Annotated in this window: 51 protein-coding genes (2 of these 51 cut by a window edge); 9 read left to right on the top strand and 42 right to left on the bottom strand. The window is 28.3% G+C overall.

Features of this window, described 5'->3' with window-relative positions; all coding sequences use genetic code 11:
- From OW763_RS10065 to OW763_RS10030, 8 genes are all read right to left on the bottom strand, one after another.
- A protein-coding gene (locus tag OW763_RS10065; protein ID WP_268040988.1) for a 5-formyltetrahydrofolate cyclo-ligase crosses the window boundary here: on the bottom strand, positions 1-86 show its start. The gene continues 496 nt to the left of window position 1, outside the view; 86 of the gene's 582 nt are visible here — the first part of the coding sequence; its start codon is at positions 84-86; the stop codon falls past the left edge of the window.
- On the bottom strand, positions 76-993 hold the full coding sequence (gene hprK, locus OW763_RS10060; protein ID WP_268041078.1) for an HPr(Ser) kinase/phosphatase: 918 nt from the start codon (positions 991-993) through the stop codon (positions 76-78). The genes OW763_RS10065 and hprK overlap by 11 nt, the downstream gene beginning before the upstream one ends.
- Before the next feature lie 264 nt (positions 994-1257).
- Entirely contained in the window at positions 1258-2232 is a 975-nt protein-coding gene (gene glpX / locus OW763_RS10055) for a class II fructose-bisphosphatase (protein WP_268040987.1), read from the bottom strand.
- Positions 2233-2533: 301 nt separating this feature from the next.
- Positions 2534-3082, bottom strand: coding sequence for a flavodoxin family protein (locus OW763_RS10050; RefSeq protein WP_268040986.1), 549 nt, complete (start codon positions 3080-3082; stop codon positions 2534-2536).
- Between the two features lie 18 nt (positions 3083-3100).
- Positions 3101-3490: a hypothetical protein gene (locus tag OW763_RS10045; protein ID WP_268040985.1), complete on the bottom strand. Its 390-nt coding sequence runs from the start codon at positions 3488-3490 to the stop codon at positions 3101-3103.
- 120 nt (positions 3491-3610) lie between these two features.
- A complete protein-coding gene (locus OW763_RS10040) occupies positions 3611-4789 on the bottom strand; it encodes an FprA family A-type flavoprotein (protein WP_268040984.1) in 1179 nt (392 codons plus the stop codon).
- A 211-nt stretch (positions 4790-5000) separates the two neighbouring features.
- Positions 5001-7289 (bottom strand): RNA polymerase recycling motor HelD, encoded by a 2289-nt coding sequence (gene helD / locus OW763_RS10035; RefSeq protein ID WP_268040983.1) that lies wholly within the window; start codon positions 7287-7289, stop codon positions 5001-5003.
- Positions 7290-7359: 70 nt separating this feature from the next.
- Positions 7360-7698 (bottom strand): hypothetical protein, encoded by a 339-nt coding sequence (locus OW763_RS10030; protein WP_268040982.1) that lies wholly within the window; start codon positions 7696-7698, stop codon positions 7360-7362.
- Positions 7699-8037: 339 nt separating this feature from the next.
- Between OW763_RS10030 and OW763_RS10025 the strand changes: the two genes are divergently transcribed.
- The gene (locus OW763_RS10025) at positions 8038-8871 is read left to right on the top strand and encodes an SDR family oxidoreductase (protein ID WP_268040981.1); all 834 of its coding nucleotides are present in this window, start codon (positions 8038-8040) and stop codon (positions 8869-8871) included.
- A 79-nt stretch (positions 8872-8950) separates the two neighbouring features.
- On the opposite strand, the gene OW763_RS10020 is transcribed toward OW763_RS10025, so the two are convergent.
- From OW763_RS10020 to OW763_RS09910, 23 genes are all read right to left on the bottom strand, one after another.
- Positions 8951-9475, bottom strand: coding sequence for an ECF transporter S component (locus OW763_RS10020; protein ID WP_268040980.1), 525 nt, complete (start codon positions 9473-9475; stop codon positions 8951-8953).
- A gap of 296 nt (positions 9476-9771) precedes the next feature.
- Positions 9772-10473 carry an L-ribulose-5-phosphate 4-epimerase gene (gene araD / locus OW763_RS10015; RefSeq protein ID WP_268040979.1) on the bottom strand — a complete coding sequence of 234 codons (702 nt, stop codon included), beginning with the start codon at positions 10471-10473 and terminating at the stop codon, positions 9772-9774.
- 35 nt (positions 10474-10508) lie between these two features.
- Positions 10509-12167, bottom strand: coding sequence for a ribulokinase (locus OW763_RS10010; RefSeq protein WP_268040978.1), 1659 nt, complete (start codon positions 12165-12167; stop codon positions 10509-10511).
- Positions 12168-12187: 20 nt separating this feature from the next.
- A complete protein-coding gene (locus OW763_RS10005; protein ID WP_268040977.1) occupies positions 12188-13057 on the bottom strand; it encodes a sugar phosphate isomerase/epimerase family protein in 870 nt (289 codons plus the stop codon).
- 134 nt (positions 13058-13191) lie between these two features.
- Positions 13192-14244: an autoinducer 2 ABC transporter substrate-binding protein gene (locus OW763_RS10000; RefSeq protein WP_268040976.1), complete on the bottom strand. Its 1053-nt coding sequence runs from the start codon at positions 14242-14244 to the stop codon at positions 13192-13194.
- Between the two features lie 65 nt (positions 14245-14309).
- A complete protein-coding gene (locus OW763_RS09995) occupies positions 14310-15320 on the bottom strand; it encodes an ABC transporter permease (protein ID WP_268040975.1) in 1011 nt (336 codons plus the stop codon).
- Positions 15321-15332: 12 nt separating this feature from the next.
- Complete coding sequence (locus OW763_RS09990; RefSeq protein WP_268040974.1) at positions 15333-16331, bottom strand: ABC transporter permease; 999 nt, start codon at positions 16329-16331, stop codon at positions 15333-15335.
- A gap of 44 nt (positions 16332-16375) precedes the next feature.
- Positions 16376-17866, bottom strand: a complete 1491-nt coding sequence (locus OW763_RS09985; protein ID WP_268040973.1) for a sugar ABC transporter ATP-binding protein — start codon at positions 17864-17866, stop codon at positions 16376-16378.
- A 521-nt stretch (positions 17867-18387) separates the two neighbouring features.
- Positions 18388-18855 carry a peptide deformylase gene (gene def, locus OW763_RS09980; protein WP_268040972.1) on the bottom strand — a complete coding sequence of 156 codons (468 nt, stop codon included), beginning with the start codon at positions 18853-18855 and terminating at the stop codon, positions 18388-18390.
- Positions 18856-19026: 171 nt separating this feature from the next.
- The gene (locus OW763_RS09975; RefSeq protein ID WP_268040971.1) at positions 19027-19686 is read right to left on the bottom strand and encodes a V-type ATP synthase subunit D; all 660 of its coding nucleotides are present in this window, start codon (positions 19684-19686) and stop codon (positions 19027-19029) included.
- Positions 19687-19688: 2 nt separating this feature from the next.
- A complete protein-coding gene (locus tag OW763_RS09970) occupies positions 19689-21071 on the bottom strand; it encodes a V-type ATP synthase subunit B (protein ID WP_268040970.1) in 1383 nt (460 codons plus the stop codon).
- Positions 21064-22839, bottom strand: a complete 1776-nt coding sequence (locus OW763_RS09965) for a V-type ATP synthase subunit A (protein ID WP_268040969.1) — start codon at positions 22837-22839, stop codon at positions 21064-21066. The genes OW763_RS09970 and OW763_RS09965 overlap by 8 nt, the downstream gene beginning before the upstream one ends.
- Positions 22840-22857: 18 nt before the next feature.
- Positions 22858-23172, bottom strand: a complete 315-nt coding sequence (locus tag OW763_RS09960) for a V-type ATP synthase subunit F (protein ID WP_268041077.1) — start codon at positions 23170-23172, stop codon at positions 22858-22860.
- Entirely contained in the window at positions 23159-24160 is a 1002-nt protein-coding gene (locus OW763_RS09955; RefSeq protein ID WP_268040968.1) for a V-type ATP synthase subunit C, read from the bottom strand. The genes OW763_RS09960 and OW763_RS09955 overlap by 14 nt, the downstream gene beginning before the upstream one ends.
- Before the next feature lie 14 nt (positions 24161-24174).
- Positions 24175-24771, bottom strand: a complete 597-nt coding sequence (locus tag OW763_RS09950; RefSeq protein WP_268040967.1) for a V-type ATP synthase subunit E — start codon at positions 24769-24771, stop codon at positions 24175-24177.
- A 20-nt stretch (positions 24772-24791) separates the two neighbouring features.
- Positions 24792-25295, bottom strand: coding sequence for a V-type ATP synthase subunit K (locus OW763_RS09945; protein WP_268040966.1), 504 nt, complete (start codon positions 25293-25295; stop codon positions 24792-24794).
- 47 nt (positions 25296-25342) lie between these two features.
- Positions 25343-27298 (bottom strand): V-type ATP synthase subunit I, encoded by a 1956-nt coding sequence (locus tag OW763_RS09940; protein ID WP_268040965.1) that lies wholly within the window; start codon positions 27296-27298, stop codon positions 25343-25345.
- Positions 27285-27611 (bottom strand): ATPase, encoded by a 327-nt coding sequence (locus OW763_RS09935; protein WP_268040964.1) that lies wholly within the window; start codon positions 27609-27611, stop codon positions 27285-27287. The genes OW763_RS09940 and OW763_RS09935 overlap by 14 nt, the downstream gene beginning before the upstream one ends.
- A 255-nt stretch (positions 27612-27866) precedes the next feature.
- The gene (locus OW763_RS09930) at positions 27867-29552 is read right to left on the bottom strand and encodes a B12-binding domain-containing radical SAM protein (RefSeq protein WP_268040963.1); all 1686 of its coding nucleotides are present in this window, start codon (positions 29550-29552) and stop codon (positions 27867-27869) included.
- A 1-nt stretch (position 29553) separates the two neighbouring features.
- A complete protein-coding gene (locus OW763_RS09925; RefSeq protein ID WP_268040962.1) occupies positions 29554-30063 on the bottom strand; it encodes a class I SAM-dependent methyltransferase in 510 nt (169 codons plus the stop codon).
- 112 nt (positions 30064-30175) lie between these two features.
- The gene (locus OW763_RS09920) at positions 30176-30889 is read right to left on the bottom strand and encodes a zinc dependent phospholipase C family protein (protein WP_268040961.1); all 714 of its coding nucleotides are present in this window, start codon (positions 30887-30889) and stop codon (positions 30176-30178) included.
- A 21-nt stretch (positions 30890-30910) separates the two neighbouring features.
- On the bottom strand, positions 30911-32233 hold the full coding sequence (locus OW763_RS09915; RefSeq protein ID WP_268040960.1) for a PQQ-dependent sugar dehydrogenase family protein: 1323 nt from the start codon (positions 32231-32233) through the stop codon (positions 30911-30913).
- A 157-nt stretch (positions 32234-32390) separates the two neighbouring features.
- Complete coding sequence (locus tag OW763_RS09910) at positions 32391-32951, bottom strand: ferritin-like domain-containing protein (protein WP_268040959.1); 561 nt, start codon at positions 32949-32951, stop codon at positions 32391-32393.
- A gap of 249 nt (positions 32952-33200) precedes the next feature.
- On the opposite strand from OW763_RS09910, the gene OW763_RS09905 reads away from it, so the two are divergent.
- The 3 genes from OW763_RS09905 to spoVB all read left to right on the top strand — a co-directional run bounded on the left by OW763_RS09905 (position 33201) and on the right by spoVB (position 37160).
- Positions 33201-34424, top strand: a complete 1224-nt coding sequence (locus OW763_RS09905) for a dicarboxylate/amino acid:cation symporter (RefSeq protein ID WP_268040958.1) — start codon at positions 33201-33203, stop codon at positions 34422-34424.
- Between the two features lie 131 nt (positions 34425-34555).
- Positions 34556-35563, top strand: a complete 1008-nt coding sequence (locus tag OW763_RS09900; protein WP_268040957.1) for a LysM peptidoglycan-binding domain-containing protein — start codon at positions 34556-34558, stop codon at positions 35561-35563.
- Positions 35564-35633: 70 nt separating this feature from the next.
- The gene (gene spoVB / locus OW763_RS09895; protein WP_268040956.1) at positions 35634-37160 is read left to right on the top strand and encodes a stage V sporulation protein B; all 1527 of its coding nucleotides are present in this window, start codon (positions 35634-35636) and stop codon (positions 37158-37160) included.
- 32 nt (positions 37161-37192) lie between these two features.
- On the opposite strand, the gene OW763_RS09890 is transcribed toward spoVB, so the two are convergent.
- The 6 genes from OW763_RS09890 to OW763_RS09865 all read right to left on the bottom strand — a co-directional run bounded on the left by OW763_RS09890 (position 37193) and on the right by OW763_RS09865 (position 46058).
- Entirely contained in the window at positions 37193-38809 is a 1617-nt protein-coding gene (locus tag OW763_RS09890) for a putative polysaccharide biosynthesis protein (protein WP_268040955.1), read from the bottom strand.
- Positions 38810-38848: 39 nt separating this feature from the next.
- Positions 38849-39811, bottom strand: a complete 963-nt coding sequence (locus tag OW763_RS09885; protein ID WP_268040954.1) for an RluA family pseudouridine synthase — start codon at positions 39809-39811, stop codon at positions 38849-38851.
- Positions 39812-39953: 142 nt separating this feature from the next.
- Complete coding sequence (locus OW763_RS09880) at positions 39954-41126, bottom strand: M20 metallopeptidase family protein (protein WP_268040953.1); 1173 nt, start codon at positions 41124-41126, stop codon at positions 39954-39956.
- Positions 41127-41180: 54 nt separating this feature from the next.
- Complete coding sequence (locus tag OW763_RS09875) at positions 41181-43265, bottom strand: cell division protein FtsA (RefSeq protein ID WP_268040952.1); 2085 nt, start codon at positions 43263-43265, stop codon at positions 41181-41183.
- Positions 43266-43383: 118 nt separating this feature from the next.
- Entirely contained in the window at positions 43384-43677 is a 294-nt protein-coding gene (locus tag OW763_RS09870) for a hypothetical protein (protein WP_268040951.1), read from the bottom strand.
- Positions 43678-43877: 200 nt separating this feature from the next.
- Positions 43878-46058, bottom strand: coding sequence for an ATP-dependent helicase (locus tag OW763_RS09865; RefSeq protein WP_268040950.1), 2181 nt, complete (start codon positions 46056-46058; stop codon positions 43878-43880).
- A 225-nt stretch (positions 46059-46283) separates the two neighbouring features.
- Between OW763_RS09865 and OW763_RS09860 the strand changes: the two genes are divergently transcribed.
- Positions 46284-47759 carry a nicotinate phosphoribosyltransferase gene (locus OW763_RS09860; protein WP_268040949.1) on the top strand — a complete coding sequence of 492 codons (1476 nt, stop codon included), beginning with the start codon at positions 46284-46286 and terminating at the stop codon, positions 47757-47759.
- Between the two features lie 33 nt (positions 47760-47792).
- Here OW763_RS09860 and OW763_RS09855 read toward each other — a convergent pair whose 3' ends face one another.
- Positions 47793-48005 (bottom strand): hypothetical protein, encoded by a 213-nt coding sequence (locus tag OW763_RS09855; RefSeq protein WP_268040948.1) that lies wholly within the window; start codon positions 48003-48005, stop codon positions 47793-47795.
- A gap of 298 nt (positions 48006-48303) precedes the next feature.
- On the opposite strand from OW763_RS09855, the gene OW763_RS09850 reads away from it, so the two are divergent.
- Positions 48304-48645, top strand: a complete 342-nt coding sequence (locus OW763_RS09850) for a hypothetical protein (RefSeq protein ID WP_268040947.1) — start codon at positions 48304-48306, stop codon at positions 48643-48645.
- 71 nt (positions 48646-48716) lie between these two features.
- Here OW763_RS09850 and OW763_RS09845 read toward each other — a convergent pair whose 3' ends face one another.
- Positions 48717-49952: a serine hydrolase gene (locus OW763_RS09845; RefSeq protein WP_268040946.1), complete on the bottom strand. Its 1236-nt coding sequence runs from the start codon at positions 49950-49952 to the stop codon at positions 48717-48719.
- 331 nt (positions 49953-50283) lie between these two features.
- Positions 50284-50877 carry an NUDIX hydrolase gene (locus OW763_RS09840; RefSeq protein WP_268040945.1) on the bottom strand — a complete coding sequence of 198 codons (594 nt, stop codon included), beginning with the start codon at positions 50875-50877 and terminating at the stop codon, positions 50284-50286.
- A 147-nt stretch (positions 50878-51024) separates the two neighbouring features.
- On the opposite strand from OW763_RS09840, the gene OW763_RS09835 reads away from it, so the two are divergent.
- From OW763_RS09835 to OW763_RS09825, 3 genes are all read left to right on the top strand, one after another.
- Positions 51025-52365, top strand: a complete 1341-nt coding sequence (locus OW763_RS09835; RefSeq protein ID WP_268040944.1) for a D-alanyl-D-alanine carboxypeptidase family protein — start codon at positions 51025-51027, stop codon at positions 52363-52365.
- A 155-nt stretch (positions 52366-52520) separates the two neighbouring features.
- Positions 52521-52817 carry an ArsR/SmtB family transcription factor gene (locus tag OW763_RS09830; RefSeq protein WP_268040943.1) on the top strand — a complete coding sequence of 99 codons (297 nt, stop codon included), beginning with the start codon at positions 52521-52523 and terminating at the stop codon, positions 52815-52817.
- Positions 52818-52839: 22 nt separating this feature from the next.
- Complete coding sequence (locus tag OW763_RS09825) at positions 52840-55287, top strand: CoA-disulfide reductase (RefSeq protein ID WP_268040942.1); 2448 nt, start codon at positions 52840-52842, stop codon at positions 55285-55287.
- A gap of 41 nt (positions 55288-55328) precedes the next feature.
- Here OW763_RS09825 and OW763_RS09820 read toward each other — a convergent pair whose 3' ends face one another.
- Complete coding sequence (locus OW763_RS09820; RefSeq protein WP_268040941.1) at positions 55329-56456, bottom strand: aminopeptidase; 1128 nt, start codon at positions 56454-56456, stop codon at positions 55329-55331.
- 79 nt (positions 56457-56535) lie between these two features.
- Positions 56536-57671, bottom strand: partial view of an ATP-binding protein gene (locus OW763_RS09815; RefSeq protein WP_268040940.1) — the 3' end only. The gene runs 1723 nt beyond the window's last position; 1136 of the gene's 2859 nt are visible here — the last part of the coding sequence; its start codon lies beyond the right edge, outside the window; the stop codon is at positions 56536-56538.

The raw sequence follows: 57671 nt of genomic DNA, 5'->3' as shown, positions 1-57671 counted from the left end.
TTATTATCTAAATCTTCTTTTTTATTTTTACTTAATAGACTTCTTTTTTGTGTTATGAATTTTCTAAACTCCTCTTTACTTTGCATTGTTAAATATTTCTTCCATCCTTTTTTCTATTGTTTCTACTGGTGATACCTTAGACATCTTACTATATCTGTAGTTTGCTGCCGCAGCTTCAATTATAACAGCTATATTTCTTCCTGGTCTTATTGGTACAACTATTTTTTTTACTGGCATATCTAGTATATTTACATATTCTTCGTCTATTCCTAATCTATCATAATTTTGTTCTGACTTCCACTGTTCTAAATATATAACAAAATCTATAATTTTCTCTTTCAAAATAGAACTCAATCCATAAAGTGCTGGTACATCTATTATTCCCATTCCTCTTACTTCCATCATACCTGAAGTTATATACGGAGCAGTTCCAAACAAATTACCATCTATCTCTTTTATATCTACAGCATCATCAGCTACTAATCTATGTCCTCTTTTTATAAGTTCTAAAGCTGTTTCGCTTTTGCCTATACCACTTTCTCCTGTTATCAAAATCCCTATACCATAAACATCAACTAAAACACCATGGAGTCTAGTTTCTGGTGCTAACTCTCTATCAAGATAATTTTTAAACTTAGTTATAATCTCTGTAGTCAAAGTTTGACTTCTTAGAACCCATCTCTTATTCAATCTAGCATTTTCAACAAATTCTCTATGAGGTTCTAACCCCCTTGCTAAAATAATACAAGGAGCTTCAAACTGAAAAAATTTTTTCATTCTTTTTTTTATAACCTCAGTTTGCATTGTCTCCAAAAAACTCCATTCAGCTTTACCTATTATTTGAATTCTGTCATTAGCAAAATAATCATAATATCCTGCAAATTGAAGTCCAGGTCTATTTATATCACTAGTTTTTATCTGTACTCCTTCTTCACCTTCTGATAAAACTTCAAGTTCTAAATCCTTAACTAACCTTTCAACTGTTATCACTATTGACCGCCCTCTTTTCTTATGTGTTTTTTATTCTAAACAATTAATTTAATTAAAACTTTATATCATCAAAGTATACAATTGCATAATTCTTATTTATATATTTTACATTATATTAATGGTTTAATCTATAATTATACATAAAAACTTTATCTTTCCTCATTTATGTAATATGTTTTAATTACTAAATAAAAAAAGATATAGAATAAATAGTCATACTATCTATCCTATATCTATATTACTCTATTTAACGTTAGTATTTATACTCTATTTTTGTACAAGATTACTTTTATAAAGGTGATGTACAGCTTCAACAAATCTTATTGTTGATGTTTTAGATCTCATGACTATAGAATGAGTTGTAGCTGTTTCATTTTTAGAAAAAACAACGCCCTTTAACAAATCACATTCTGTAAGTGCTGTAGCTGCAAAATAAACATCATCACTTCTAACTAAATCATCAATAGTTAATACTTTTTCAACATCTTCAATTCCCATTGCAATACATCTTTGTTTTTCTTCATCATTATGAGGTTCAAGTTTAGCTTGCATTTCTCCGCCCATACACTTAATAGCTGCAGCTGCTATAACACCTTCTGGTGCTCCACCTGTTCCTATCATTAAATCAATACCAGTATTTTCAAATCCACATGCTAAAATAGCCGCAACGTCTCCTTCTCCAAACATTTTAACTCTTGCGCCTACTTCTCTAGCTTGTTCTACTATATAATTATGTCTTTCTCTTTCTTGTACTATTACCGTTACTTCATGTATGTCTTTATTTAAAGCTTTTGCTACATTTATAATATTTTCCTTTGGTGATTTATTTATATCTATAGCTCCCTTAGCTCCAGCTCCAACTGCAATCTTTTTCATATACATATCCGGCGCATGTAAAAGACTTTTTCTAGGTCCCATTGCAACAACAGCAATAGAATTTGGTAACCCTTTTGCAATAAGAACAGTTCCATCTATTGGATCTACTGCAATATCCATTTCAGGCATATTTTCTTCACCTAATCCTACTTCTTGTCCAATATAAAGCATTGGAGCTTCATCCATTTCTCCTTCTCCTATAACAACAGTTCCACGAATAGGCATCAAATTAAATGCTTTTTCCATTCCATTTACAGCCTCTTGATCTGCTGCATTTTTATCTCCTCTTCCCATAAGCTTAGCCCCTCTAAGAGCTGCTGCTTCTGTTACCCTAACTAATCCCATAGCAACATCTGTATTAATCATTTGTATCCTCCCCAAATTATATTATTATATTTATTTACATTATATGTAGTGTTTTTACATCTTATCGTTTAAATATTATACACATTCCCTTTAATTACATTCAATATTATATCACATTTATGATTTAAATCAAGAATGTTGTATTATTTTCAATAAAATAACTATTAATTGGATTTAAAATTGAAAATATACGTTTTATAATATATCAGTCATATTTTTTTTATTTTCTACACAACAAAAAAATAAACCGATAATAAATAATTATCATCGATTTATTTTAATTCTACATTTTTACTAAAATTTATAGTTTTCTTACTACTTCATATATTCTCTCAAATGCCTCTTCATTTTCTCTTACTGGAAACTTATCTGTATTGCTTATGTATACTCCTCCTATAACTTCACCACCTATACTCTTCATTATATATTTAAACATATTCTGCATAGGTTTAAACATATCTCTCCATTCACTACCTGCATTTAAAAACAATACTCCTTTTTTCTTGCTAATAGTTTGGTTTGAATTTAATATATATTTTTTACTCCAATAAACCTGCATTCTATCTATTATATTTTTTAATGTTCCTGGGTAAGAAGCAAAATACATAGGTGAAAATATAGCTATATTATCACTTTCATTAATTTTTTCATAAATATATGTCATATCATCATTTATAGAACATTTTCCTTCACAAGTATAACAAATTTTACAACCGATACAAGGTTTAACATTTACATCATAACAATTGATTATGTATGTTTCTCCTCTTAATTCTTTTAAAAAAGCTTCCAGCATAGCTTGTGTATTTCCTTTTTTATTAGGTGATGCCATAAATATTAAAGTCTTCAAAATTAATATCACTCCGTACTAAATATTTAATTTTTCTAAAATATCTTCTATTTCAAAATCTTTTTTTGAAAATATCCCTATAAATTCGTTATATTCTTGTTCATAGTCCCCATTATATAAAACATATTGTGCTATTAAATCAAATTCTTCTGTTATTTCTTCAATTATTTCTCCAACATTATCTTCAGATATATCACTTAAGTATGGAATGAAAAATCCGTCATTCCATATTTCTCCCCTTTTCACATCATCACTTTCATCATCTGCATAGCTCTTAGCCGCGTCTATCTCATCCTTATCAAACTCATAAAAAAATTTCAAAACCAATATATCCTCTTTATAACTTATTTCTTCCACCTGACTAAGTCCATTGTTTTGTAAAAAATTCACTATTTCTTTTTTATTCATCATTAATCTTTATTAAGAAAAAATATATTAACTACTCTCTCCTAATAAAAACTCACCTCCTTATATAATATACTAAATTAAGAAAACACACCGTACTTTTCTTTTAGTACGGTGCAATCTTTAAAAAAGTCCTAAAAACTTGTCAATAAACTCATCTGCCATTTTATAATCTTCTTCTGACGGAACCAGTTTAAATTTCAAGCCTTGATCTACCGTTTTGAACTTCATAGATTTTAATCTTGAAGTTATCATCGGAACAGCTTCTCCGCTCCATCCATAGGAACCAAAAGCTCCTGCTGCTTTTCCTCTGTTTTGTATAATTCCTATTGATGTAAGTAATCTCCATGCTGGTTCAACCGCATCCTGATTAATAGTAGGGGAACCTATAAGAATTCCTGTAGCTTTATTCACCATTTCTACAGCAGCACTTATATCCATAGAAGTTATTTCATGAGTTTCAGCTACTATTCCTTTTTGATTTATTTTATCTGCTATATATTTAGCCATTTTTTCTGTATTATGATATGCTGATATATAAAAAATTTGAATATTTTCCTTAAGAGGTTCTTCAATTGACATTTTTTTATAAAGATTAAGAACTTTATTTACACCTTTTCCACTATGTATTGGGCCATGGCTTGCTGCAATTATGTCTATTTGTAATCCATCTATCTTTTGTATTCCTGATAATACAAACTTTTTAAACGGTCCCATTATAACATCAAAATAATACTTGAACTCACTTAAGTATTCATCATTATAATCATTTGTAATTATATTATCTGGACAATAATGAGCCCCTGTTACATCACAAGTAAACAATATTTTTTTTTCTTCAACATAAGTAAACATAGTATCAGGCCAGTGAAGATTTGGAGCAGATATAAACTTTAATTTATGTTTTCCTAAATCTAATTCTTTAAGTTTTGAAGCATCCTCAAATTTAAATTCCTCATTTAATATATTTCGTAAATAACTTATAGCTGCTGGTGACGCTATTATAACTGCCTCTGGGTAAACCTGAAGCATTTTTTTTAAAGAACCACTGTGATCAAGTTCTGTATGTTGAACTATTATATAATCTACCTTTTTATCTCCAATTACTTCTTTAATATTATATAAAGCCTCATCAAGAAACCCATCTTTTACACTGTCTATAACTGCAACTTTTTCATCATTTATTATATAAGAATTGTATGTAGTACCTTTTTTAGTATTCATTATTATGTCAAACACTTCAAGTTCAGGATCTTTAACTCCAACCCAATAAACGCTTTCTTTTAATTCCACTGCATTCATTTTAATCCCTCCTAATAATGTAAAAATACTTTTATTATTCCTATTTTAATAAAAATTTTATCATAAAAATCTAATGCTTTCAATTGATATTTTTTATCTATTAATATTTATTATCTAATTTTTGTCTACAGATTTATTATTTCCATTTATATTCTATTTATTATCCAATTCAGCAAATTACATAATTAAAAATTTCAAATACGAAATAATTTTATTCTAGTAATTTTGATTTGTTTCCCTTGAAAAATATGTATTCTAAATGTAGTGCTCTTGTCAAAACAACATATAAAAGCTTTTTATCTAGTTCGATATTTTTATAGTTTTTATCGCTGCAGTTATATATTACACTACAATCAAACTCCAATCCTTTTGTCATGTAAGATGGTATTATTATTCTTTCAAGATTTAAAGTATCATCTGCTTCTTTTATGATATGCCATTTATAATCACTGTACTGATCTACAACATCTTTTATCTTAAAACATTCTTCTAAATTTCTTCCAATAATAGCTATGTTGTTTTTTTCCTGACTCTGTACATACTCTAATACTTTGTCAAGTTCATTAGCAAACTGAGCATCAGTTTTAAATTCTATAATTTCAGGTTCATTACCATGCCTTAATACTGGTACCGCAGGTTTCAAATTATTTTTCTGTTTCTTTAATACTTCATTTGCAAAGTTTATGATTTCAACCGTTGAACGATAACTCTGAGTCATAGGTACATAATCTACATCACCTTTAAAAATATCATTTATAGCTTTATCCCACTCTTCTATGCCTTTATAATAATAAATTCCCTGACCTATATCTCCAACTATTGTTAAAGAATTGTTTGAAACTATACTTTTTAATATTTCCATTTGAAAAGCACTGTAATCCTGCGCTTCATCTATAACTATGTGCTTATATTTTTCTTCAATTCCATCTATCTTGAATTTCAAATATATTAATGCAGCTAAATCATCACTATCCATAACCGCTCTATTAAAATTATCATTTAATTCTTTTATCATGTAGTCTGTTAAAATCTGTGGTATCCTTCCATCTGTAACTTCATAAAAGCTTTCTTTATTATTAAAAAATTCAAGATATAACTTTATAATATCTTCATCTTTCCACTTTTTAAAATATTTTTTAACCACATTTTCAGAATTATCATGAATAAACTTTTTATCTTTATCTCTTCTATCATATAAATCTATTATCACTTTTCTTCTTTGTTCTTCATCCTTTATTGTTTTTTTTACTTTATATATTTCATCATAATACTTTAAATCTATTTGTTCACATATAAATCTAACTTTTTCTTTTATTCTTCCTTTAAAATACCTTTCCATTTCATTTTTTCTTTTGTTTAATGGAAGATATGATAAATCTTTAGCATATAATTTTTTTATAATCTTTTTATCAAATAATACATATTCATTAATCATAATAGATTCAACATTAATATCTCTTCTTTCTAAAAATCTTACATACCTATCAATTATAATCCTAAAAACAGCACTTCCCTTTAATTTACTGCTATTAAATACTAATGTTTTAGTATCATCATCTTTACATTCCAATATATAACCTAATTTTTTATGCTTAGAATATATTTCACTTTTTATACCAATATTCTCACATGCAAACTCTTCAAAAGTAACTTGTTTTACTTCATCTGCTCCTAAACTTGGAAGAACCTGAGATATATAATCTAAAAATAATTTATTAGGTGCAATTACCAAAATATCTTTTGCCTGTATCTTATCTTTATACCTATAAAGTAAATAAGCAAGTCTGTGAAGTGCTACTGTAGTTTTCCCTGATCCCGCTGACCCTTGAACTATAATAGGTTTATTGATACCAGCCCTTATTATATCATTTTGTTCTTTTTGAATTGTAGCTACTACCTCTTTTAGTTTACTGCTCATATTCCGTTCTAAATTTATTTTAAGGAATTCATCTATAAGCGTATTCCCCTCTTCTTCATCTATTCCTGATTTTAGAATTATGTCGTTTATTCCTTCATCAAATCCATCTAGTAATTGAGAATCCTTAAATAAGAATTTACGTTTCAATAATAATTCTCCATCTATCTTACCTATAGGAGCTGCATATATTACTTTGCCTTGTGTCCCACTATAATATAAATCAGCAATAGGTGCTCTCCAATCTATTACAATTTCTTCTTCAGTTTCGCTATCATATAATCCAAATTTTCCAATATAAAAGCTTTCCTTTTCTCTAAGGTTTTCTTTAAAATCTATTCTAGCAAAATAAGGCTGTATCTTAGCTTCATTATATTTTTTGTGATTTTTAAGAGAATTTCTGTATAACTTATTTGTTATTTCAAACTCAACATTATAGTTTTTATGATTTTTCTCCAATTCAACAAGTTTTATTTTTAGTTCTTTTTTATTTTCATTAATTCTATTTATTTCTTTATCTATCCAACATTTAGTATCATCTGTTTTTTTCTTTTCAAATACTAGTTCTTCTTTCTTTAAAACCATAAACGCACCTCCACTATATAACTAATAAATTATATAACAAAAGGTACCTTTTACGGTACCTTTTGTTATTTTAATATATCATAATATCATCAGGATACATTTGAATATAAGTTTCATATAATTCTTTAGCTTTTTCTTCTGAAATCCTTCCATCAGATAAATCCCTATAAAGCATATATAATTTTAAATTCAAATCAGGATTTTTCTTTGCAGATTCCTTCATTTTTTTATGAATTATATCTTCAACCGAAATTTCCTCACTCCAATTAGCCGCATTATTAACTGTTTTTATCAATTTTTGTATTTTTAGTGTTAACCTATCATTTGTGCACATAACTTCCATTTCTTTTAACTCACTTAAAATTTTTTCTATTGTTTCACTGTCAATAGAACTATTTTTTTTTGCCATAAGCTAACCTCTCCCCCATAAAACATACCTATATAAATAATTTTAAATAACTTCACCATGTAAAAAAAGTATGACACACTTTTCTTATATAATACATTAACTATAAACTCATTATATCACATAAATTTATCATATGATATTTCATTAAAAGTTTTATTACCATATTAAGTTCTTTATATTACTGAAACTATAAAAATAATTTAATTAATCCTTTATGTTAATAGAGGCTCATTTATTATCAATTTATATGGAATTTATTTTTAAAATTATAACCTTATAATGAATTAATCTTGATATGTATATCATAAAATTAATTAGAGAAATTTTTAGGAGGTTAATATGAATATACTAATAACTGGAGGAGATAAACCGCTTGGCAAAGCTTTATATAAATATCTAAATAATAGCCATAAAATATTTTTAATGACTAAAGAAACTTTAGATATAAGCAATAAAAATTCAACTTTAAAAGTTATATCTAAACTAAACCCAGATATAGTTATTCACTGTGATGGTTTAAATGACATAGAATTATGTGAACAGAATGAAAATCTTGCCTATAATCTCAATACTATAGGCTGTCTAAATACAGCATACAGTTGTTGCTGTTTGGATATACCTATAGTCTATATTTCAACTAATTACGTTCACGACGGTAAAAAAAACAGTCCATATTACGAAACAGATGACTGTAATCCTATCAATGTATTTGGAAAAACTAACTTAGCTGCAGAAAAACTAATTCAAACTTTATATAGCAAATTTTTTATTATTAGAACTGGATGGGTTTTTGGTGAAGAAAATGATTTTATTGAAAAAATACTAGATAATATATATAAACCTATATTTATGTGTTCAACTGAAATAGGAAGTACTACTTATATTGAAGATTTATGTATGGTTATTGAAAAAATAATATCCACAAATTTATATGGAACATATAATTGTGTTAATCCAGATCCTGTAAGTAAATCTGTATGGGTAAAATATATACTAAAATACGCTAATATAAATAAAGAAATTATTGAAATACCTAGCAACTATATATCTAATAGTGCCCCTCGCCCTTCTTATTGCGCCTTAAAAACAGTTTTGTTAAAAAACTGCTTTAATATTGAATTACCCTCTTGGCAAGACCGAACTAAAATAGCAGTACAAAAATTCATCAAATAAAACTATCCTTCAGATAGAGTTTATACTTTATCTGAAGGATAGTTTTACATTCTAAAGTAAATAAATTTAGTTCCTACTTTTATTTAGCTGAAACATTTTTTATAAAAGTAGCTCTTCCACTTTTAGTTAATGCTTGTACAAGTAGATTTGATATAAACCCATCTGCTAAATGATGAAGTATTGAGCCAACTAAAACAGTTACCATTATAAATTCTGTAGAAAATCCAAACATATTCTTAAACGGTAATACTGCTAATCCTTCTAATATTCCATGAATAGGTGATGTAATTATAGCCACCTTTTTAAAGCTAATTCCTTTTTTTAGCATCATTGCACCCATTAAGCCTATGAATACGTGCATAAAAGCTCTAGCAACAATCCATATAGGTGTACCTGCTGCTAAAAATCCTAGTGTTGAACCCACTCCAACCATTATAGCTGATGTTGGTCCTAAAAACATAGCTAAAAATACAGGAACATGTGAAGCAAGCGTTGCTGAAAATGGTCCAATAACTATTCTTAAAGGAGTAAAAAACAAAGGAATTATAATTGCAAAAGCTATTAGCAATGCTGTATATGTTAGATTTTTTATATTATTTTTCATGTTTCCCACCTCCGTATACTAATGTATATACAGTAGTATACACTGTTTTTTACATCTTGTAAATACTGATATTTAAAAATTATCTATAAACTTTTCCACTACTGTTCATGATATCAATAATAATTATATTTCTTTAGAATACAACGATGTAAAAGTATATATAAGTAAAAACTGAATTAAAATGATATAATTTATATTTTTCAAAAAATAAAAAATTCCTTTTATTAACCCCGTTTTTAGAGCAAAAGGAATCTCTATATAAGAATATTGCTTCGCAATATTCTTATATAGTATAATTAAATAACTTTTTGTGTTTGACCATAATAAGCATTTTTCCCATGCTTTCTTAAAAAATGTTTATCAAGTAAAGTTTTTTGTATAGATTCTGTAGTTTCATTTAAACTCATAGTATAGTAATTCATTTTAGCTATTTCTTCTAAAACAACTGCGTTTTTTACTGCATCTAAAGAATTTTTTCCCCAAGTAAAAGGTCCATGACTATGTACAAGGACTCCAGGTATGTCCATTACATTTTTATCTTCAAAAGTTTCAACTATAACATTGCCTGTTTCTTTTTCATATTTTTTAGCTATTTCTTCATCTCTCAACATTCTTGTACATGGTATGCTTCCATAAAAATGATCTGCATGAGTAGTACCTAATGCTAAAAGTTTCTTACCAGCTTGAGCCCAAATTGTAGCCCAAGGCGAATGTGTATGAACGACTCCTCCTATTTGAGGAAATTTATTATATAGAACTAAATGTGTAGGTGTATCTGAAGAGGGATTTAAATAACCTTCTACAATATTGCCCTGTAAATCTAATACCACAAGATTTTCAACACTTAATTCTTCATATGGTACTCCACTAGGTTTTATAACTATTAAGCCTTTGTCTCTATCTATTCCACTAACATTACCCCATGTGAATTTTATAAGATTATACTTACAAAGGTTTAAATTAGCTTCTAAAACTTCTTCTTTTAATTTTTCTAACATAAAAAATTTCCTCCACTATAACCTCTAATTTATAATTAATTTTCTTTTAATTTTTTTAGTGTTTTCATAACATCATTCATGCTTCGTCCAAAATAATCATGTAATTTCCCATATTCTTGGAAAAGAACTTTATAGATTTCATGATTTTTAGGAATAGGTTTTATAACTTCATCTTTTAATTTCGCCATAACCTTTGCAGCTTCAACAATACTATCAAATCCCCCATTTTCTTTTCCTGCTGCTACAGCTCCAAACATTGCTGATCCTAGTGCAGGCGTTTGAGTAGATTCTGCTATTTTTATTGAAAGTCCTGTAACATCTGAATAAATTTGCATAAGCATTCTATTCTTTTGAGGAAGCCCACCACATGCATAAAGTTCTTCTACTTTGACTCCGTTTTCATTAAACGTTTCAATTATTTTATTTGTACCATAAGCAGTTGCTTCTATAAGAGCTCTATAAATCTCTTCTGGCTTCGTATTTAATGTCATTCCCATTATTAATCCAGTTAAATCTGTATCTACAAGAACTGATCTATTTCCATTCCACCAATCAAGCGCAAGTAGTCCACTTTCACCAGGTTTTAACTTTGCAGCCTTTTCAGTTAGAAGAACATGAATATTCATATCTTTTTCTTTTGCTTCTTTATAATAACTTTCTGGTATACAATTATTAACAAACCAAGCAAATGTATCTCCTACTGCTGACTGACCAGCTTCATAACCATAATATCCAGGTACTATACCATCTTCTACACATCCACACATACCCGGTACATTTTTTTCCACATCTCCCAAAAGCAGATGACATGTAGATGTTCCCATAACCATAACCATTTTACCTGATTCCGTTACTCCTGAAGCAGGAACTGCAACATGAGCATCTACATTTGCTACTGCTACTGCTATTCCTGGTATTAACCCAAGCATATCAGCCATATTTTTAGTAATTTCTCCAGCTTTAGTACCTAAAGGATAAATATCTCTACTCATTTTTTCATCTATTAAATTTTCCATTCTACAATCTAATGCCTTAAAAAATTCTTTAGATGGATATCCATTTTGTTTATGCCATAAAGCCTTATATCCTGCAGTACAACTATTTCTCTTTTCTTTTCCTGTTAACTTTAAGATAACCCAATCAGCAGCCTCCATAAATTTATCAGCTTCATTATAAACTTCAGGAGCTTCATCTAAAACTTGCCAAACTTTAGGCACAAACCACTCCGAGGATATCTTGCCACCATATCTTGACATGAAATTTTCATTTCTACTATCTGCAATATTATTTAATTTATTTGCTTCTGGCTGAGCAGCATGATGTTTCCATAATTTAACATAAGAATGAGGATTTGATTTAAACTTATCTAAATCACAAAGTGGAGTACCATCTTCTTTTATAGGTAAAATAGTACATGCTGTAAAATCAATTCCTATTCCTACAACATCTTTTGTATCAATTCCTGATTTTTCAATAACAGAAGGTATTATTGTTTTTAATACTTCTATATAATCATCGGGATGTTCTAGTGCCCAATCATTAGAAAGTTTAGTTCCATCTGGTAAACATTCACTCATAACTCCATGAGGATATGCCATAACAGCATTGCAAATATCTTCTGCAGTTTCCAAATTAACTAGTAGCGCTCTAGCTGATTCTGTACCATAGTCTATTCCAATAGAATACTTACTCATATTGTTTCCTCCTCTGTAATCTAATACTTTTTAATCACAATTTCTTGTTCTTCCCTTAAATGTTTTAACCCTAATGCTAAATCTGCATCTAGTTTTTCAGCTGGTATATTTCCACTTCTCGCATCATAAGGTGCTTTTCCCTTTGGAAGAGGCTCACATGATATTCCCCCTTGATAGTTTATATCATAAAGTGCTCTTATTATCTCTCTCCAAGGCATAGTTCCTAATCCTGGAGCTTCTCTTGTATTATCCGCTACATGTAAATGCTGAAAATAATATTCTCCAGCTCTTCTAATTGCATTGGGAATACCATCTCCCTCTTCAATCTGCATATGAAAAGTATCTCCCATAGTTCTTACATAATCATTATTTATTTCCTTACACATTTTAATAGCATCACTAATGCTATAGACTAAGCCTACTTCATATCGATTGATAGGTTCAATAGTTAAGTAAATTTCATTTTTTTCTGCATATTGACCCGCAATTTGTAAGGATTCCACAGCCCTTTTCCAATCATTATCTTTAGAATCAAACAACCCAGGTTGTCCTACAAGACTTGGAACAACCAACACACTTCTAGCACCAATTTCTTTAGCTAAATCAACACATGATTTAACATAATTAATTGCATTTATTCTTTGTTGTTTATCTGAATGGCATAAAGCTCTTAAATCATTCTGATCAGGACCTGGGTGCATTCCACATATAGAATTAACTTTCAAACCATATTTTTTCATTATCCTATTAACTTCATTTGAATTATATATCTCAGGTTCACCAACAAGTTCAATTCCATCAAATCCTATTTTGCTAACTCTTGATGCTACTTCTTCTAAAGAAGTATTTCCAAAAATCCAGTTATTTACAAATATTTCTATTTTATTCATCGGAAGTATTCTCCTCTCACTAATTATCAGAATTTAAAACTCTTTAACTTTTAAAATTCTAAATCTATGTATTCTAAAAGAACTCTCATAAAGAGAGCTCTTTTTATTATTCTTAAATATTTAAATTATATAAATTAGAACTTATAATCTTTTGCATTTTCTTTTGTGAAATCCATTGGTGGTGCCATTATAACAGTTTTTCCATCTTCTAAAACTCTTATTTTTCCTACATTAGGAACTTCCATTCCATCTTTTATTTCTTTACCATCTAACTTAGCTTTAGCAAGGTAAACAGTTAAGTATCCTAATTTAACTGGATCCCAAAGTATTACTGTATCTAATGAACCATCTTCTAAGTATGGTTTTGAATCTGTTGGTAATGCACATCCTACTGCTGCTATTTTGTCTTGTAATCCTTTTTCTTGGATAGCTTGTCCTATTCCAAGTGGAGCAGGTGTACTTTCACCAATTATACCCTTTATGTTTGGATAAGCTTTTATAACTTCTAAAGTTTTTTGATATGCAACTTGTTGTTTTTCATCTGATGGAATTCTTTCAGTAACTAATTTAAGTTTTGGATATTTTTCTTTTGCATACTCAATACCAGCATCTATCCATGCATTTAAGTTTGAAGCTGATAAACCACCAGTTATAACAGCATATTCTCCTTCATCAGTTCCCATAGCTTCTACAAGTTTATCCCATGTATGTGTTCCATATTCTTTATCATCAATTTGATGAACTGAAAGTTCAACTGCATCTTTATCAGCAGCTGTATCCCAGTCCATAACAAGAATACCTTTATCTTTTGCTTTTTTAAGTACTGGCTTTAATGCAGCTGGATCATTTGGAGCTACTGCTATACAGTCAACGCCTCTGTTAATTAAATCTTCTATCATCTTAACTTGTTCAGCAGCATCTGCTTTTGTTGGACCTGTGTATATTACTTCTACATCAAGATCTTCTCCTGCTTTTTTAACTCCAGTTTCAGATGCATTAAAATAAGGAATACCTACCAATTTAGGCATAACAGCAATTTTATATTTCCCATCTGCTGCCTTTTCTTTTGTTTCTTTTTGTTTTGAGTCGGTATTACTATCTGCTTGTTTTGAAGCTCCACATCCTGCAAAAGCAAGAGAAGAAACAACAACTGTAGAAAGTAATATTGATAAAATTTTCTTTTTCATTTTTAGTCCTCCTTAAAATTTCATTTATTTTAAATTTTAAATTTTAAACATTATTAATAATTTAGTTATACAGCTTTACTTTGTGAAGCCTTTGATATCATTTTCTGTTTTTCTTTAGCTTCTTTTCTTCTTGTTGCAAAGAAGTTTATAGTAAGTACAGATATTAAAATCACTCCCATACTTATATCTACAATATATCTATTAATTCCTATTATGTTTAATCCACTTGAAAGAACTTGTAATATTGCAGTAGCTATTACAGTACCTATTACTTTACCGTATCCACCTTCAATAGCGGTTCCACCAAGCACAGCAGCAGAAATACTTTGAAGCATATAAGATGAGCCATAATCTACTTTAGCTGAATTATATCTAGATATCATAACTATAGAAGCTATACCACATAATAATCCTGACAATAAATATACTTTCATTAAAACTTTTTTTACATTTATTCCTGAGAATTCAGTAGCAACTGGATTACATCCAATCATGTATACGCCTTGTCCCCATGGTGTATACTCTAACTTAATAGTTACTCCAATTATAACTAATACGAATATAATCATAGGAACAGGAACCCCTAAAATTGTATCATTACCAAACCACATGAATGCATCTGGGAATCCTGATATAGCACCACCTTTGGTGAATTTAAGGCTAATTCCTTCAAAAAGAGTCATAGTACCTATTGTAACTAATATTGGTGAAACTCCTATGTATGCAACAATACTACCATTTATAGCCCCACATATTAAAGATACTAATAAGCATGCAACAATTGCTGCTATAACAGCTAAAACTTCATTCCCACCAAAAGTTGTCTTATAACTTGAAAGTACAAATGCACCAACTATACCCGATAAAGCTGCTGTAGAAGTTATTGATAAATTTATTCCACTTGTAACAATTATAACCATCATTGCAAGTGACATAATTCCTAGCTCTGGTAATTGGAATGCCATAGATTGTAAATTATTTAAACTAAAAAATCTATCTGGAGATATTATTGACATCGCAATAAATATTGCTGCAAAAACCAATAATAGCCTAAATTCCTTACTTTGCTTCTTCATATGTCTCACTCCTTATTCTTCAATATCTACTATAGTTCGATTCTTTTCTTTTCTTTTTCTTTGAATAACATCAAAGCTTACTGAGGCAATTATTATTAAGCCTATAATTATCTTTTGCCAGAAAACTGAAATATGCATAAGAACTAATCCATTATTCATAATAGCAAGAAGTATAACTCCAAGAATAGTACCTAATACAGTTCCTTCTCCCCCAAGTACATTTGCTCCTCCTAGAACAACAGCAGCAACTACCTGAAGCTCAAAACCCATAAATGCATTAGGGTCAACTTGTTTCATAATTGAAGTATGAACAGTCGCAGCTATTCCTACCATAAGCCCCATATAACCATATAAGAAAATAGTTATCAAATCTGGTTTATAACCTATACGCTCAGCAGACACTCTGTCTCCACCTACTGCATAAATCCCTCTACCTATAAGTGTATATTTAAGAATATACCATGTTAAAAGTGCTGCTCCTATAAAAAATAGTATTTGAACTGGAATTCCTACACTTCCACCTTGTCCATCTGGCAAAGAAAAGAATGTTTTTTTACCAAACTCTATAAAATTTTTAGGTAAATTATTAATCCATGCTCCATTAGTACAATACAATACAACACCATTTATAATGCTCATTGTACCTAAAGTTACAACAATTGGAGCTAATTTAAGTTTTGCTATTAAAACACCATTTACAGTTCCAAACGCAATTCCTATAATACCACTAATTAAAAATACTAAAAATATGTTCCCTCCAAAATTACCCATTATATTTCCTACAATAACGGTAACAGCTGCAATACTTGCAGATACGGATACATCAATTCCACCAGTAAGAATAACTACAAGCATTCCCATAGCCATTATCCCTAAGACCGCATTTCCTTTAAGCACATCTAAAATATTATCAATTCTTAAAAAAGTAGGATTATTTATTGTAATTATTAAAGAAAGCACAAGAATTATAAGTAAAATCCCCATTTCTTTACTTTTTATAGCATGTTTCATACTGAATTACCTCCATAAAATATATCCTGATAAGTATTAAAAATTTAAACTGATTTATTCATTATTTGCTCTTGAGTTACATCGTTTCCATCAAATTCAGCAGTGATTTTCCCTCTTCTCATTACAAGTATCCTATCACTAACAGCTAAAATCTCTGGCAGTTCTGATGAAATCATTATAATTCCCATTCCTTGTGCCGCAAGATCTCTTAATAACTGATGTATAGAACTTTTAGCTCCAACATCTATTCCATTAGTAGGTTCATCTACTATTAATATTTTAGGATTCCTTGCTAGCCATTTTGCTATAACAACTTTTTGCTGATTACCTCCTGACATATTTCCAGTTATCATATCAGACATAGCTGGTCTTATATCTAATTTTTTTATCCATTCTTCAGCAATTTCTTTTTTCTTTTTCACATCAATAATATTTAATTTTTTTACTAATTTATGAAAAATAGTTACTGCTATATTATCTTCAACAGATTGCGGTAAAATAAGTCCTTCTGTTTTACGGCTTTCTGGAACATATGCTATTCCATTTGCCACAGCTTGTTCAGTAGATTTAACCTCAATCTTTTTATTCTCTATAAACATTTCGCCTTCATCAGAAAGATTTATTCCAAAAATCGCTTGAGCAAGTTCAGTTCTTCCTGCTCCTACTAACCCTGTGAATCCTACAATTTCTCCCTTGTTAAGTTTAAAGGATATATCCTTAAAATTACCTTTTTTAGAAAATCCTTTTATTTCTAACAAAGTATCTCCTGATTCATTTTTTTCATATCTTTTGATTTCAACTTTACGTCCAACCATAAGAGCAATTAGTTTATCGTTGTCCAATTCACTCTTATCATAATCCCCTATATACTTACCATCTCTTATTACAGTAAATCTATCAGCAATTTCAAATAATTCTTCTAGCTTATGACTTACAAATAATACTGAAATGTTTTTTTCTCTTAATTTATTTATTATCTTAAACAAAGCTTGTACTTCATTTTTAGAAAGTGCAGATGTAGGTTCATCCATAATGATCATTTTTGCATCATAAACTAAGGCACGCGCTATAGCTACAAGCTGTTGTTTACCAACAGAAAGTTTACCTGCTTGAATATTAATATCAATATCCACCCCTATACTTTCTATTGCTTTTTTAGCTGTATCTTTCATAGCTTTCCAATTTACATGTTTTCTACCTTTTTCAATTTCAAAGCTAATAGCTATATTTTCAGCTACAGTTAAATTTGGGAATAAAGAAAAATCTTGATATATTACCGAAATCCCTTTTCTTACCGAAAATAAAGGATTTAATTTTTTTATCTGCTCTCCTTCAATAAAAATTTCTGCTCCCTCATCTGGTTGATGAACTCCTGTTAATACCTTGATTAATGTTGACTTACCAGCACCATTTTCTCCTACTAACGCATGTACTTCTCCCTTTTTAACCTCTAGTTGTATTCCATCAAGCGCTCTAACTCCTGAAAAAGTTTTTCTTATATCCTGCAGCTTTAAGAACACTTCTTTATTACTCATTCTGTAACACTCCCTTAGTAATTGTGGTTTTATATCATCTTTTGCATGTAAGTATCTAATATATTAAATAATATTCTAAACAAAATATATTAGACAAAATGTTTTATAATTTTAAATATTGTTATCATATTAGCTTACAAACCACTAAAAACATATATTTTATATCATATTTTTTTATATGTTTATCATATATAATTATAAAAACCTTAATAATTATAGCACATATACAATACATTTTCTACATATTTATGTATATTATATATATATATCAAGATATTCTACAAAAAATCAAAAAAATACTTACTTATATAAGTATATTACAAAAATACATAATTTTCTATCAATTTTTACTATTTTTTATAAAATTATTTTTAAATAGTAAATTTAACTTTTTTACTATTTTTGTATTTCTTTATATTTTCATATTAAAATTATAACTAAAAAACTACTAACAAAAATAGAGTAAGTAGAAACTCTAAAACTCACCTTCTACTTACTCTATTTAAGAAATTATATATTATTTATTCTTGTTCAACTTTATAAACTTTTTTAGCTTTATCCATGTAAAGAATTCCATCTAAGTGATCAGTTTCATGACACATTGCTCTTGCCATTAATCCTTGAGCTTCATATTGAACAATTTTTCCTTTTTCATTCATTCCTGTTATCATAACTTTTCTAGGTCTTTCAACTATACCTTCATACCCTGGATAACTTAAGCAACCTTCAATATCTTCATAATGGCCTATCTTTTTAGTTATTTTAGGATTTAATAATATTATAGGTTCACTTCCATCCCTCAAATCTATAATAAATGCTCTCTTCAAAATACCAATTTGAGGTGCAGCAAGTCCAACTCCTGTTCCAGCATATAATGTATCTTTTAAATCCTTTATTAATTCTAACGCTTCATTATCAATTTTCTCAACTCTTCTGCTTTTACGTTTTAGGACATCATTGCCAACTTTAACTATTTCTCTAATTGCCATGAAAACTTTCCTCCCATAAAAATAATAGTATTAGGTTTATACCCAATACTATTATATACACATCCTTATACTTTATCTAGTTTTTTCTACAGCATTTTACCAAGATTCAGATCATTTAATAATTGTTTTATAAATTCCAAACTATATTAATATGAGCTTTTTCTTAATATTCTATGCATTTTCAGCTACTTTTGCTGCTTCTTCCATCATACTCTTAACCTTCATAAGTCTTGTTAATGCTGATCTTTCATTTTCATCAAGCTTCATTTGAATATATCTTATAGTTTCTTGAAGTTGAGGAATTGTCATGTATTCAAGTGCATTAACCCGTCTTCTTGTTTTTTCAATTTCATCAGCCATAAGCTGACATGATTTTTCAACTTCAGCAAGTTCTAAAAGTTTTGGAAGTATTCCATAGAGTTTTTCAATAGCTCCATCAAGCTCTGCTGATGTATTTGCAAAACCATAAGGATATATACTTCCCTCATCATTTTCTAATTTCCTTTTAAACTCCATCTCTGGAACGTTAACACTCATTATATTTTTTGTCTTTATATCTACAGTGATATGTTCTTTAGGATATGCAATAGCCTCTTCTAACAACTCTGAAGACATCAATGCTCTTGCCATAACGAAATCCTTAAATGAACCACCAAGTTCTTCTTCAACTTTTTTTCTTAGTTCATTATTATATTTTACAAGATCAATAAATCTTCTCATAAGCTCATCTTGCTTATCTTTTAAGAGTTTATGTCCTCTTGTTGCAGTAGCTAATCTCTTTTTTAATTTTGTGAGTTCCATTCTGGTAGGATTTACATTAAGCCTTGCCATTATTACTCACCTTCTTTTTTATCTAAATATTTCTCTAAATATTCGTCTCTAATTCTCTTAAGCTCTGTTCTTGGAAGTATCTTTAATAACTTCCATCCTAAACTTAATGTTTCTTCAATGCTTCTGTTTGTTTCAAAACCTTGTGCTACATATTCCTTTTCAAAAGCTTCTGCAAATTTTGCATAAGCCTTATCCGTATCTGACAATGCAGATTCTCCAAGGATAACTGCAAGTTCTTTTGCTTGTTTACCTTGTGCATAAGCTGAGAATAGTTGGTTCATTGTATCCGCATGATCTTCTCTCGTTTTTTCCTTACCAATTCCTTTATCCTTAAGTCTTGAAAGTGATGGTAATACATCTATTGGAGGCATAACACCTTTTTTATAAAGCTCTCTTGATAATATAATTTGTCCCTCAGTTATGTAACCAGTAAGATCCGGAATCGGATGAGTTTTATCATCCTCAGGCATTGTAAGAATTGGAATTTGTGTTATTGAACCTTCTTTTCCTTTTATTCTTCCTGCTCTTTCATATAAAGTAGAAAGGTCAGTATATAAATATCCTGGATATCCACGTCTACCTGGCACTTCTTTTCTTGCTGCAGAAACTTCACGAAGTGCTTCGCAATAATTTGTAATATCAGTCATAATTACAAGTACATGCATTCCTCTTTCAAACGCTAAATATTCCGCAGCAGTAAGCGCCATTCTAGGTGTAGCTATACGTTCAACAGCAGGATCAGATGCCAAGTTCATAAACAAGACAGTTCTATCTATAGCTCCTGTTCTTGTAAAATCTTCTACAAAGAATTGTGCTTCCTCAAAAGTAATACCTACAGCTGCAAATACAACAGCAAATTTAGAGTCTGATTTTAAAACTTTTGCTTGTCTTGCTATCTGCGCAGCTAATTCAGCATGTGGAAGACCTGATCCTGAAAACACAGGAAGTTTTTGTCCTCTAACCAAAGTATTAAGTCCATCAATTGCTGAAACTCCTGTTTGAATAAATTCGGAAGGATAGTTTCTTGCATATGGATTTAAAGGTTCTCCATTAATATCAAGTTTTTTATCTGGAATTATCTTAGGTCCACCATCTTTAGGGTTTCCAAGTCCATCAAAAACTCTTCCCAACATATCTTCAGAAACACCTATTTCCAAAGGTCTTCCAAGAAATTTAGCCTTTGTTCCTTTTAGATTTATTCCTGAAGAGCCCTCAAATATCTGAACCACAGCTTTATCCTGAGTAATTTCAAGTACATTACCATGTCTTATTTCCCCATTTTGAAGTTCAATTTCAACAAGTTCTCCATAATTTACACCTTTAACCTTATCAACTAGCATTAAAGGGCCAACTACTTCGGTAACTGTTTTGTATTCCTTAAGCATTTGTCACACCTTCTTCCGCTATAAGCTTATCTGTTACCTTAACTAATTCATCTCTTATAGTATCAATTTGATTCATTTGATCTTCAGGAATATATTTAGCTCTAGCTATTTTGTCCTTTATTTCTTCCATATCAATTATCTTCTTCAAATACACGCCTGCTTTTAACGCTCTTTCTGCTTGATGACCAAATTCCAGAACAAGTTTTAACATTTTATATTGCTTAGGAAGTGATGCATAAGTATCAATATCATGAAAAGCATTCTGCATTAAATAATCTTCTCTTATAGATTTAGCAATTTCTAATTTCAATCTATCCTTTTCAGATAGTGCATCTATACCAACAAGTCTTACAATTTCTTGAAGATTAGCTTCTTCTTGAAGCAGTGTCATAGCTTCTGTTCTAAGTTTTACCCATTCTTCTGAAACATTATCATTCATCCAATCCCCTATTTTTTCGAGGTATAAAGAATATGAATTTAGCCAGTTTATTGCTGGGAAATGTCTCTTATATGCAAGCTGCGAATCAAGTCCCCAGAATACTTTAACTATTCTTAGTGTAGCTTGGGTTACCGGTTCTGATAAATCTCCACCTGGAGGTGATACAGCCCCAATTGCCGTAAGTGCTCCTTCTCTTTCATCATTTCCAAGACAAACAACCTTACCTGCTCTTTCATAGAAATCTGCAAGTCTAGATCCTAAATATGCTGGATATCCCTCATCACCAGGCATTTCTTCAAGTCTTCCTGACATTTCTCTTAATGCTTCTGCCCAACGTGAAGTTGAATCAGCCATTAATGCTACTGAATATCCCATATCTCTAAAATACTCAGCTATTGTTATACCAGTATAAATAGAAGCTTCACGAGCTGCAACTGGCATATTTGAAGTATTTGCTATAAGTACTGTTCTTCTCATAAGACTTTCCCCAGTTTTTGGGTCTTTAAGTTCTGGGAACTCATTAAGAACGTCTGTCATTTCATTTCCACGTTCTCCACATCCTATATAAACAACTATCTCAGCATCTCCCCATTTAGCGAGCTGATGTTGAACAACTGTTTTACCACTTCCAAAAGGTCCCGGTACACAAGCAGCTCCACCTTTTGCAACTGGGAAAAACGTATCTATTATTCTTTGTCCTGTAACCAATGGTGCTGCTGGATTTAATTTTTTAGCATATGGTCTACCACGTCTTACAGGCCATCTTTGCATTAACGTTAAGTTTTTAACTCCATTTGAAGTTTCTATTTCTACAACATTTTCTTCTAAAGTGTAGTCTCCTTCACATATAGATTTTATTTTTCCTTCAATTCCATAAGGAACCATTATCTTATGATTTACAACTGAAGTTTCCTGTACTGTACCTATAATGTATCCTGACTTAACTTCATCTCCAACCTTCACTGTAGGTAGAAAATGCCATTTCTTTTCTCTGTTTAATGGTAATACTTCAACACCCTTTGTTAAAAAGCTTCCTGCTTTTTCCATAATATCGTCTAGAGGTCTTTGAATACCATCAAACATTGATTCTATAAGTCCAGGTCCAAGTTCAACACTTAAAGGTTCTCCTGTTGTAACAACAGGATCTCCAGGTCCAAGTCCTGTTGTTTCTTCATAAACTTGGATAGAAGCTTGATCTCTTCTCATCTCTATTATTTCACCTATCAGACGTTTATCGCCAACTTTAACAACATCATATATATTAGCTTCATCCATACCTTCAGCTATAACCAAAGGTCCTGATACTTTTATAATTCTTCCGCTCTTCAAGTTACCTACCTACCTTCCTTATAAAATATTAACTCCTACAGCTTTTTCTACATTATCTTTTATTCTCTGCATACCTATATTCAATGAACCCTTATTACTTGGAATTAATATAATAGCTGGAATCATTTGCCTATTATATCTTTCAACAGTTTCCTCTATATCTTTAGCAACTTGCTCAGTAACAAATATAACTGCATATTTCTCCATAGCCATTTTATCAATAGTTTTTTGAGCTTCAGCTGCTTCAATAACAGGGTATACATCAATTCCAATTGCTTTAAATGCAAGAACTGAATCTTTATCCCCGACAACTCCTATCTTATACATAAATATCACGCAGCCTTTCTCTTATAACATCAGCATTGATATCATTAAGCTTTCCAACCATTATAATTCTTATTATTTTAATTTCATTTTCCTTAGCGAAGATATAGGCAAGTAATGGTTCTATTCCAAAACTAACATATTTTGAATCCTTTATAAAATTCATAATAAAATTATCAGAAAGCTTTTCTAGTACATTAAAATTGCCATTTTGCAGATAATTCTCCATTCCCAGCTTCATAATTTCATTATAATCTGTATACTGTAACTTACTGACAATATTATCATCAGATTCATTTAACATATTGATTAAAGTCTCTTTTTCTAATTTACCGCCTTCTATTAAAACACTTTCTAAAAACTTTCTGGATTTATTTTGCTTTTTCACTCTAAGTAAAGTTTTTAGATTTATTAAATCTACATTCATATTTAAAAAATTCAACATATATGGCTCATTCAAAACTCGAGCCCTAGCAAACATATCCTTATACATATGCCTATCTAATATTATATCTATTTGTTGAGGATCTCTGTTATCTTCAAAAATTTCTTGAGCTTCTTCTATTGATTCTTTCATTATATTAGGTAATTCTCTATAGTCCTCTGTAGAAATATACATTTTCATTTCATCAACTGGTATTGTTCCCACAGGAATCAGTAGTTCACTCAAATCCTTATTTAAAGCAATTCCTTTTAATAGCACCTTAATATTATGATAATCATATCTTAAACTCATGATATCAATTAAATTTTTATCTGGTGAAACCTCATACATAAAAGAATATAGTTTTTTAAGAGCTTCACTTAACACTATTTCATACTCTTCTGTTCTTTTAACGTTTGCCATTAACAAACCATATTCAGTCTCTTCAAGTACTTTAAAAGTTTCTTCTGATGAATTTCCTTCTATCATTCTCTCTAATTTAGCCTTATCGAGAAGTCTATTTTCTAATGCTCTAATTCTAGGTACAGCCTGAACATAATTTATATTACTCATTGAGTTCTCCTCCTTTAGCTAAACAAAGCACTTGCCACTTCAGATTCAAGCTCATCTCTTAAGGACATAGTCAATGCTTCAAATGTATTATTTATCTCTATACCATTTTTAGATAGAATATATCCCCCTTTTATGTTTCTTCTTTCAGAACTTAACTTTAAAATTCCCAATTTACCTTGAGCTTTTAGCGCTTTATTTAACTCACTTATGAATTCAGGAGTTACTTCATTACAATTCTCTCCAATTATTAATTCTTCATCACCATCTATATCAAGCAATAATATACTTTCTCTTATAAACTTTAAAGTATCTTTTTGAGAAAATTCGCTTAATTTTTCAAGTGCAATTTGAAAAACTTTATCTAACATTTGTTGTTTTGCATCTAGTTTCATATTTCTAACTTGAAGCTCCGCATTTGAAATTATTCTTTCAGCTTTTGTTTTCGCTTCACTTTCTGCTTTAGAAATTATACTTTTTTTCTCTTTTTCAGCTTCTAATATTCTTTTATTTATTAAATCTTTTTCTTTACTCTTAGCATCTTCAATTAATTGTTTATAAGTATTGTTTGCATCTTCAATTATTTTTGATGTCAAATTATTAATACTAGACATGTGTATTCACATCCTAACTTTTAAAGTTGTATAAATAGAACCATTAATAATGATGATACAAATCCTAATAATGCATATGTTTCAACCATTACTGATAATAATACACCTTTCATCACATGTTCTGGTTTTTTAGCTAATATAGTCATGCCTGCTGCTGCTGTTTTTGCTTGTGCTATAGCTGACTTCCAACCTGCAAATGCTATTGGAAGTGATGCTAAAAATATTGCAAAACCTACTCCCCAACTAACATCAGCTAAATTTCCACCTAGTAAACCAATCTTTGAAAGAATAATTATAGTAGTAACAAATCCGTATAATCCTTGAGTACCTGGTAACAATTCAAGAATAAGGGCTTTACCAAATTTATCTGGATCTTCAGTAATAACTCCTGTCGCAGCTTCACCAACTATCCCTATACCTTTTGCTGAACCAATTCCTGGCATAAGTGTAGCAAGTGCAGCTCCAAGTAATGCAAATATTAATCCTCCATTATCTACTAAAAATTGCATAAATGTAGTCTTCATTTTTAATTCCTCCTAATAATTTTCATAATATTTTTATAATTTTTTAGTTATTTCTCTGCTTCCATAACATTAACAAATTTATTTGTAGCTTCAAATGGAGTAAATGGTTTTCCTCCACCTTCATAAAACTTATTGAAAAATTCTAAATATTGTAATCTACTTGTGTGAACATAAGCACCAAGTGCATTAATACCTAAATTAAACAAATGACCAATTGTAAATATAATTACTCCTGCTATAATTCTTGTAATCCCTGCTGGTATTAAAGTTATCATTAAGTTAAATGCATTGGCTATAAATCCTGTAGCAAGTCCCAAAGCTAAAAGTCTTGAATAAGAAACTATATCGCCAATATAACTTGTAATTCCATATAAGCCATATATTCCTCCACCAATCTTACCTCCAATTGTTTTTGCATCTCTTCCTTGAGTTAAAACTAACCCTACAAAACCAATTATCATTAAAACTTTTCCTGCTGAACCTCCAACCTTTAATAACATCATAAAAATACCTATTAAAGATATATACCATAAACCTACATCAAAAATTACATCCAAGTATTTTTTTTCTCTTATTAAAATATAAGCCTTCATTCCAAGTCCTACAAAAATATGAATAACACCTAATACAACTGCAAGCTTTAGTACAGTCATTATCCCTTCTGATGGACTTAATAAATATTTAGGTTGAATATTAAAAAGCTTTTTAGGTGCATCTCCAAACCATCCACCATATATTACTCCCCAAACAGTAGTTGATATACCTAAATAACAAAATAGTTTCATGAAATTCTTCATTCCTTTTTCAAGTGGGAATTTCTTTAATGCAAATAAAGTTCCAAGGACTAGAATTATTCCATAAGCTGCATCTGATAACATCATCCCAAAAAATACAACATAGAATATTGACATTATTGGAGTTGGGTCTATTTCCCTATAATTAGGTAATGAATACATTCTAGTTACACTTTCAAAAGGTTCTACAAAACTATTATTCTTTAATAAAATTGGAACATCATCACTATCTTGAGGTTCTGCAAATTCTAAATAATAATCATTTCCTGCTGTATTTTTAATTATGTCCTCAAGCTCTATATTTGAATCTAAAGTAGTCCACCCTTCAATTACAACTATATTACTTGTTTTTATAAAGTTTTTATTTACTTTTGTTCTCTCAAGCTTATTAGAATAGTATTCATAAGCTAATTGGAGTTTTTCTTCATAATCTTTTAATTTTTTTAATTGTCTTACAATTTTATTTTTTTCTTCTTCTATTTCTTTAATTCTATTTTCATAGTTTTTAATTATATTAATAGGGCTTTCATTATATTTAAAACTTACTTTTGTAAACCCATATTTTTTTAACATTTCAACACTTTTATTTTCTAACTCTTTAGTTACTATTGCTAAAATATATGTCTCATCTTTTCCTTGGTTTATAAACTCTAAATATGAATAATCTAATTCCGCTTGAAACTCTTTGCTAAAAACTTCTTTTAATTTTGATGGTATAATACCTAAAAAATAAGAAGTATATTTTAAATTCTTTAATTGTTCAAAAGAACAATTAAAATTAACCCAAGGTGATAACGATTTAATTTCAGCTTCAATTTTTGTTTTTTCATTACTAAGGGAATTTTGTTTTTCTTCTTTTTGTTTTAATTCTTCATAAATTGATAACCAATCTATGTTTTTAATTTGTTTTTCTAACTCATCGAAAGTAATAATTCTTTTGCCTTTTTTAAGTGCTGCAATTCCACTTTCTTTCTCCCTATAAGGTTTTAAAAAGTCTAACGAAAATTTTATCTTTGACAATTCATTTTCATTTTGGAGAATCTTCTTGTCATCTACAGCACTTTTCAAAAAGGTTAACTCCTCATCTTCCAGCTTAGTTTGAAGATCTACAAATTGTACACCTTCAAACTGCTGTAGATTTTTAAGCAAGGATTCTTTTTGATTTGCAAAGGCAAATAATGTGAATTTATTCATTTTAACTATTGCCATCTACATTCACTATCCTCTCAATTACTAAATTCACTGCCTTATTAATTTTTTCTTTTGAAACATTAAAAATTTCTTCATTCTCTTTTTTACCATTTTCAAATATAGGATCAGCTTTTTTTTGTGCTTTTTCTGATGCTGATCTAATTATTAATGCAGCTTGATGTTTTGCTTCATCTATAACCTTTTTATATTCTACCACAGCTTTAACTTCAGCATCTTTTAGTATTTGATTTCTTTCGTTTTGTGCATTTTTTATAATTTCATTTGCTTTTTCTTCTGAAGATTTAATTTCATTAATAGCATCTAATACCAATTTATCACCACCCTTTCTTTTAATTAGCTTAATGATTAAAACTAACTTAATAAAACATAACTACCAATGCTTAATATAGTATTTATAACAAGCAATGTAGTATTTATAACTATTTAATTTAAATTATAATACTATAACTCTAAAATTTCCAACTAGTATTTCTGCAATTTTCAAAAAATTAAGCATATTTTCGCTAAATATCATGTTTTTTCTATTAAATTCACTATTTATTATTTATTTATATATTGTTCATATTTATATCAATTGTGTTATATCTTGTATAATATTTTGTTGGTCATCAAATAACAAACATACATTGTTTTTTAATATTTTATTTGTTTCAATAAAATTCAATATATCAATTTTAAACATTTCAATGTAGAATTTATTTTTTTTAATATAATGTACATTATCACATATAATTCTATTTATTCTTTTAATCTCCTCTTTTTCTATATATCTTTCTAAAAAATTAGGTATCCAATTTTTTTTATTAAACATTAAATAATCATATTTTACTATTTCTTTTAAAACCTCATTATCATCTTTTAGTTTTTCACTATTAAACTCTAAAAATACTTTATAATAATCTGTTGCTGATATTTTCCTATCAAAATATCCTTTTTCTGCAAAAAACATTCCTAATTCATAATAAAAATCAAAAGGCATTTTAAACTTCATCATAAAATATTTTAAAATCGAATTAAATTTTCCTGAGTTATAATATTTATCAACCATTTCTTCAACTTTTTTTAGTTTCAGAATCTCATCATAACTTATATCTTTTGTACTTAATACTTCATATGGGGGATAAGGTGAATATTTCATCCCCCACTTTTCAGCTTCTTTAATCATTGGCGAACCCTTTAATAGCTTCAAAAATCCCAATTGAATTTCTTCTGGTTTCATACTATATATATCATTAAAAGATTTTTTAAAGGATTTAAAATCTTCTCCCGGTAGCCCTGCTATTAAATCTAAATGCTGTTTAATATTTTTTAGCTTTTTCACTTCAATAACTTTTTCTTTTATATTTTCAAAGTTTACATATCTATTTATATTTCTTAAAATTTCGTTATTAGTAGTTTGAACTCCTACTTCAAACTGAAATCTTCCTTCAGGTGCTTTTGATAAAAGTTCAATTTCCTTATTTGTTAAAATATCCGCAGAAATTTCAAAATGAAAAGTGGTTTCTGTATCTTGCTCTATTAAAAACTTCCATATATCCATTGCAAATTTTTCATTACAATTAAAAGTTCTATCTACAAATTTAACAAGTGTAACCTTTTTGTCTATTAAAAATTTCAATTCTTCTTTAACTTTTTGAATATCTTTAAATCTAACTTTACGGTCAACAGAAGACAAACAATATTTACATCCAAAAGGGCATCCTCTTGAAGCTTCATAATAAACTATTTTATTACTCAAATTATCCCTATTAGTGTATGGAAAGACAACTTTATTTATGTGCATGTTCTTCTTTATTCCACCATAGAAAACTTTTCCTTCTTTTTTGTAATAAAATCCAGGTATGTTTAATAATTCACCATCTATCTTAAATTCAATTAACTGTTTAAAAGCTTCTTCTCCTTCTCCTTCTATAAGATAATCCCCTTCATTATTTTCCAAGAATTCCCTGCCATCAAAACTTACTTCTGGTCCTCCAAAAACAATTTCTATATCTTTATTAACTAATTTGATAAGTTTAGCCAACGCCTTAACAATTTCAATATTCCATATATAGCATGAGAAAACCACCATATCTAAATTTAGAGTCACTATTTTTTCTAGCATTCTATTTATTCTATCGTTTATAGAGAACTCAATCATATCGCATTCATAATCTAACTCTTTTGTATATTCTTTCAAATATCTTATTGCTAAATTCGAATGTATAAATTTTGCATTTACTCCCACTAATACTACTTTTAATTTCTTCATCTTATGTATCCCCTTTCTTCTGTGCTTTTATATAATATATATCATCTAAACATTTTAAATTAATTATATCAAAATAATTTTCCAGTAACTTAATAGTATTTTTTTTTGAAATATTTTTTAAAATATTTAAATTCTTTACATTAATCTCTTTTATTTTTCTATTTGGCAATAAAATCTTTATTTTACCTTCAAATATTTTACCATATCCTTTATCAATATCCCAAATATATAATATTCCGTCATCTTTTAAGTATTTATAAATATTTTTTATTATTTCTATCTTTCTGATTTTTAAACTTATACTTCCAAAAGATAAAAACATCACACATGTGTCATAATAATTTTGTTCTATTATATTACATCTTTTATCTCCCTCTATATATTCAATATCAAAATTTTTATTTTTATATTTATATATATTGTATACAACACCATAATTCTTTAACCCAATATCAAGAACATTGCCTTTAAACTCTTGATTCTGTAAATTAATTAATATTTCTTTCTTCATTTTCCTCCTCCGGATTATATTATCTTAAGTCATTGCTTACACTAATCACTACTTATCCTAAAATTTACTAATACATATTTACTTTCTATACATAAAAAAAAATACCTCCATTTTATAGAAGTATTTTTTCTTTAATTTCATCATAAAAATCTAACATTAGTCCAGCTGTAGAAATTTGTGCTTGTTTTATAATACAATTTGCAATTTTCATATATCTTTCTTCTTTGTATCTTATATTTCTATATTTATAATACACATTATTGGCTACTTCAGCATTAACTCTTATATATTCTTTAATTCCATCATATCTTTTTATACCTTTCTTAACTTCAAAATGATGACCAACTGCTATCTTACCAATCATCCATAATTCAAATTTTCTATGCCTTTTTAAAAGCTTATTATTTACATGCTGAGGTACAGTTGTATCTTGTATTAAATGACATGCCACACCTAAATAAAACATAGCTTTTGTATTATATCCAATTTTAAAATATCTTAAAGCTTTATTATAATACTTTTCGCACTCATTTAAAGCATTTGAAAATCCATATAATCCTTTTCGTTTAGTCGCATGATAAAAATGATTAACACTCTTAAAATCTTGATCTGCCCAAACCGCACCTTTATTTAACTCATTTATATAATTATTAAAGTATTTATATTCTTTTGTGCATCCTTCATTCTTAATCAAATCTAGAGCCTTATTATTAATATACTTATGAACTAAACATTCTGTTTTAATAATAAGTTTTTTAATAGGATTAACCGTGAACAAAATTTTTCTGGCAGTTTTGCCATAAGTTATTTCTATTTTCCTTTTCATTTTTCTTTCCTCATTTCGAATTTATTTCTTATTTAGTTTGTTCCAATTATCCATATTCAGCTTTAGTATAGCAATTATTACTATAACAATCATTACTAATATAAAACAAATCATAGGCTTATACAAATTTGATGTGGTATCTTTTTCTTTTATACTTAAACTGTACAAATTTCCTTCATTAGCATCCATTATTAGAATTTGATTTTTTACATATTTAATACTACAAATTTGGCTTTTTTCATCAAATTTTAATTTTTCGCTTAATACTCCTTTATCATCAATACAGCATAATTTTTTCTCATGATTATCAAAAAAATATATAGAATCTACTTTACCTATACTACCTTTAGAATCCACAGATAGTCCTTTTAGTGTTCCTAAATTTTTATGAACATATATTGGTGCTTCAGGGTTTGTTGTTGGATGATTATCCAATATAAATGAAATTATTTTATTATTTTGACCCTTAAACTTAGGTGAACTTATGGGATCACCGCCACTATAATCTGGCCATCCATACCATTGTTTAGTCTTTATTACAAAAATGTAATCTGTATCTCCTTTTACAGGTCTTAGTCCTCTATCTTCCATACCACCTACTGAAGCTATCATTCTACCTCTGCTATCAAAATCTAGTCCTTTAACATTTCTTATTCCCCAAGCAAAAGTTGCTGAATCTCCAGTTTTTAAATTATACATAATTATAGATGCATTACCTGGAAAATGCCCTGGTATAATTTGACCCTCTATATTTTTAGTTCTGTAATTAACAAAAGCACCTGTTTTACCATCCTCAAAATTAATACCTCTTAGTGTTATTTTTTCAGGAGAAATATCATGACCAAAAGGATTCTTCTTTATCCATTTGTTATCACTCCCTACTACTCCAGAATTTGTTGCTGAACCTATAGTTACGTACAAATATTCTCCATTTATTTTAAGTAAACTATTTTTAAAATCTCCAAAATTAGGCAAATCACTTATTATTTCTATGCATTCTTTACTATGTAATTCATATGAATATATGCAACTATTACTAGAGAAATAAAGCTTACCTTTATAATATTCTATACTATTTATGTTCATATTATTATTTGAAAAAACACCGAAGCTTTTTCCATTTTTATCTATAAACTGTATTTTATCCTTATATCCTATATAATAATTTTCATTATCATCTATTGTAAAATCAACGGCCCCTTTCATACCTTTATATTTTAATTTCCACTGTAGGTTATTATCCTTCAAAGAAATATTATAATCCTTAATACAATATTTCTTTAAAGATATTATTCCAAAAGTAAATATAATAATTATTAAAACAGATTTTAAAAATCTTTTCATATTCCCTCCAAAAAAAATTCTCTTACCTAAAATATATTTTTTTAGGTAAGAGGATATGTATAAATATTTTTCTTAATAGAAGAAATTGCATACTTAAAAATTCCAAATGCGAAATACAATTTTCTCAATAAAATATTATTATATGTTATCTATTAATTTAATTTTCAGTTAAAGTAACATGTTCCTTTTCTACATCTGATAAAGCCTTAAAAACTTTTATTACCACATCATCACATATTTCCTTTGAATATTTTTCATAATAGGCTACTGCATGCTCTTCTCTTTTACTTGCTGCTTCTAAAAATTCTTCATCTGAAATATACTTTGTATAATCAGGTTTATTAAGAATTGGTAATTCTTTAAATCCTCCCAATTTTTTATGAACCTTTGCATGCATATATTCGATTTTACTCAAATCATAAAATTCTCTCTTTACATTCTCATCCTTTACAAGTTTGGAAGCTTCAGCATAAAATTCTCCATTAAACACTTCCAATTTCATAGCATGGTCCAATATTTTTAAAGTTTTTGAATCTAATGTATTTACATCTACACTATATACGTCTTCATATTCCTTTAAATAAACTTCATTCACCCCACAAAATGGGCAATATAATATGTAATCTTCTCTATTTTTATTTATAAAAGCATAACTATTAAAACTATAATTATTTTCATTTATTTTCATTCCACAAACTAAACATTTTAATTCTTTCATAATTAATCACCCTTAACTATATATTTGTCTAAATTATACACAAAAATAATCCTTCTTGTAAATACTTGTATTTTGCTAATCAACCATCAAATCATTGAACTTCTGCATTTATCAATTTATCAGTCTATATCTTAATAAACTGAATTTTTATTATATTTCTATTGATTTATTGATTTATTTATTACTTTATTCTAATATATATATTGGCTTTAATATTTTGTTATTATTTATTAGAAAGGGTTGTATAAAGTGAAAAAAAATAAAAAGAGTATTTTTAATAATTTAGGCTTTTGGATTATTGTATCAATGATATTGGGTATATTAGCCGGTAATCTAATGGGTGAAAAAACTTCTATGTTTGCTCCTATTGGAGATATATTCATACATCTTATCAAAATGGTAGTTGTACCACTTGTAGCAGTTTCTATAATAAGCGGTACAGCATCTATGGGCAACTCAAAATCAGCTGGGAAAATAGGACTAGCTACTTTTGGATATTATATGTGTTCAACTGCAATAGCTGTAACTCTAGGATTAATAATGGGAGAATTATTAAATCCTGGAATAGGTATTTCATTAGATAAAATCCAGTCAATGTTTTCAAATGAATATGCTGATAAAGCTTCTCTCCAAGGTTTTTGGGAAACAATAAAAAGTTTTATTCCTCTAAATCCATTTGAGGCGTTAGTTTCAGGAAATATCATGCAAATATTATTTTTTAGTATATTTTTAGGTTTAGGTATTTCATCATTAGAATCTAAAAAGAAGAACTTATTAATAAACGTATTTGATGCTTTATCTGATGCATTAGTATTTGTAATAACCAAAATCATGTATACTGCACCTTTGGGTGTATTCGCATTAATGGCATATTCCATAGGAACTTTTGGATTTGATATGCTAACATTAATTGTTAAGTTGTTTTTAACATGTGTTTTTGCTTGGATTATTCATACATTTGGAATATACGGTTTAATAATAAAATTATTTTCAAAAGTGTCACCCAGAAAATTTTTCAGTAAAATATACAAGTCTCAATTAGTTGCATTATCTACTGCATCTTCCATGGCAACAATACCAGTAAACAAGGAAGTATGTGAACAAGAATTAGGAATATCTAAAGAAACAACATCTTTCGTATTACCTTTAGGTGCTACAATTAACATGGATGGCAACGCAATCTACTACGCTATAGTAGCTTGCTTCTTTGCTCAAATGTTTGGAATCGAACTTGGAATTCCTCAATATTTAGCAATTATATTTACTGCTACAATAGGTTCTATTGGACAAGCTGGAGTACCTGGTCCTTCCTTTTTAGTAGTCGCCGTTTTAGTTGCTGCTAATATTCCAATAGAAGGACTTCCTATAATATTTGGTGTAGATAGAATTTTTGATATGTTAAGAACATCTGTAAATATAACAGGGGATGCCTCCTGTGCAGTTATAGTAGATAATTTAAGAAATACCATATAATAATATTACTTTGCAATATTATTATATGGTGTAACATATTGTTAATTTCCCCTTTAATCCACTAATGATAACCTTGTCATAATCATTAATAATATAATTATCACAATTATCTTTAAGGGGGATTTTCACTAATGAAATCTAGGAAAATTGCAGCAATGCTTACAACACTATTCTTATTAAGTAGCACTTCTGTAGCTAATGCTGCTACAATAAACTATACAGTAAAAGCTGGTGACTCTTTATGGTCAATTTCTCAATTTTATAAAACTACTACGTCTAAAATAGCATCAATAAATAATTTAGATACATCAATCTATATTTATCCTGGACAAGCTTTAAAAGTAGACGATAATCGTTCTTACAATTATACTGTAGCTGCTGGAGACACTCTTTGGAAACTATCACTTAAATTCAACACAACTGTAGATTCAATAATGAAAGCTAATAATCTTACAGTTTCAACCATTTATATTGGACAAGGCTTATATATTCCTTCATTTGATAATTCTTCTTCACAAGTTAAAACTACAAATTATAAAACAGCTGCTGGAGATAACTTATGGACGATAGCTGAAAAATTTAATACATCAATGGAAGCTATTGAAAAAAGTAATATGCTTGCATCAAACATTTTAATGCCAGGACAAATTTTAACTGTTCCTGTAAATTCAACTCAGATAGTTAAACCTCAAGGCATTACTATGATAAGAAAAAAAACTAATGATAATTATGGAGATCTATATGACTGGACAAATGGTAGAAGAATATTTACTGTAGGACAACAAGCAAAACTTATTGATTTAGAAAATCCTGAATTATGGTTTAATATTAAATACTACGGTGGATCAAACCACGCAGATATAGTACCATTACATTACACTGACACAAATAGAATGAAGCTTCTCTTTAATAATTGGTCATGGAATAATAAACGCCCTATGATATTAAAATTCACTCAAGGTGGTACACAATATCAATTAGCTGTTAGCTTAACAGGAATGCCTCACGGAACTACTGATATATACGATAATGGAGTTAACGGACATTTTGATATGTATTTCTATAATAGTACAAGCCATGTATCTAACGAAACCTCATCAGCACATCAAAAAAGTGTATTGACAGCAAACGGACAATAAAATTTTAGAATATAATATACTACCCTCACATAACTATTAATATTACTAAAATTATGTGAGGTTACTGTTGATGAAAAAAGATAATTTCTTTAAAAACTCCATATTGTTGACCCTTTCAAATTCTACAACTGGAATATTAAAATTCATATTTTCAATAATATTATCTAGAGAACTAGGTGCAGAAGGAATGGGCCTTTATGCTTTAATCATGCCAATCTACGATCTTTTTGCATGTCTCATATGCGGCGGCATGGCAACAGCTATCTCAAAGCACTCTTCATCTTTCTATAGTAAAAAAAATTATGAAAGTTTACATAAATCTGTTCATGTTACTTTAGTTTTTGATTTAATTTGGTCTTTAATCATTGTTATTATTGTATTTCTAAATTCAAAATACATAAGCACAAATATAATAAAGGACAGCAGAAGTTTAGTCAGCCTTTTATTTATATGTCCAGCTTTAATTTTTGTTGCTTTATCTTCAATAATAAAAGGTTATTTTTACGGAATCTCTAAAGTTAAAATACCAGCTTTTATAGATATATTTGAAAAGGCTATAAGAATATTTGTTACAGTTTTTGCAATAAGGATGCTTGCTTTTAACCAGCTTGAAAACACAGTTTCTGTTGTTTATGGTGCTTTAGCAGCAGGAGAGTTTGTAAGCTTTCTATTGTTATATGTTTTCTATAAACTCAGTAAACATAAAGATTTGTTACACCAAAATGCTAATAATCCCCATGAAGGACGTGCTCAATTATTGTTCGATGTTTTAATTATGGCCATGCCTCTATGTATAAATGGTTTTTTATCTACAGCAATTTCTACTGTTTCAACTTTAATACTACCTAGACGACTTTTACTAGCAGGTTTCACTCACAGCACATCATTAAGCATGATAGGAAAATTCTCAGGAATGGCTTTAACTATAATCTTTTTTCCACTAGTTGTTGTAACATCTATGTCAATAGTTCTTATTCCTGACATTGCAGAAACTATGGAAAAAAAAGATTACTATACCCTTGAACAAAGAATATATCAAGTTATTAAAATATCATTTTTAATTGGAATTTCAACAATGATTATTTGCTTCAGTATTCCTGATTCTCTTGGAAAACTATTTTTCGCAAGAAATGACCTTGCTACATACATAAAATTTTCAGCACTTTCAGCTCCCTTTACTTATATATCTTATACTACTTTTAGTATATTAAATGGTTTAGGAAAGCAAGGGGTTCTGTTAAGAAATTCTTTAATTGTATCTATAGAAGAATTAATTGTTTTATATATATTAACCTCTATTCCAAGTATAAATATTTTAGGATATGGATTAAGTTTAATGATAACTTCCTTTACCAGTGTAATTATAAATTTAAAAGAAATAAAAAAGAAATGTTATATAAAATTTTGTTTTGAAGATTTGTTTATAGATATCCTTTTAAGTCTATTAGTATTTTTCATACTAAATATCATAAATAATTTGATTCCAAACACATATTTCAAATTAAAAACTATCTCACTAATCTTTTTAGGCTTTATATTATTTTTCTTCTCAATATCTTTTGTACACAAAACAATAAAAAATAATAATACCAACTAATAATATTGCTTCACAATATTATTAGTTGGTATTTAATTAATCTTATTTATTATTACTTTAGGTACAAATCTCTTAATTTTAGAAGGCATTGCATTCATATCCTTTTTTGTTATTCCTCCAGTTAAAGCTAACCCGTATAAATATGTAAACATACCAATTATTACTGCCATAACACATGCAATAGCGTTGTTAAAGTATCCCGTAATTGAATAACTGAGTAATAAACTCATACTCAAATATACTCCATAAACTATAACACCCATTAAAGCTGAAGATATTATCGGCTTTAATGCATGAGTAAATATACTTAATTTAATTTTCAATGATTTATTAATGAAAACATAATTGAGTATTAAAGGAATGATAAAACATACCATATTTCCAAATACAGCTCCTACTATATTTAATCGAGGTATTCCAACTAACAAATAATTTGTTACTATCTTTCCTATTACTCCAAAAATCATAAAAGCAGTGGATAAATATAACTTATTTATACTTTGCAATATTGTAGTTTGAATTAAAACAACAGCATTTAGTACCAATACTACTGATCCTAAAAGCATAAGCTTCCATCCTTCTGGATTAGGAGAAAAAATCAACTTAAAAATTGGATGACTTAATACTGAAAGTCCCACAGCACATGGTATTGCTACTATCATACATAATCTAAAAGTATAATTTATCTTATTTTCTAATCCTTTATTGTCTTTTAATGCAAAAGTTCCCGATAGAGATGGTAATGCTGAAGCTGCTAATGCTGTAATTAGTGTAATTGGAACCCCTAATAATTGTCTATAATTAGTAAGCACCCCAAACTTAACATCTGTTAAGGCTTGAGTATATCCAACAGCATTTATAAGTCTACTTTTAACTATAGCCAAATCTACAAGATCACCAGCATTTTGAAGTCCTACACAAATTACTATAGGCAATCCATAATGTATTATCTTTTTTAATATCTGTTTATTTGTAGATCTAGCATGTTTAACTTTTTTATATCCTTTTGGTACAACTATTTTTTTATTTTTTTCATAAACAATTACTAAATAAACACAAGCACCTAACGATCCTATAGCTGTACCTATAGTTCCTCCTGCACATGCAACTTCTAAACCGTATTTTAAGAACAGCCCTGCAAAAACCAAAGTAAAAATAGTATTTAAGACTTGTTCTATAACCTGGGATACTGCTGTAGGAGTCATATTTCCTCTTCCCTGAAAATATCCTCTATATGTAGATACTATAGATGTTAAAAAAATTGTTGGTGCTAAAGCCATAATAGCAAGTCTTGAACTTGTACTACTAGTAAATTCAGCAAGTGACTTAGCAAACACATACATCAATACAGCCATTAATGAACCTATAACTAGCATTAATAACCTAGAAATTTTAAAACTTTTTACTGCATCTTCATATCTCTCCAATGCTAAAAGCTCAGATACTGATTTAGATATAGCAATAGGTATCCCTGAATTAGTAAGCACATATGCAAAAGCATATATCTTATAAGCAGATGCATACATGCCATATGCCTGATTACCTATGATTTTCATTAAAAAAGGTATATATACTAAAGATAATACTTTTACAAGTATGCTTGCAACAGACAATATGGCAAATCCTTTAGTGGTTGACTGTTTTTTCATAATAGTAAGCTCCCCCAAAAATCAGTTAAAAATTGAAAGTTAGAATTTTAATACATCCCTCTTTATCTTTTTAAATATTGGTGGCAGTGCTTCTATTATAATTTTATTTTTCATATATGCTAATTCTTGTGGACATTCTTTAAATACAAGTTTATATGCATATAAAAATTGAAAACTCAACCCATACTTACTGTTAAAAAAGCTATTTAGCTTTCTATCACCATATTTATCATCTCCAATTATAGGATTTTGTAAATATGCTAAATGTGCTCTTAACTGATGACTTCTACCTGTTATTAAATCAAGTTCTAAAAAAGAATAGCTTCCTACTGTATCTATAACCTTAACATTCATAGCAATTTTCTTAGTATTTTTCTTTTCTTCTTTAAAAATTTGAGAAATATTACTATCTTGATTTTTAGAAATATATGCTTCATAGTAACCTTCTTTTATTTTACCTTTAACAAGTGCATTATAATATTTTTTAATTTTTCTTTCTCTTATCATCTCATTTAAAAGTTTTAAACTTTGAAAATTCTTACCAAATATAACTATACCTGAAGTGTTTCTGTCCAATCTATTACACGGTGATGGCGTAAAAGTCACTTCATTTTCTGGAATATACTCTCCCTTTTGATTTAAATATGATAAAACATAGTCCGTTAATGTAGGCTCGCCGTTCTTCTTATCTGAATGTACTAAAACTCCTGGCCATTTTTCTATAATAAGCATATTTTCATCTTCATATGATGTTTTCATTCCACTATGATCTACTTGTTGAAATTTCTTTTCATTATCTTTACTAGTAGATTTTATATATTTAGCCTCAACCATATCTCCTTCTTCTAAAAAATAATTTTGTTTAACTTTTTTCTCATTAACTCTTAAATCACCTTTTCTAATAGCTTTAAATATTGCACTTAAAGGCACATCTTTTAACCATTTTCTTGCAAACTTATCTATTCTTTGCCCTGCTTCATTTGTTCCTATTTCAATTCTCATTTTCTACCTCCATAATACTGCATCATATTACTTTTAATATCAACATTTTTCGACGCAACACTCAAAATTATATACTAACACAGATTAGTTTTCAATCTAAACTCACTAAATCCACAACAGTTGATAAACCTAACCAAAACATCTAGACTTTATTTAAAAAATTTACTACTGTTTTACAATGAATTGCTACTCCTACAGGTATACAATCTTCATCTACATCAAAAAGATTATTGTGAAGAGGATATGATGTATCCTTTGCTTCATTTTTTGTTCCTAAATAGTAAAATACTGATGGTCTTTTCATCGAAAAATATGCAAAACTTTCAACCCCCATTGTTGGTTTTTTAAGTACAATGATATTTTTTTTATCAATAATCTCTTGTGCTGAATCTTCTAGTATGTCTACTATATTATCATCATTATAAAGACATGGATAACTTTCTTGAATATTAATTTCGCATTTTCCTCTCATTGAATTTGTTATTCCTTCAACAACTTCAACTAATCTCTTTTTCACATATTCCCTATGTTCTGATGTCATAGTTCTAATTATACCTGAAATTTCTACATAATCAGGAATAATATTTTGGGCAGTACCTCCATGAATTGAGCCTATAGTTATTACCGCTGGATCTGTTGGTGGAATCTCTCTGCTTACTATATTTTGAATAGCTGTTATAATATTAGCACTAATAACAACAGGATCTACTGTACTATGCGGATATGCACCATGTCCACCTCTACCTATTATTTTAATATTAAATGGATTAGAAGCTGCATTTACTACATCTCTTTTTATACCTATCTTTCCAACTTCAATATTAGGTTCCACATGAAGTCCTATTATAGCATCTACATTTGGATTTTCAAGTATACCTTCTTGAATCATATAAGGTGCTCCTCCAGTAGTTTCCTCTGCTGGTTCAAAAATTAATTTGACATTTCCATTTAATTCATTTCTAATACTGTTTAAAACTTTTGCAGCACCTAACAATATAGTTGTATGAACATCATGTCCGCAAGCATGCATTTTACCTTTAATTTTTGAAGCATATTCACATTGTCTTTTTTCTTCCATAGGCAGTGCATCCATATCTGCTCTTATTCCTATTGTTTTATTCCCGTTTCCTTTTATAGTAGCACAAATTCCACTCTTAGATGTTTGAACATATTCAATACCTTCTTTATCTAAAAATTCTTTAACCTTACATAATGTACGTTCTAAATCAAAATCCAATTCTGGATGCATATGAAAATCCCGTCTAATTTGTATTAATTCATCTTTTATTTCTATAGCATTTTTTAAAAAATTCATTTTACTTCACCCCAATTTCTATTTTATATAGATTTCTAATTTTAAAAATTAATTTTATTGTTTTTCCCAAAATATTTTTATTGAATCTCCATTATTTAACTTATCATAATATCCTGCTTTTTTATCATTTAAAATAAGCATAAGGTTACCTTTTGGTTTTGATAAATCAAAGTCTATATAATCAAATATATCTATAAACACATATTTATCTTTTTCTTTTAATTTTACAGGTTTATTATTAATTAACACCTCGATTTCACAGCTCTTTTTTTTTTCATTTTTATTTTTAACTATATCCTTATTTTCCGCTAAATATTTCTCTTTATTCTCATCTAATTCTTCTTTATCATTATCTAACTCTTCTTTATCATTATCTAATTCTTCTACTATCTTTTGGGTTTCTTTTTTATATATTCTGTCTCCTTCTTTAATATGGTAATCCTTTAATATTTCTTTATCCCTTAAATAATATGTATATTCTATGTCATCTTCTTGGAAATATTTAATATATTCACCTAAAGTTGATGGAACTAATATTTTCACTTCAACTCCTTCTTTAATATGTTCTTCAAGCTCAACTCGCATATTATTTATAAATCCTGCTGGCTCTAAATTTTGTATAATATCATTCACATAAAAACTTGTACAATTTATTTCTTTCACATATTCTTTTAGTTTTGGAGAAGCATCCTTTCCATCCTTAGCAAAAATAATTTGAATATTATCCCCTTCTCCTATTTCTGTATCTATATTAGATTCTTTTTCATTTACCATTATAGATGCATTCTTTGCAAGGGTTCCAAAAGCTACTCTTTTAATTCCATTTAACATAAACCTTATATTTTTACCATTTTTAACCATTAAAACCTTATGACTAATTCCTGCCTGTATCATTACATCCATAACTGTATGTTTTCTAGAATTAAAAAGACTTATCACTTCATTATTTAGTATAACATCTATAAAATCATTTCCTGATTTTCTTATAGCTACAAGTGCTATACCTAAAACTGTTACTCCAATACTCCCTAACTTATTATTAATACTTGTACACTCACTAACAGCGTCTCTTCCTTTTATAGCAATTCTCTGCAGTGGTAAATTTAATTTTTGAGCTACATTTTCTTTTAAATTAGGAGTATGAGCACCTCCTCCTACTAAAAATACTGCATTCGGTGATTTCCCGCCATTTAATTCTATGATTTTTTTAGCTACTGAATCACTTATTTTTTCTACAGTAGGAGTTATTATTTTAATAATTTCTTCTGATGAAATTTCATTTTCAATTCCTAAAACATCTATATATTTAACTGTATCAGCTTTAGTACATTCTTTTTTCATCAATTCCGCTGTATTAAAATCAACTAAATAATTCTGTGCTATCACTTCTGTTATTTCATCTCCAGCCATCGGTACCATGCCATATGCACTTATAGTATCATTACTACTTATAGCTATATCAGAAGTACCTGCCCCTACATCTACTAAAGCTAGATTAAGTAATCTTAACCTTTTGGGAACAGCAGCTTCCATTGCTGCAATAGGTTCTAAAGTTAAACTTTTTACATTAAGCTCTACTTTATCCATTACTGAGTAAAGGCTATCTACTACAGATCTTGGAAGAAATGTTACAATAACCTCAGCAGATACTTTCTCTCCTTTTTGAGATAATAAATTAGATATTACATAACCATTTAGATAATAGTTCTTTACACTATATCCAACACAATACAACTTACCTTTTGTTTGTTTATTTGTTTCTTCTTCTGCTTTTTTTACAGCAGTAAGTTCTAAACTTCTAATAATTTCCTTATCTATTTCTTTCTCTTGATCAATTTCAATATCTACTTTTACTTCTGTGGTTCTCAGAAATCTTCCTGCCGCAGCTATTGATGTTTCATTAAGCTTTAAATTTAATTCTTCCTCTATTGATTTTTTAATTTTAGCAACTGAATTTGCAACTAATGTAATATCATGGATTTGTCCATCTACCATAGCTCTTTCTTGATGTTCAATATATTTTTCACATATAACATTAAATTTCTTATCTTTAACCACTCCAACGGTACCAATAATAGAACGTGTCCCTATGTCTAATGCAAAAATTATATCTTTGTAATTAATATTTAATAAATTCATATTCTATCTTCCTCTTTCAACATAATATAAAGGCTCATATTCTAAGAATATGAGCCTAATAAAATTATATAGTATTGCCTTATTTTATTCAATAAACTATAGATTTAGTTTATTTATTTTAATCTACTAATTTTAAAACATTTGAACTTTCAGTTATATATGGTAAGTTCTTTATTACTTCATATACATATATCAACTTATCTTCCTTATCTGCATCCTCTTTAGAAAACTCTTTAAAGCAAAGCATTTTACACCAGAAATTAACAAAATCATCTTTGTTTACAAATTTAGTAACACCATCTTCTGAAATAACAAATCCTGTATTATATTTTTCTACTATGTCAATTTCCCCAATTGTATTGTCTGAAATTATAGCTGATACATCTTCCCACATTTTTTTAAATGGAATCATAACAACCCCTCCTTATTTTATCATTTTAATATCATATCTTTCATTAATAAAAGATTTTATAACATAATACCCTCACGATAATAACTTAACACATTTAATATAAATGCGTCAATATTTATGAGATTATTTTTTAATAGTATATCATATTTAGTTCATATTTATAATATATGATATTATTTTATGTTATACTATATTATAATCTAGGACTTTTTAATTAAACCATTATTATAAACTGCTAATACGTCAAAACTTCTAATAATATTATCTTTAAACTTTATTTCTACTTTTTTTTCATCTATAAATTTTATTTCACCCTCTCCAAAAGTGTTATGTACTACTTTTTCTCCTTCTTTATAGGTATTTTTAAGCAGTAAATTCACATTACATTCTTTAATAAACCTAGATACTTTTTTATTTTTACCCCTTATTTCATTTGATATACATAACCATAAATTTTCTTCAGCTCTCGTTAATCCTACGTAAAAGAGCCGCCTCTCTTCTTCTAGATTATCTTGCATATTATTTATATGAGGTATAGTTTCTTCATTACAGTTTATAATAAATACATTTCTAAATTCCATACCTTTTACTCCATGTATAGTACTTAATATAATCCCATCTTTAGCTTTATCTTTATTTATATTATTTATCTGTTCTTCAACTTCATCTACATGAGCTAAAAGAGTAATTATAGTTTTATATTCTCTAGCTGAAGATTTAAACTCTTCAACAATTTCTTCCAACTCTGATATATCTAATTTAAATTTGGTACTATATTCCTTTAAGAAATTATGATATCCTAAACTAGATAAAATATAACTTATTGCCCCTTCTAAAGATATTTTATTTAAATTTTGTATATCCTTTTTTAAATTTTCTATAGTTTTAATCTGAAAAATTGGTATATCTTTTACTTCCTTTAAATTTTCAAAACAATCTTCTTTTAACTGATTCTTTTTTACTTTTTCAATATTAATTTTGCTTATATATCTAAAAGGTTTATTTATTATTCTTAAAAAACTTTCTTTATCCGTACTGTCTATACTCAACCTTAAATATGATAAAATATCCTTACAAATAAAGTGATTAAAAAAATTATACTCTTTATCCAACAACTTGAATGGAATTTTTTTTCTTATAAAAGCATCTATAATACTTCTACTTTCCATATTAGTTCTATAAATAACTGCATTTTTACAATAATCATATTTTCCTAATTCTCTTAGTTTTAAAATATTAAGTGAAATATCTTCCGCTTGTCTTCCTTCATTTGCATAATTCATAACATTTATCTTAGGTTCATTCTCTTTATATGATCTCATATTCTTATAATTTCTAAACTTATTGTTCTTAATTAAATTATTAGATATATAAACTACACTTTTAGGACATCTATAATTTATCGATAGAAATAGTTTTTTGCCATTATTAAAATGTTCATCAAAATTAACCATACATTCAGGCTTTGAGCCTCTAAAACCGTAAATACACTGATCTTCATCGCCAACAGCAAAAATAGAATTATACTTATTTAAAAGTTTTAATATATCTATTTGCATTTCATCACAATCCTGAAACTCATCTACTAGTATGTATTTAAAAAGATTCTGATATCCATTTAATAATTTATGATTATTTAAAAATATATCTCTACATTTTATCTGCAAATCATCAAAATCGAATAAATTATTTTGTTTTTTGTAATCCTCATAACTTCTAAAACATTCTACAAAAATATCTTTATTTATAGTAGCTGTAAATTTATCCATAGTAATATTATTTGTTTTATAAAATGATATGCTGTTTAACGTTTCTTTTATTTTTTCATCACTTACTTCATCTAAATAAGTAGATAATACGCCTTTAATTAATCTATACGCTTTTAAATGATCAATTATATTTATCTTTTTATAATATCTACTTAATATCTTATAAAATAATCCATGAAACGTTCCAAAAAAAGGTATGTTTTTAGAATTACTTATACCTTTATATTTTTCTTTCATATTTAATGCAGCTGCTCTGGTAAAGGTCATTACAATTATATTTCCTGGATGTATTACTTTACTTTTTAATAAATACTCTATTCTAGGACTTATTATAGTATCACTATTTAAATATTTTTCCATAATTTTAATGTCTTCTAACTTTACATTTTCAGGAATATAATTTGTTTTATATATAGGACCAAATGTAGTTAAATAATTTATTCTTCTAATAAGAGTAGTCGTTTTTCCTGCTCCAGGACATGCTATAAGTGCTAGATTTTTTTCATTACTCAAAACAGCCTCTCTTTGTTGTATATTAAGTTTTTCATACTTTTTTTCTATTATTTTATCTCTTAAATTATAATATTGGGTTCTTATTGCATCCGTTTCCATTTTTGCCACCTACTTTTCTTATATAAAATTATATACCATTTTTATGGTAATAAACACCTAAAATAAAATTTTAGTTTCCCTAATATTTCACTATATATACTAAACTATCTAACTTCATCATAGTTGCTAAAAATTATTGTAATAATTTTAATATAGTATTAAAATATATGTAACACTGAATTAATCAAGTGTATATACACTTCAATAAAGACAGAGGAGAATAAAATGAATAATAACGATTTCTTTAATATTAAAAACAGTAGGAATTTAACAATGCTCGTAGATTTCTATGAATTAACAATGGGAAATGGATATTTAGATAATAATGTTGGTAATAGCATAGCTTACTTTGATATGTTCTTCAGAAGAGTTCCTGATGGTGGTGGATACTGCATAATGGCTGGAGTTGAACAATTGATAGAGTATTTATCTCGTTTAAAGTTCACAGAAGAAGATATCCAATATTTAAGAAGCAAAAATTGTTTTTCTGATAAATTTCTTGATTATTTAAAAAATTTCAAATTCACTTGCGATGTGTGGGCAATACCAGAAGGTAATCCTGTTTTTCCTGGTGAACCTTTAGTTACAGTTAGCGGTCCTGTAATTCAAGCCCAATTTGTAGAAACAATGATTCTTCTTACAATCAACCATCAAACTTTAATTGCTACAAAATCAAATAGAATTTGTAGAGCAGCAGATGGTAGACCTGTAATGGAATTTGGTTCTAGACGTGCTCAAGGTTATGATGGAGCAATTTATGGTGCTCGTGCAGCTATTATAGGTGGATGTTCTGCAACAGCTTGTACTATCACTGAACAAATGTTTAAAGTTCCTGCTACAGGTACAATGGCTCATAGCTGGGTTCAACTTTTTGCTACAGAATATGAGGCTTTCGCGGCATGGGCTAAGACTTACCCAGAAAATTGTCTTCTTTTAGTAGATACTTATAATGTATTAAAATCAGGTCTACCTAGTGCAATAAAAGTTTTTGATGAAATATTAACACCAATGGGATATAAACCTAAAGGAATAAGAATAGATAGTGGTGATATTACATACTTAACTAAGAAATGTAGAAAAATATTAGATAATGCTGGATACCCTGATGTTAAAATAACTATTTCAAATTCCCTAGATGAGCATATTATCACAGATGTACTTAGTCAAGGTGCTAAAGTTGATAGTTTTGGAGTAGGTGAAAGACTAATAACTGCTAGATCTGAACCTGTTTTTGGGGGAGTTTATAAGTTAGTAGCTACAAAAGGAAATGATGAAATAATTCCAAAAATAAAAATAAGTGAAAATGAAGAAAAAATAACAAACCCAGGATTCAAGAAAATATATAGATTATTTGATAAAACATCTGATAAAGCTATTGCAGACTTGATCTGCCTAAATAATGAAATAATTGATGATACTAAACCACTAGAAATTTTTGATCCAATTCATACTTGGAAAAAGAAAAAATTAAATAACTATTATGCCAAAGATTTAATGGTTAAAATATTTGATAAAGGAAAAGCTTGTTACAAAAGTCCTACTGTAAAAGAAATCCAAAGTTTTGCAAAAAAAGAAACAGAAAAACTTTGGGAAGAAGTATTAAGATTTGAAAATCCTCATGCTTATTATGTAGATCTTTCAAAACAACTTTGGAATTTAAAACAAAGTCTGCTCAATAAATATTCTGATTTATATAAATAATTAAAAGCAGAATGAAACTTTTTCATTCTGCTTTTAATAATATTCTAAATATTCCTTTTGTACATAATCTTCTACTAAATTCATATTATCATTTTTAAATAATTCATACTTATAAAATAGCCTTCTATTTTTTGAAAGAGTTTTAAAAGGACAGACTTTATCTGTATCTGAGCATTCATAAAATGGACAACCTTCAAAACAGTTTACTTTTTTTTCAAAAGTAGATAAAAATGGACATTTAGTCATGGATAACATCCCCCCATGTAATATAATCATTTATTTACATTATAAACCATTTTCTGTAAAATTTGAATACTTTTTCTTCATATTCTTGAAAAATAGAAATAATATTCAAAATATTCCTTTTCCGATTTATTAAATAATAACTTTCTGAATAGTTTCCTTGATATATTACATATAATTAATGTAAATTTAGAGATATAAAATCTTATTTTGAATTTCTTGTAATTAATTAACAGACTCTATAAATTATTTTTTCATACTAGGGTATACTACTAACAAAGTCTGAATAAGAGGTGTTGTTATGAATATTACGAGTATTTCATTATCATACTTATTTTTAGGTGTATTTATTGTTTCTTTTGCATTTTTTATATATTATAAAGTTTTGATTACCAAAACTACGTCTAATAGTCCCTCTAGAGAAAAAATTATAGGAACAATGAAAAAAAGTGAAACTTGGAGGCAAAAGAATAATATAATGTCCTATGTTTCAGTATTTTGGGCTATAATATCACTTGCGTTATTTATATATTTAAAATTTTTCTTTAAAATTAGACTAATTAATATGCTATATGTATTTGCATATATAGCTGCTATAGTAATATCAATTATCTTCTTAGGAATTCGAAAAAAAGAAAAATAAATGAATAATTTTTATTTTAAATAATATAACATTCAACTAAAAACAATCCCTATGATGATTCTAGGGATTGTTTAAATTTTTCTTCTATTTTCTTCATATTTATAAATTTCTCTTCCTAAATTAGCTAGGAAAGGCATTCCTATTTTATAATATTCATACTTTCCATCATTAAAAATTCCATTTGCATTTGTGTAAATTACACTAGTTAGCATAAACTCAATTCCTTTATTTTCATCACATATATAAGCATTGTCTATGAGATAACCATAAGCACAGCCTATTTTATTATATATCTTAATATTTTTAGGAATAGCTTTACTAGTATCACCAAACATGAAATATTTAACATGGCTATCCTTAAAATTATATTTGGGATTATCACATTCTCTTGGAAGCATACACATATGTTTTTTCAAAAATTCATAATCATCTTCTTTTAAATTAAATCTTTTTTGTGTTGAAACTGCTTCTGGAAACATAACAGCTTTTAGTATATTCTGTAAACATTCAATAGAAAAATAATTAGATTTAGAAAAGTCTTTTGGATATTTAACAAATGTTTTTCCTCTAATATATCCTTTTCCTTTTTTTAATCCTTTCATATTATTTGTATAAACTTTTTTGTTACACATCATAGGCTGATTATAAATTTTTTTGTTTCCTTGATAAAAAGCAATTGGATTTGTATATCTATTTTCTTCATAATTCATAGAGTTTCCTAATCTATGAATTATTTTCACATCTTCATATCCTTTTTTCCAAAGTGTCTCATTATAATACTCCTGACCTAAAAATTCATATAATCTGTCAAAGCTGTTATTATCGCTTACAACTAGAACCTTTTTAATATAATTAGCTATAGTTGGCAACCCGCTTTTAGAACTATAATCTTTACTAACAGCCTTTTGACTAGCTCTCTCTTTTTCTATCTTTAGAGGTGTATACTTATCAATATTTAAATTATTTAATTTTTCTAGAGCCAAAACACAAGCCGAAAGCTTAACAGAACTTGCTGGATAAAAGTATTTATTTTTATCCACTCTATACTTAAAAGTTTTAAAATCCGGTATATTTTCACTGTTTCTATCTATCTGCGTATATAATATTTGAACTTCATACTTTTCTGGATTACTCAAAACAGTTCCGAACAATTCCGATTTCCTTTTTAAAATTTCTTCTATTAAATTATCATTTTGTTTATCCTCAATACCCTCTACCCTTTTAATAAAAGCACCCATATTTATAAACGTTCCAACAGAACATAATATCAAAGTTTTAGTAATTACATTAAGAATTTTTTTCCTCATTTAGCTATTCCCCTTATTTTAGCTTTTATTTTCATTCCTTAATATACCCCTAAAACTGATTTTTATAACACTATATAAGAATATTGTGTAACAATATTCTTATAGTTGACGTACCCATCAGCTAGCTGATATGGGTAGTTGAGAGTTAAGGATGTTTTGCTAATGCAAAACTACAATTTTTTAACTGCTCGTATAGAGCACGTCAACTAATTTACAGCTTGCTGTTAAATCACGTCAACTTCACATGCCGTGTTTTTGGCATGTGAACGTCAACTACATATGCATATTTTTCACATATGCACGTCAACTAGAAAAGTGCTGCGCACTTTTCTTATAGGGTGTCTACAAACGACTTTATAATGAGCGCAGTAAATCCCCATATTACATAATCCTTATATTTATAGAAATATTGATTATACTCTTTTGTGCTGAATTTATAGTTTTTACCTCCATAAATAAGTTCAAAAGGAAAGTCTTCTTGAAAATGAGGCTTTATTTTAAATTTATGGCATGCTGGTTGATTTTCTAAGAAAAATTTTAACGGTACTGTAAAAATATGCTCTACTTCATCCTTATTAGGCTTGATATCTTTAGTATGCAACTGACCAATAAAAGGATACATAATTGAGCTATATGGACTTATAAAATAATCCATTTGACCAATAACTTCTATATCACTTTTTTTAACATTTAATTCCTCTATCGTTTCTCTTACAGCAGCTTCTCTTGAAGTTTCATTTTTTTCTATCATTCCCCCTGGTAAAGATATATCTCCTGGTTGATGTTTTAAAGTCAACGCTCTTTTTTCAAATACTATATACAATTCATTATTTTCTTCAACTAATAAAACCATAACTGCACTTTTTCTATATTCACCTATAGGCTTTATCTTTCTATCATTAAATATTTTCCTTATGCTTTCCACACATCATTCCCCCTATTAACTAGTTAATTTTCTATTTCAATATATTCCCTTTACTTTAAACTTTATTATTGTTCTATATATATTAAAATGTTATACTAAAATTGTATTAAAATCTACATTAAAATATAGAATTAGGGGAGATGAATCTTGAGACGTAAATTATCGACTTTATTATTAACACTTTTTTTCTTATTTTCATTTACAATAACTTCATTTGCTGAAAATGCAGACTTACCACATATATACGGTAAAACAGCTATTGTAATTGATGTTCAAACAGGAGAAATAATATATTCAAAGGATATAGATGAATCTCCAATGTATCCTGCAAGTACTACAAAACTTTTAACAGCCTTACTTTTAGCAGAAAACAAAACCAAAACCGATGCAATACTATATACTGAAAATGCTAAAAAGCAGGATCAATACTCTCTATATAAAAATCTTCTTATTGGTAAAATAAATATTGGTGATACCATGACTGCTGATGATGTAATGAAGGCATTGCTTATCTATTCTGCTAATGATTCAGCATACATGATTGCTGATAGTGTTGGCGGTAATCCTAAAAGTTTTGCCGATATGATGAATGCTCGAATAAAAAAATTAGGTTTGAAAAATTCTCATTTTGTTACAGCGAACGGTCTAGATAGTAATATACCTGACCATTATACTTCTGCATATGATTTAAGTGTAATTGCAAGAGAAGCTTATAAAAATCCATGGGTAAAAGAAGTGATGCAAACAAAGAAGACTAGAATCGAAACTTCTAAAGGGGTTATAGCTTACATAGAAAACAGAAATAAGTTAGTAGGGAAAAAGATTGATACTGCTTATGCTGATAAAATTGGTATTAACCTTAATCAGCTTCCTGCAAGTAATGCTGTTTGTATAGGTGGAAAAACAGGTTACACTTCGAAAGCTGGAAGATGTCTAGTTACTTTTTTTGAAAAAGATGGAAGAGTTCTTGCTGGAGTTGTTATGAAATCAATTTATGACGCTAAAGATTCTTATGTATTTAATGATATGTCAAAAATCATAAATTGGAGTTACGCAGCTGAAAGAACTCCTTTGTATAAAGCTAATACAGAAGTAAAAAATATCACCGTAAAATATAAACCGCTTAAATTTATTGGTCCTGAAAAAGAAGTTACAATACCTTTAGTATTAAAAAAAGATGTTACATATTATGAAAATGATATTAATAAAAAAGAATTGACAACAGACTTAAATATTTCTGATATAAATATTTCAAAACTATCTAAAGATATAAGTGTTGGAAAATTAGTAGTAAAAGAAAGAGAAGCTACAAAAACCTATGATTTATACCCAACACTTTCATCAACTGATATACGAAAGCAAAACACTCTACTCTACATTGTTACAGGAGTAGGAATAGTTGCAGTAATTCTAATCTTGCTTCTTTTAGTGAAACTGATTTCTAATAAAGGTAGCAGAAGACGTAGAAACAGACGTAGAAGATTTTAATAGAAAAGTGTATCGCAATAAAAAGTGCGATACACTTTTTTTATTGTCATACACTTCTTTGTTAACAATTTGACAACTATATTTATATATTGTAATATATAAATATAGTAATATATATTTTTGTAATAACTTTTTCGTCATGCGAGGTGTAAAAAATGAATAATAACTTTGAACACTATACTGAAATGGCTGAATTATTAAAAGTAATAGCTCATCCTGTACGTTTATGTATAATTAGAGGATTAATTAATAAAGGTAAATGTAATGTATCAACTATGCAGCATTGTCTTGATATACCTCAACCCACAGTATCTCGACATCTTCAAAAATTAAAAAGTTGTGGAATTATTAAAGGCGAAAGAAAAGGTCTTGAAATTAATTATACAGTCTGCAATGAAAAAATAATTCAATTAATTAGTTTATTATTTGAAACCGAAGGAAAAAATAATTAATAAATTTGTAGGAGGAATTAAAATGAGTAAAAAAGTTCTAATAATAGGCGGAGTAGCTGGTGGTGCCTCTGCTGCTGCAAGACTCCGAAGATTAGATGAAAATTCTGAAATCATTCTTTTTGAAAGAGGAAATGATATTTCTTTTGCTAATTGTGGTTTACCTTATTATATCGGAGGTACAATTCAAGAAAGAGAAAATCTATTAGTTTCTACACCACAAGCTATGAAAGAAAAATTCAATATAGATGTACGAATCAAAAGTGAAGTAATTAAAATAGATACAGATAAAAAAGAAGTTACTGTTGTTAATTCTGAAAAAGGAACTTATGCTGAGTCTTATGATTCCTTAATTTTATCACCTGGCGCAAAGCCAATTAAGCCTCCTATTGAAGGAATTAATAATGAAAAAATATTTACTCTAAGAAATATGGATGATACTGATAAAATTAAAAGTTTTATAACCAACAATAAGGTAGAATCTGCTGTAGTTATTGGTGGTGGTTTCATAGGAATTGAAATGGCAGAAAACTTAAATCATCAAAATATAAATGTAACCTTAGTTGAAGCTGCACCACATATATTAGCTCCTTTTGACTCTGATATGGTAACCTTAGCAGAAAAAGAACTACAAGATAACAATATAAATCTAATATTGAACAATGCAGTTAAACTTTTTAAAACAAATGAAAACAAAGTAGATGTTGTATTAAATAACGGTGAAAAGCTAACTACTGATATGATTATTCTAGCAATAGGCGTAACACCTGATATAGAATTTCTTAAAAATACTAAATTAAAATTTGGTCCTAAAGGTCACATTATAGTAAATAAGCATTTAGAAACTAATCTAAAGGATATTTATGCTGTTGGAGATGCTATTGAAATTGTTGATTTTATAAATGGTAAAAAAAACGCTGTACCACTTGCAGGACCTGCAAATAAACAAGGTAGAATAGCAGCTGATAATATTTGTGATATTAAAACAACTTACAAAGGAACACAAGGTACTTCTATCTTAAAAGTATGTGACTTAACATGTGCCGCTACAGGTAATAATGAAAGAACTCTTAATAAGCACAATATACCTTATAATATTATTTATGTTTATCCACAAAATCACGCTTCATATTACCCTGGTGCTACACCTCTAACATTAAAATTAATCTTTAATGATGATGGAAAAATTTTAGGATCTCAAGCAATCGGTTATGGTGGAGTAGATAAAAGAATTGATGTTATCGCGACAGTTATGAGATTAAATGGTACTGTAACTGACCTTACAGAACTGGAATTATCTTATGCACCACCATATTCTTCTGCTAAAGACCCCGTAAATATAGCAGGGTATTATGCTGAGAATATACTAACTGGTAAATCTGAAATTGTTCTTCCTAGAGACATAGATTCTAGAGATAAAAATTCTATACTTCTATTAGATGTAAGAACAGATTTAGAACAAGAAACAGGCTCTATTCAAGGTTCTACTCATATTCCTTTACAACAATTAAGAAAAAGATTAAACGAATTAGATAAAAGCAAAGAGATTTGGACTTATTGTCAAATAGGTCTTAGAGGCTATTTAGCTGAAAGAGTTTTAAGACAAAATGGATTTAAAGCTAAAAATATAACAGGAGGATTTAAATCATATATGTCACAAAAATTTACCCCTAAAAAAATAGAACAAACAAAAACTTCTATAGAAGAAGTTAAAAATCCTAATATTAATACAGGCATTATTAAAAATTTAGATGCATGTGGTCTTAGCTGTCCTGGTCCTTTAATGAGAGTTAAAAGTGCTGTTGATGAATTAAATACTGGTGACATCTTAAACGTATCAGCATCAGACCCTGGATTCTATGAAGATATTAAATCATGGTGTAAAAAAACAAATACTGAACTTGTAAATCTAAAAAAAGAAAAAGGTATCATTGAAGCTACCTTGAAAAAGAATGGAGAACAACCTTCAATATCATCTAAGCCTCTATCCGCAGCTAATGGAAAAGATTCTCAAACAATGGTTGTATTTAGTGGTGATTTAGATAAAGCCATTGCCAGCTTTATAATTGCAAATGGTGCTGCTGCTATGGGTAAAAAAGTTACTATGTTCTTTACATTCTGGGGAATAAATATTATAAGAAGAAATCAATCTGTATCAGTTAAGAAAAATTTCATTGAGACAATGTTTGGTAAAATGATGCCTCGTGGAAGTAAAAAATTAAAATTATCCAACATGCATATGGCTGGAATGGGTTCAAAAATGATAAGAGGTATAATGAAAAAACACAATGTACATTCACTTGAGGAACTTATACAATCAGCTATAGATAGTGGTGTTGAATTAGTTGCTTGCCAAATGTCTATGGAACTTCTAGGCCTTAAGGAAGAAGAACTAATAGATGGTATTAAATTTGGTGGAGTTGGTTATTATCTAGGTGAAGCTGATGAATCAAATATAAACTTATTTATATAACATAAAAGAATGCTGTAATTGCAGCATTCTTTTATAACTTTTTATAAATTGTATTTTTCTAATATAGGTTCTATCAATCTACCATTTTCATAGAATAATTCTCCATCAGCATAAATTTTCCCACCATTTCTCATATCACAAAGCATATCCCAATGAATAGTTGATTTGTTTTTTCCACCTGCTTCTGGCATTGAATCTCCAATAGCCATATGAATAGTACCACCTATTTTTTCATCAAATAACATATTTCTAGTAAACTTTTTAATTCCATAATTTGTTCCAATAGCAACTTCACCAAATCTTGAAGCTCCCTCATCTATTTCTAAAAGAGATTCTAAAAGTTCTTGTCCTTTTTCAGCAGTTGCTTTTACTACCTTTCCATTTTTAATTTCTAATCTTATACCTTCTATTTCTTTTCCCATATATATACCAGGGAAGCTAAAAGTTATATGCCCATTAATTCCATCTTCAACTGGTGAAGTGAAAATTTCTCCATCTGGGAAGTTAACTTTTCCATCACAATTAATCCATTTTCTTTCATCAATATTAACCTTAATATCCGTTTCTTCTGATATAATATGCAATTCTTTTTTGTCATTTAAGTATTTAATCCATCTTTCGTGATAAGCACTTACTTTTTTCCATTCTGCCACAGGATCTTCTGAATCTAAAAGTCCTGCACCATAAACAAATTCTTCATATTCTGAAAGACTCATCTTAGCTTCTTGAGCATCAGCATAAGTTGGAAATTGAGTTCCACACCATCTTAAACTTCCATCTCCCATTCTTTCAGAATAAATTTTTCTCCAGCTAGTAGCTCCTTTTGAGCTTAATTGTAACTTTTTAGAATCTACATTTGAATTAGCCTTAGTATTCTTTGTTCCCCAAGCTGTAAGCCACACATCTGCTTTTTCCAAAAGAACTTTTTGCATAAAATTTTCTTCTTGTAATTGTTCATCACTACTATATCTTATTTTTACTTGACTAACTTCATGAGAATTTAGAACAGTTTCAACATGTGCTCCTGCCTTTACTGCTTCCTTTACAACTTCAACCATCCAAGGTTCTGATACATCTTCACACTGAACAAGAACAAAATCCCCATTTTTAACCTCTGCTGAATAATTTACTAAAAGTTTTGCAAGCTTATTTAATCTTGGATCTGTCATTTTTAACCTCCACCTTCCTTAGAACATTCTAACATTATTAGATAAATACTGTAAATAGTTGAATGTATTTCTTATTATTTTATGTTAAATATTCTATTAACTTCGTCTTATCCGCAGCCTCAAATTTTCCTTTTTCTAATTTTAAGTATTGAACATTATTTAAATTTTTTCCTATATATTGTACTAATTGTGGATGACAAGTTGTTACAAAAATTTGATTGGTTTTAGATAATTCCTTTAGAATCTTAACTGTTTGTTTTGTATGTTCTTCATCAAAATTAACAAAAGAATCATCTAATATTATAGGGAGTTGAGGATTTATTTCCTTTATCCTGCTCAATCTTACTGATAAAAACAACTGTTCCTTAGTTGCTCTACTTAAAACTTCTGAAGTGTTTTGAACATTTCCATTCCCTAATAATAGCTTAAAATCAAGTTTAGTCAAATCTTCATAAGGCAGAATATTACTATATTCCCCTGCGGTAATAAAAGATAGATATTCCCCTGCTCCTTTCAAAAGTGAATGTTTTGTCTTCTCCACAAAGTTATTCTGTATTTTTTCAAGAATAAATTGGGCTGCCCTTAAAACTGCATATTCCTTTGCAATTGGTTCTAATCCTTTTCTAGCTGCATCAATTTTATATTGTGCACTTTCTATATTTTCACTAATGCCAAGAACTTGAAGTTCATATTTTAAATTTTGAAGTCTATCTTTTAAATCTTCTATTTCTTCCTTTAAATTTTCATATTTTTTTCTAATATTTATATATTCTTTATCAATTTCATTTACAGAAATATATTTCTCAAATAAATTTTTAAAACTAAAACCATTCTCATTAATATCCCAACCATATTCCTCTTTTAAACTTTCTAAATTTTTTCTAACCCTTGGAACATTAAAAGTATTAATCAAAGTCTTTTTCAATATATCATATTCAGTCTTTAATTCTAAATAATTTTTTACTTTTCTATTCGTTTCTATAAATTTTTCTAAAGAATAAGGTGATTCTAACTCTTTATTTTGTTTTCCTAAAAGCTTATATATATTTTCTTCCACTAATATTTTTTTCTGTTCAATACCACTCATTTCTTCTGAAATATCTATATAGTTATTTAAAATATTAATTTGTTGAAATAATTTATTGCTGTTTTCAATTAAACTTTTCTTCATAACATTATCATCTAAATAAATTATTTCATGGAATTTTTTTACTA

This window comes from Clostridium aestuarii, assembly GCF_026735135.1.
GTDB classification, from domain to species: Bacteria; Bacillota; Clostridia; order Clostridiales; family Clostridiaceae; genus Clostridium_H; species Clostridium_H aestuarii.
The sequence above is the reverse complement of the archived record's forward strand: the minus strand, read 5'-3'. Positions and strand labels throughout refer to the sequence as shown.

Coding starts and splice junctions, on each gene's coding strand:
- glpX (WP_268040987.1), bottom strand. CDS start 2,232: ATGATTAATACAGATGTTGCTATGGGATTAGTTAGGGTAACAGAAGCA.
- OW763_RS10045 (WP_268040985.1), bottom strand. CDS start 3,490: ATGAATAAAAAAGAAATAGTGAATTTTTTACAAAACAATGGACTTAGT.
- OW763_RS10040 (WP_268040984.1), bottom strand. CDS start 4,789: ATGAATGCAGTGGAATTAAAAGAAAGCGTTTATTGGGTTGGAGTTAAA.
- helD (WP_268040983.1), bottom strand. CDS start 7,289: ATGGTTTTAAAGAAAGAAGAACTAGTATTTGAAAAGAAAAAAACAGAT.
- OW763_RS10030 (WP_268040982.1), bottom strand. CDS start 7,698: ATGGCAAAAAAAAATAGTTCTATTGACAGTGAAACAATAGAAAAAATT.
- OW763_RS10025 (WP_268040981.1), top strand. CDS start 8,038: ATGAATATACTAATAACTGGAGGAGATAAACCGCTTGGCAAAGCTTTA.
- OW763_RS10020 (WP_268040980.1), bottom strand. CDS start 9,475: ATGAAAAATAATATAAAAAATCTAACATATACAGCATTGCTAATAGCT.
- araD (WP_268040979.1), bottom strand. CDS start 10,473: ATGTTAGAAAAATTAAAAGAAGAAGTTTTAGAAGCTAATTTAAACCTT.
- OW763_RS10010 (WP_268040978.1), bottom strand. CDS start 12,167: ATGAGTAAGTATTCTATTGGAATAGACTATGGTACAGAATCAGCTAGA.
- OW763_RS10005 (WP_268040977.1), bottom strand. CDS start 13,057: ATGAATAAAATAGAAATATTTGTAAATAACTGGATTTTTGGAAATACT.
- OW763_RS10000 (WP_268040976.1), bottom strand. CDS start 14,244: ATGAAAAAGAAAATTTTATCAATATTACTTTCTACAGTTGTTGTTTCT.
- OW763_RS09995 (WP_268040975.1), bottom strand. CDS start 15,320: ATGAAGAAGCAAAGTAAGGAATTTAGGCTATTATTGGTTTTTGCAGCA.
- OW763_RS09990 (WP_268040974.1), bottom strand. CDS start 16,331: ATGAAACATGCTATAAAAAGTAAAGAAATGGGGATTTTACTTATAATT.
- OW763_RS09985 (WP_268040973.1), bottom strand. CDS start 17,866: ATGAGTAATAAAGAAGTGTTCTTAAAGCTGCAGGATATAAGAAAAACT.
- def (WP_268040972.1), bottom strand. CDS start 18,855: ATGGCAATTAGAGAAATAGTTAAAGTTGGCAATGATGTCCTAAAACGT.
- OW763_RS09975 (WP_268040971.1), bottom strand. CDS start 19,686: ATGGCAAGGCTTAATGTAAATCCTACCAGAATGGAACTCACAAAATTA.
- OW763_RS09970 (WP_268040970.1), bottom strand. CDS start 21,071: ATGCTTAAGGAATACAAAACAGTTACCGAAGTAGTTGGCCCTTTAATG.
- OW763_RS09955 (WP_268040968.1), bottom strand. CDS start 24,160: ATGAGTAATATAAATTATGTTCAGGCTGTACCTAGAATTAGAGCATTA.
- OW763_RS09950 (WP_268040967.1), bottom strand. CDS start 24,771: ATGTCTAGTATTAATAATTTGACATCAAAAATAATTGAAGATGCAAAC.
- OW763_RS09945 (WP_268040966.1), bottom strand. CDS start 25,295: ATGAAGACTACATTTATGCAATTTTTAGTAGATAATGGAGGATTAATA.
- OW763_RS09940 (WP_268040965.1), bottom strand. CDS start 27,298: ATGGCAATAGTTAAAATGAATAAATTCACATTATTTGCCTTTGCAAAT.
- OW763_RS09930 (WP_268040963.1), bottom strand. CDS start 29,552: ATGAAGAAATTAAAAGTAGTATTAGTGGGAGTAAATGCAAAATTTATA.
- OW763_RS09925 (WP_268040962.1), bottom strand. CDS start 30,063: ATGAAGAAAGAAATATTAATTAATTTACAGAATCAAGAGTTTAAAGGC.
- OW763_RS09920 (WP_268040961.1), bottom strand. CDS start 30,889: ATGAAAAGGAAAATAGAAATAACTTATGGCAAAACTGCCAGAAAAATT.
- OW763_RS09915 (WP_268040960.1), bottom strand. CDS start 32,233: ATGAAAAGATTTTTAAAATCTGTTTTAATAATTATTATATTTACTTTT.
- OW763_RS09910 (WP_268040959.1), bottom strand. CDS start 32,951: ATGAAAGAATTAAAATGTTTAGTTTGTGGAATGAAAATAAATGAAAAT.
- OW763_RS09900 (WP_268040957.1), top strand. CDS start 34,556: ATGAAATCTAGGAAAATTGCAGCAATGCTTACAACACTATTCTTATTA.
- spoVB (WP_268040956.1), top strand. CDS start 35,634: ATGAAAAAAGATAATTTCTTTAAAAACTCCATATTGTTGACCCTTTCA.
- OW763_RS09890 (WP_268040955.1), bottom strand. CDS start 38,809: ATGAAAAAACAGTCAACCACTAAAGGATTTGCCATATTGTCTGTTGCA.
- OW763_RS09885 (WP_268040954.1), bottom strand. CDS start 39,811: ATGAGAATTGAAATAGGAACAAATGAAGCAGGGCAAAGAATAGATAAG.
- OW763_RS09880 (WP_268040953.1), bottom strand. CDS start 41,126: ATGAATTTTTTAAAAAATGCTATAGAAATAAAAGATGAATTAATACAA.
- OW763_RS09875 (WP_268040952.1), bottom strand. CDS start 43,265: ATGAATTTATTAAATATTAATTACAAAGATATAATTTTTGCATTAGAC.
- OW763_RS09870 (WP_268040951.1), bottom strand. CDS start 43,677: ATGATTCCATTTAAAAAAATGTGGGAAGATGTATCAGCTATAATTTCA.
- OW763_RS09865 (WP_268040950.1), bottom strand. CDS start 46,058: ATGGAAACGGATGCAATAAGAACCCAATATTATAATTTAAGAGATAAA.
- OW763_RS09860 (WP_268040949.1), top strand. CDS start 46,284: ATGAATAATAACGATTTCTTTAATATTAAAAACAGTAGGAATTTAACA.
- OW763_RS09855 (WP_268040948.1), bottom strand. CDS start 48,005: ATGACTAAATGTCCATTTTTATCTACTTTTGAAAAAAAAGTAAACTGT.
- OW763_RS09850 (WP_268040947.1), top strand. CDS start 48,304: ATGAATATTACGAGTATTTCATTATCATACTTATTTTTAGGTGTATTT.
- OW763_RS09845 (WP_268040946.1), bottom strand. CDS start 49,952: ATGAGGAAAAAAATTCTTAATGTAATTACTAAAACTTTGATATTATGT.
- OW763_RS09830 (WP_268040943.1), top strand. CDS start 52,521: ATGAATAATAACTTTGAACACTATACTGAAATGGCTGAATTATTAAAA.
- OW763_RS09825 (WP_268040942.1), top strand. CDS start 52,840: ATGAGTAAAAAAGTTCTAATAATAGGCGGAGTAGCTGGTGGTGCCTCT.
- OW763_RS09820 (WP_268040941.1), bottom strand. CDS start 56,456: ATGACAGATCCAAGATTAAATAAGCTTGCAAAACTTTTAGTAAATTAT.